The organism is Streptomyces sp. NPDC046203 (genome assembly GCF_040646255.1).
In the GTDB taxonomy this organism is placed as follows: domain Bacteria; phylum Actinomycetota; class Actinomycetes; order Streptomycetales; family Streptomycetaceae; genus Streptomyces.
In genome coordinates, this window is the sequence record NZ_JBEYZX010000011.1 from 57672 (window position 1) to 113677 (window position 56006).

General features: G+C 74.6%; 51 protein-coding genes and 1 riboswitch (2 of these 52 cut by a window edge). Of the genes, 22 read left to right on the top strand and 29 right to left on the bottom strand.

Annotated elements, in window-relative coordinates; translation table 11 throughout:
* Positions 1 to 1087, bottom strand: the 5' portion of a protein-coding gene (locus ABZ990_RS12120) for an endonuclease/exonuclease/phosphatase family protein (RefSeq protein ID WP_361229307.1). The gene continues 761 nt to the left of window position 1, outside the view; the window shows 1087 of its 1848 coding nt (coding positions 1–1087); its start codon is at positions 1085 to 1087; its stop codon lies beyond the left edge, outside the window.
* Positions 1088 to 1334: 247 nt separating this feature from the next.
* Here ABZ990_RS12120 and ABZ990_RS12125 point away from each other — a divergent pair, with 247 nt between their 5' ends.
* Positions 1335 to 2852: a hypothetical protein gene (locus tag ABZ990_RS12125; protein WP_361229310.1), complete on the top strand. Its 1518-nt coding sequence runs from the start codon at positions 1335 to 1337 to the stop codon at positions 2850 to 2852.
* Between the two features lie 137 nt (positions 2853 to 2989).
* Here ABZ990_RS12125 and ABZ990_RS12130 read toward each other — a convergent pair whose 3' ends face one another.
* The 3 genes from ABZ990_RS12130 to ABZ990_RS12140 all read right to left on the bottom strand — a co-directional run bounded on the left by ABZ990_RS12130 (position 2990) and on the right by ABZ990_RS12140 (position 5793).
* Positions 2990 to 4246, bottom strand: a complete 1257-nt coding sequence (locus ABZ990_RS12130; protein ID WP_361229539.1) for a TerD family protein — start codon at positions 4244 to 4246, stop codon at positions 2990 to 2992.
* Positions 4247 to 4291: 45 nt separating this feature from the next.
* Positions 4292 to 4531, bottom strand: coding sequence for a hypothetical protein (locus tag ABZ990_RS12135; protein WP_361229313.1), 240 nt, complete (start codon positions 4529 to 4531; stop codon positions 4292 to 4294).
* Positions 4532 to 4617: 86 nt separating this feature from the next.
* Positions 4618 to 5793, bottom strand: coding sequence for an MFS transporter (locus ABZ990_RS12140; RefSeq protein WP_361229316.1), 1176 nt, complete (start codon positions 5791 to 5793; stop codon positions 4618 to 4620).
* 380 nt (positions 5794 to 6173) lie between these two features.
* On the opposite strand from ABZ990_RS12140, the gene ABZ990_RS12145 reads away from it, so the two are divergent.
* The 3 genes from ABZ990_RS12145 to ABZ990_RS12155 are packed head-to-tail and all read left to right on the top strand — an operon-like array spanning position 6174 to position 10305.
* Positions 6174 to 8054, top strand: a complete 1881-nt coding sequence (locus tag ABZ990_RS12145) for a protein-arginine deiminase family protein (protein ID WP_361229319.1) — start codon at positions 6174 to 6176, stop codon at positions 8052 to 8054.
* A 59-nt stretch (positions 8055 to 8113) separates the two neighbouring features.
* Complete coding sequence (locus ABZ990_RS12150) at positions 8114 to 9628, top strand: histidine kinase (RefSeq protein ID WP_361229322.1); 1515 nt, start codon at positions 8114 to 8116, stop codon at positions 9626 to 9628.
* The gene (locus ABZ990_RS12155; RefSeq protein ID WP_361229325.1) at positions 9625 to 10305 is read left to right on the top strand and encodes a response regulator transcription factor; all 681 of its coding nucleotides are present in this window, start codon (positions 9625 to 9627) and stop codon (positions 10303 to 10305) included. The genes ABZ990_RS12150 and ABZ990_RS12155 overlap by 4 nt, the downstream gene beginning before the upstream one ends.
* A 46-nt stretch (positions 10306 to 10351) precedes the next feature.
* Here the strand turns inward: ABZ990_RS12155 and ABZ990_RS12160 are convergent, their stop codons facing one another.
* A complete protein-coding gene (locus ABZ990_RS12160) occupies positions 10352 to 11263 on the bottom strand; it encodes a DUF2867 domain-containing protein (protein ID WP_361229328.1) in 912 nt (303 codons plus the stop codon).
* 52 nt (positions 11264 to 11315) lie between these two features.
* Between ABZ990_RS12160 and ABZ990_RS12165 the strand changes: the two genes are divergently transcribed.
* A complete protein-coding gene (locus ABZ990_RS12165) occupies positions 11316 to 11981 on the top strand; it encodes a TetR/AcrR family transcriptional regulator (protein ID WP_361229331.1) in 666 nt (221 codons plus the stop codon).
* 66 nt (positions 11982 to 12047) lie between these two features.
* On the opposite strand, the gene ABZ990_RS12170 is transcribed toward ABZ990_RS12165, so the two are convergent.
* The 6 genes from ABZ990_RS12170 to ABZ990_RS12195 all read right to left on the bottom strand — a co-directional run bounded on the left by ABZ990_RS12170 (position 12048) and on the right by ABZ990_RS12195 (position 18971).
* A complete protein-coding gene (locus ABZ990_RS12170; RefSeq protein ID WP_361229542.1) occupies positions 12048 to 12506 on the bottom strand; it encodes a hypothetical protein in 459 nt (152 codons plus the stop codon).
* A gap of 236 nt (positions 12507 to 12742) precedes the next feature.
* A complete protein-coding gene (locus ABZ990_RS12175; RefSeq protein WP_361229334.1) occupies positions 12743 to 14194 on the bottom strand; it encodes a penicillin-binding transpeptidase domain-containing protein in 1452 nt (483 codons plus the stop codon).
* A 153-nt stretch (positions 14195 to 14347) separates the two neighbouring features.
* Positions 14348 to 15091: a response regulator transcription factor gene (locus ABZ990_RS12180; protein WP_361229545.1), complete on the bottom strand. Its 744-nt coding sequence runs from the start codon at positions 15089 to 15091 to the stop codon at positions 14348 to 14350.
* Between the two features lie 29 nt (positions 15092 to 15120).
* Positions 15121 to 16470 carry a histidine kinase gene (locus ABZ990_RS12185; RefSeq protein WP_361229337.1) on the bottom strand — a complete coding sequence of 450 codons (1350 nt, stop codon included), beginning with the start codon at positions 16468 to 16470 and terminating at the stop codon, positions 15121 to 15123.
* Positions 16467 to 17543: a hypothetical protein gene (locus tag ABZ990_RS12190; protein ID WP_361229340.1), complete on the bottom strand. Its 1077-nt coding sequence runs from the start codon at positions 17541 to 17543 to the stop codon at positions 16467 to 16469. The genes ABZ990_RS12185 and ABZ990_RS12190 overlap by 4 nt, the downstream gene beginning before the upstream one ends.
* Before the next feature lie 363 nt (positions 17544 to 17906).
* Positions 17907 to 18971, bottom strand: coding sequence for a zinc-dependent alcohol dehydrogenase family protein (locus tag ABZ990_RS12195; protein WP_361229343.1), 1065 nt, complete (start codon positions 18969 to 18971; stop codon positions 17907 to 17909).
* A 91-nt stretch (positions 18972 to 19062) separates the two neighbouring features.
* Here ABZ990_RS12195 and ABZ990_RS12200 point away from each other — a divergent pair, with 91 nt between their 5' ends.
* Positions 19063 to 20010, top strand: coding sequence for an AraC family transcriptional regulator (locus ABZ990_RS12200; protein ID WP_361229345.1), 948 nt, complete (start codon positions 19063 to 19065; stop codon positions 20008 to 20010).
* 91 nt (positions 20011 to 20101) lie between these two features.
* On the opposite strand, the gene ABZ990_RS12205 is transcribed toward ABZ990_RS12200, so the two are convergent.
* Entirely contained in the window at positions 20102 to 21604 is a 1503-nt protein-coding gene (locus tag ABZ990_RS12205; RefSeq protein ID WP_361229348.1) for an MFS transporter, read from the bottom strand.
* Positions 21605 to 21674: 70 nt separating this feature from the next.
* On the opposite strand from ABZ990_RS12205, the gene ABZ990_RS12210 reads away from it, so the two are divergent.
* From ABZ990_RS12210 to ABZ990_RS12220, 3 genes are all read left to right on the top strand, one after another.
* Entirely contained in the window at positions 21675 to 22634 is a 960-nt protein-coding gene (locus ABZ990_RS12210; RefSeq protein ID WP_361229350.1) for a helix-turn-helix domain-containing protein, read from the top strand.
* A 213-nt stretch (positions 22635 to 22847) separates the two neighbouring features.
* Positions 22848 to 23912: an aminotransferase class V-fold PLP-dependent enzyme gene (locus tag ABZ990_RS12215; protein ID WP_361229353.1), complete on the top strand. Its 1065-nt coding sequence runs from the start codon at positions 22848 to 22850 to the stop codon at positions 23910 to 23912.
* Entirely contained in the window at positions 23909 to 24097 is a 189-nt protein-coding gene (locus ABZ990_RS12220; protein WP_361229356.1) for a hypothetical protein, read from the top strand. The genes ABZ990_RS12215 and ABZ990_RS12220 overlap by 4 nt, the downstream gene beginning before the upstream one ends.
* Before the next feature lie 84 nt (positions 24098 to 24181).
* Here ABZ990_RS12220 and ABZ990_RS12225 read toward each other — a convergent pair whose 3' ends face one another.
* Positions 24182 to 25294, bottom strand: a complete 1113-nt coding sequence (locus tag ABZ990_RS12225; RefSeq protein ID WP_361229548.1) for an aminotransferase class V-fold PLP-dependent enzyme — start codon at positions 25292 to 25294, stop codon at positions 24182 to 24184.
* A gap of 107 nt (positions 25295 to 25401) precedes the next feature.
* On the opposite strand from ABZ990_RS12225, the gene ABZ990_RS12230 reads away from it, so the two are divergent.
* Positions 25402 to 26496 carry an amidohydrolase family protein gene (locus ABZ990_RS12230; RefSeq protein ID WP_361229359.1) on the top strand — a complete coding sequence of 365 codons (1095 nt, stop codon included), beginning with the start codon at positions 25402 to 25404 and terminating at the stop codon, positions 26494 to 26496.
* A 404-nt stretch (positions 26497 to 26900) separates the two neighbouring features.
* Here the strand turns inward: ABZ990_RS12230 and ABZ990_RS12235 are convergent, their stop codons facing one another.
* The gene (locus ABZ990_RS12235; RefSeq protein WP_361229362.1) at positions 26901 to 27470 is read right to left on the bottom strand and encodes a GNAT family N-acetyltransferase; all 570 of its coding nucleotides are present in this window, start codon (positions 27468 to 27470) and stop codon (positions 26901 to 26903) included.
* Positions 27457 to 29628 carry a penicillin acylase family protein gene (locus ABZ990_RS12240; RefSeq protein ID WP_361229365.1) on the bottom strand — a complete coding sequence of 724 codons (2172 nt, stop codon included), beginning with the start codon at positions 29626 to 29628 and terminating at the stop codon, positions 27457 to 27459. Before ABZ990_RS12240 ends, ABZ990_RS12235 begins: the two co-directional genes overlap by 14 nt.
* A 378-nt stretch (positions 29629 to 30006) precedes the next feature.
* Between ABZ990_RS12240 and ABZ990_RS12245 the strand changes: the two genes are divergently transcribed.
* Positions 30007 to 31200, top strand: a complete 1194-nt coding sequence (locus ABZ990_RS12245; RefSeq protein WP_361229368.1) for an SCO1860 family LAETG-anchored protein — start codon at positions 30007 to 30009, stop codon at positions 31198 to 31200.
* A 285-nt stretch (positions 31201 to 31485) separates the two neighbouring features.
* Here ABZ990_RS12245 and cobC read toward each other — a convergent pair whose 3' ends face one another.
* Complete coding sequence (gene cobC, locus ABZ990_RS12250; RefSeq protein WP_361229551.1) at positions 31486 to 33036, bottom strand: Rv2231c family pyridoxal phosphate-dependent protein CobC; 1551 nt, start codon at positions 33034 to 33036, stop codon at positions 31486 to 31488.
* Positions 33037 to 33093: 57 nt separating this feature from the next.
* Between cobC and ABZ990_RS12255 the strand changes: the two genes are divergently transcribed.
* The gene (locus ABZ990_RS12255) at positions 33094 to 33819 is read left to right on the top strand and encodes a ZIP family metal transporter (protein ID WP_361229371.1); all 726 of its coding nucleotides are present in this window, start codon (positions 33094 to 33096) and stop codon (positions 33817 to 33819) included.
* Between the two features lie 83 nt (positions 33820 to 33902).
* Here the strand turns inward: ABZ990_RS12255 and ABZ990_RS12260 are convergent, their stop codons facing one another.
* The 7 genes from ABZ990_RS12260 to ABZ990_RS12290 form a co-directional block, all read right to left on the bottom strand.
* Entirely contained in the window at positions 33903 to 35297 is a 1395-nt protein-coding gene (locus ABZ990_RS12260) for a cobyrinate a,c-diamide synthase (protein ID WP_361229374.1), read from the bottom strand.
* Positions 35291 to 35899, bottom strand: coding sequence for a cob(I)yrinic acid a,c-diamide adenosyltransferase (cobO, locus tag ABZ990_RS12265; protein ID WP_361229377.1), 609 nt, complete (start codon positions 35897 to 35899; stop codon positions 35291 to 35293). The genes ABZ990_RS12260 and cobO overlap by 7 nt, the downstream gene beginning before the upstream one ends.
* Complete coding sequence (locus ABZ990_RS12270) at positions 35899 to 38031, bottom strand: putative cobaltochelatase (protein WP_361229379.1); 2133 nt, start codon at positions 38029 to 38031, stop codon at positions 35899 to 35901. The genes cobO and ABZ990_RS12270 overlap by 1 nt, the downstream gene beginning before the upstream one ends.
* A gap of 109 nt (positions 38032 to 38140) precedes the next feature.
* On the bottom strand, positions 38141 to 39757 hold the full coding sequence (locus ABZ990_RS12275; RefSeq protein ID WP_361229382.1) for a cobyric acid synthase: 1617 nt from the start codon (positions 39755 to 39757) through the stop codon (positions 38141 to 38143).
* Positions 39754 to 40773, bottom strand: a complete 1020-nt coding sequence (locus tag ABZ990_RS12280) for a cobalamin biosynthesis protein (protein WP_361229385.1) — start codon at positions 40771 to 40773, stop codon at positions 39754 to 39756. Before ABZ990_RS12280 ends, ABZ990_RS12275 begins: the two co-directional genes overlap by 4 nt.
* 31 nt (positions 40774 to 40804) lie before the next feature.
* Positions 40805 to 40939: riboswitch (cobalamin riboswitch) on the bottom strand.
* Between the two features lie 173 nt (positions 40940 to 41112).
* Positions 41113 to 41334, bottom strand: a complete 222-nt coding sequence (locus tag ABZ990_RS12285; RefSeq protein WP_361229388.1) for a hypothetical protein — start codon at positions 41332 to 41334, stop codon at positions 41113 to 41115.
* A gap of 18 nt (positions 41335 to 41352) precedes the next feature.
* On the bottom strand, positions 41353 to 42648 hold the full coding sequence (locus ABZ990_RS12290) for an inorganic phosphate transporter (protein WP_361229391.1): 1296 nt from the start codon (positions 42646 to 42648) through the stop codon (positions 41353 to 41355).
* 361 nt (positions 42649 to 43009) lie between these two features.
* On the opposite strand from ABZ990_RS12290, the gene ABZ990_RS12295 reads away from it, so the two are divergent.
* On the top strand, positions 43010 to 44140 hold the full coding sequence (locus ABZ990_RS12295) for a hypothetical protein (protein ID WP_361229394.1): 1131 nt from the start codon (positions 43010 to 43012) through the stop codon (positions 44138 to 44140).
* Between the two features lie 271 nt (positions 44141 to 44411).
* Positions 44412 to 45734, top strand: coding sequence for a hypothetical protein (locus ABZ990_RS12300; protein WP_361229397.1), 1323 nt, complete (start codon positions 44412 to 44414; stop codon positions 45732 to 45734).
* 19 nt (positions 45735 to 45753) lie between these two features.
* Here ABZ990_RS12300 and ABZ990_RS12305 read toward each other — a convergent pair whose 3' ends face one another.
* Both ABZ990_RS12305 and ABZ990_RS12310 read right to left on the bottom strand, forming a co-directional pair.
* Positions 45754 to 46158, bottom strand: coding sequence for a VOC family protein (locus ABZ990_RS12305; RefSeq protein WP_361229400.1), 405 nt, complete (start codon positions 46156 to 46158; stop codon positions 45754 to 45756).
* 56 nt (positions 46159 to 46214) lie between these two features.
* Positions 46215 to 47108, bottom strand: a complete 894-nt coding sequence (locus ABZ990_RS12310) for a neutral zinc metallopeptidase (protein WP_361229402.1) — start codon at positions 47106 to 47108, stop codon at positions 46215 to 46217.
* A gap of 285 nt (positions 47109 to 47393) precedes the next feature.
* Between ABZ990_RS12310 and ABZ990_RS12315 the strand changes: the two genes are divergently transcribed.
* From ABZ990_RS12315 to ABZ990_RS12325, 3 genes are all read left to right on the top strand, one after another.
* Entirely contained in the window at positions 47394 to 48992 is a 1599-nt protein-coding gene (locus ABZ990_RS12315; protein WP_361229405.1) for an ABC-F family ATP-binding cassette domain-containing protein, read from the top strand.
* Between the two features lie 354 nt (positions 48993 to 49346).
* Positions 49347 to 49568: a helix-turn-helix domain-containing protein gene (locus ABZ990_RS12320; protein ID WP_006123601.1), complete on the top strand. Its 222-nt coding sequence runs from the start codon at positions 49347 to 49349 to the stop codon at positions 49566 to 49568.
* 129 nt (positions 49569 to 49697) lie between these two features.
* Positions 49698 to 50498 carry an enoyl-CoA hydratase/isomerase family protein gene (locus ABZ990_RS12325; protein ID WP_361229408.1) on the top strand — a complete coding sequence of 267 codons (801 nt, stop codon included), beginning with the start codon at positions 49698 to 49700 and terminating at the stop codon, positions 50496 to 50498.
* A gap of 421 nt (positions 50499 to 50919) precedes the next feature.
* Here ABZ990_RS12325 and ABZ990_RS12330 read toward each other — a convergent pair whose 3' ends face one another.
* Entirely contained in the window at positions 50920 to 51564 is a 645-nt protein-coding gene (locus ABZ990_RS12330; RefSeq protein ID WP_361229411.1) for a hypothetical protein, read from the bottom strand.
* Between the two features lie 91 nt (positions 51565 to 51655).
* Between ABZ990_RS12330 and ABZ990_RS12335 the strand changes: the two genes are divergently transcribed.
* From ABZ990_RS12335 to amaP, 5 genes are read left to right on the top strand one after another with little or no spacing between them, the layout of a single operon-like run.
* Entirely contained in the window at positions 51656 to 52111 is a 456-nt protein-coding gene (locus tag ABZ990_RS12335; RefSeq protein ID WP_361229414.1) for an Asp23/Gls24 family envelope stress response protein, read from the top strand.
* 30 nt (positions 52112 to 52141) lie between these two features.
* Positions 52142 to 52333, top strand: coding sequence for a hypothetical protein (locus tag ABZ990_RS12340; RefSeq protein WP_361229417.1), 192 nt, complete (start codon positions 52142 to 52144; stop codon positions 52331 to 52333).
* 6 nt (positions 52334 to 52339) lie between these two features.
* Positions 52340 to 52708, top strand: coding sequence for a hypothetical protein (locus ABZ990_RS12345; protein WP_361229420.1), 369 nt, complete (start codon positions 52340 to 52342; stop codon positions 52706 to 52708).
* Positions 52705 to 53304 carry a DUF6286 domain-containing protein gene (locus ABZ990_RS12350; protein WP_361229423.1) on the top strand — a complete coding sequence of 200 codons (600 nt, stop codon included), beginning with the start codon at positions 52705 to 52707 and terminating at the stop codon, positions 53302 to 53304. The genes ABZ990_RS12345 and ABZ990_RS12350 overlap by 4 nt, the downstream gene beginning before the upstream one ends.
* Before the next feature lie 5 nt (positions 53305 to 53309).
* On the top strand, positions 53310 to 53897 hold the full coding sequence (gene amaP, locus ABZ990_RS12355) for an alkaline shock response membrane anchor protein AmaP (protein ID WP_361229426.1): 588 nt from the start codon (positions 53310 to 53312) through the stop codon (positions 53895 to 53897).
* Between the two features lie 86 nt (positions 53898 to 53983).
* Here amaP and ABZ990_RS12360 read toward each other — a convergent pair whose 3' ends face one another.
* From ABZ990_RS12360 to ABZ990_RS12370, 3 genes are all read right to left on the bottom strand, one after another.
* Complete coding sequence (locus tag ABZ990_RS12360) at positions 53984 to 54739, bottom strand: SDR family oxidoreductase (RefSeq protein WP_361229428.1); 756 nt, start codon at positions 54737 to 54739, stop codon at positions 53984 to 53986.
* Between the two features lie 46 nt (positions 54740 to 54785).
* Positions 54786 to 55664 (bottom strand): hypothetical protein, encoded by an 879-nt coding sequence (locus tag ABZ990_RS12365; protein WP_361229430.1) that lies wholly within the window; start codon positions 55662 to 55664, stop codon positions 54786 to 54788.
* Positions 55665 to 55806: 142 nt separating this feature from the next.
* Positions 55807 to 56006 carry the end of a glycoside hydrolase family 15 protein gene (locus tag ABZ990_RS12370; protein WP_361229432.1) on the bottom strand. It continues 1591 nt past the right edge of the window, so the window shows 200 of its 1791 coding nt (coding positions 1592–1791); the start codon falls outside the window, past its right edge; its stop codon occupies positions 55807 to 55809.

Consider the following 56006-nt stretch of genomic DNA (forward strand, 5'->3'; position numbering starts at 1 on the left):
CGTCGTTCTTCGGGCCGTTGTCGTCCTGGATCTCCTCCAGGGCGACGATGTCGGGCGAGGAGAGGTTCTCGACGACCGCCCCGGCGAGCGCGTCGAACTTCTCCTGAGGGTCGGTCGGGTCGAGGTTCTCCACGTTGTACGTGGCGACCGCCAGCTCGTTCTTGTGCTGCGGGGTCGTCTTCTCGCGGATCAGACCGCGGTCCTCGACCTGGCCCAGGGTGGCGGCGACCAGGGTGTAGCCGCCGTACTGGTTGAAGTCCAGCGGGCCCTCGGTGACGCCGTTCAGCCGGTCGCCCACGTTCGCCTTGGGGAAGGGGCGCTCGGCGAGCGGCGCGAGCTGCTGGATCTGGAGCCGGCCGCCGTTCTGGGAGTCGTACGAGCCGTAGACCGTGCCGCCGCGGACGCTGGGGTTCTCGTCCGGCTTCACCGTGACCCACAGCTCGGCGTACGGGTCGCTGGCGCCGACCACGCGCGCGGAGCCGATGCGGACGTTCATGCCCTCCAGGGACTCGTAGTAGTCCAGGGCGTACGAACGCGGCCGCAGCGGAAGCCGGTCGATGGAACCGCCGTCGGCCGGGTCGCCCGCCGGGGCGTACGCGGCCGGCACCGAGTCCACCGTGATGGTGACGGCGGCCGGGACCGGGTTGCCCTTCGAGCGGACGGTGACCACCGGCTTGGAGATCTGGGTCATCGACTGATTGCCGGAGGCGAGGCCGCCCGGCACGTACTCGGTCACCGTGCCGTCGACGCTCACCGCGTCGCCGGCGGCGACGGTCGGCACCGAGCTGGTGAAGACGAAGACGCCCTCGCTGGTGGCCGGGTCGCCGTCGGGGTTCGGGTCCTGCATCCAGAAGCCGCGCGAGCCGTAGGTGCGCACGGCGGTGACGACGCCCTCGACGCCGGTCACCTGCCGGCCGGCGAGCGGGGAGACCCGGGTGGTGCCCTGAATGTCGTGGATCCGCACGGGAGCGGCCGCGGTGGCGGACGCCTCGTCGGCGGAGGCGGCCGCGCCGCCGAGCAGACCGGCGGCGAGGGCGGCGGCGACCACGGTGGCGACGGTCGCGGACCGGGATATGGAGGAAGACATCAAGGTGCTCCGAGAACGGGTTGTACGAACGATCGAATGATCTACGCGCGTCAAGTACTGCTTACGTCCAGTGACCTTGTCAAATTCCTGTGCGCGGTCGACTCCCCGTGAGTGGTCGACGCGTGTACGAAGGCTGACGCGTGCGGGAACCGCCGGAGCGTCCCCCGAATGCGTCTAGGCTGAAGGCCGCTGGAGCCGGAGGCTCCCAGCTCGACCCGACCACCCCCGCCGAGGAGAACACCCCACGATGGCACCGGACCAGCCGATCCTTCCCCCCGTTCGACTGCGCTCGGACGCGGAACTGGCCCGGGACGCCCTGGCCGCACCCCTCCTCGCCCGCGCCGTCCGGCTCGCCCGCTGGGCCGGCCCCGAGACCCGGGTCGGCGCGGGCGGCGAACTCGCCGACGCGCAGCTGCCCGTCGCCGCCGAGGCGCTCGGGCTGACCGCCGACGAGGACGGCGAGGCGGAGGCCGCCGAGGCATGGCGGGTCGCCGTGGACACCGGCCTGGTCGAGATCCACGACCCCGAGGACGCCGAGAGCGGCAAGGAGGCCGAGGAGGCCGGAGACGCCGAGGGCACCGTCACCGCCGGCGAGAGCCTGGCGGCGCTGACCGCCGGTTCGCCCAAGGACGTGCTCGCCGTCTGGCTGGAGGGCTTCGAGTCGGTCTTCGACGACGCCGCCGCGCCGTACATCGACGACCTCGACGCGCTCGTCGGCCCGGACGGCGAGATCGACTTCGAGGCCCTGGACTGGGACCCCGAGGCCGAGGCCGACTTCCTGGAGGGCGTGCTCGGCAACCTCTACCTGCTCACCGTCTCCGAGGGCGGCTCCGGCGAGGGCCCCGTGCCGCTGCCCGCGCTCGCCGCGTCGATGGTGATCCCCGACGACATGAACGAGCCCACCGACGACATCCTGGAGCAGGTCTCCGACGCGATGATGCGGCTCGACGAGCAGTTCCGGATCCTGGAGCCCATCGGCCTCGTCGAGTACCAGCCCGTCGACGAGGCCCTGATGGTCGAGGAGTCGGAAGAGGACGTCACCGCCGCCGCCGACGCCGGGGGTACCGCCGCCGCTGCCGGCGCCGCCGAGGAGCTCGACGACGAGGACGTCAGCCGCTACGGCATGGTCCGCCTCACCCCGCTCGGTCTGTACGGCATCCGCTCCCGGATGCTCGACGCCGGCCTGACCGCCCCCGCCGTCGGCGACCTCGCCGAGAAGGACGCCGACACCCTGCTGGCCGGGGTCGTCCACTACCCGCAGGAGGCCGCCCGCGCCGAGGTCGCCGGCTGGCTCGCCGCCCGGGAGGTCCCGGCCGCTGCCCGCGACCTGCTCGCCGCCGCCCGGGGCAGCGAGCCCGGCGCCCCGCTGCGCCGGCTCCACGCCCAGCAGGCGCTGTCCCTCGTCGGCGCGGAGGCCGAGCCGGTCGTCCGGGAGGTCCTGGACGACGCCGAACTCGGCGGTCTGGCCCGGGTCTGGCTCGCCGAGTGCGGCGCGGCCGACATCCCCGCGCCGCCGGAGTCGATGATCTTCTGGCTGGCCATCGACACCATCGCCGCCCACCTCGACGCCGAGGGCGAGCTGGAGGAACTCCAGGACCTCATCGAGGGCCTGACCGGCCGCCATGGCGGTTTCTTCGACCAGGCATGGCGGGTCGACCACCCGTCCACGGCCGACGTCCTGGAGGCGATGGGCCGGCTGCACCGCGACAAGCCCTCCGCCAAGGAGGCCCGCAAGGCCGCGTTCAAGGCGCGCTCGCGCCGCTGAGCCCAGCCTCCCTCGTTCGTACGGTCCTTGTATGGCCCTTGTGCGGCCCTTGTACAGCCCTTGTACGGCCCTTCGTACGCACTCGGCCGCCGCGCGAATCGCGCGGCGGCCGAGTGCCGTGCCGGGACGGGAGGGGCTCAGAGCGCCTGGGCCGCGGGCTTCACCATGCCCCGTACGGTCCGGGACTTCACGAAGTCGCCCATCGCCGTCATCTCCCACTCGCCGGAGAACTGCCGGATGAGCTTCGCCATCATCACGCCGGTCTGCGGCTCCGCCGTGGTCAGGTCGAAGCGGACCAGCTCCTCGCCGGTCGCCGCGTCGACCAGCCGGCAGTACGCCTTGGCGACCTCGGTGAACTTCTGCCCGGAGAAGGAGTTCACGGTGAAGACCAGGCCGGTGGTGTCGGCGGGCAGCCGGCCGAGGTCGACCACGATGACCTCGTCGTCGCCCGCGCCCTCGCCGGTGAGGTTGTCACCGGAGTGCTTGACCGCCCCGTTCAGGATGGACAGCTTGCCGAAGTAGCAGCTGTCGATGTGGTTGCGCTGCGGGCCGTAGGCGATCACGGACGCGTCGAGGTCGATGTCGCTGCCCCGGTACGCGGGCTCCCAGCCGAGGCCCATCTTGACCTGCGAGAGCAGCGGACGCCCGCCCTTGACCAGGGAGACGGTCTGGTTCTTCTGGAGGCTGACCCGGCCCTTGTCGAGGTTGATCTTCCCGCTGCCGGCGGGCGGCGCCGGGGGAGCGGCGGGCGGAGCCGGCGGGGCCTGCCAGGCCGGGGGAGCCGCCGGCGGCGCGGGCGGGACCGGGGGTGCGGGCGGCGTCACGGGCATCGAGGCGGGGGCGGCGGCCGGGGTCGGAGCGGCGGCCGGAGCGGGGGCGGGGGCCGCGGCGGGCGTGGGCTCCTCGTCCACGCTCACCCCGAAGTCGGTGGCGATGCCGGCCAGCCCGTTCGCGTACCCCTGGCCCACGGCACGGGCCTTCCACACCCCGCCCCGCAGATAGATCTCCATGACCACGAGCGCGGTCTCCGTGGCGAGTCGCGGCGGGGTGAAGGTGGCGAGCACGCTGCCGCTGTCGGAGTCGCGCAGGGTCGCGGTGGGCTCGATGCCCTGGAAGGACTGGCCGGCGGCGTCGGGGCTCGCGGTCACGACGATCTTCTCGACACCGGCCGGGAGCGCGGCCGTGTCCACCAGGATCGCGTCCGGGGCCGTACCGCCGCCGGACCGGTAGGTGACACCGGGGCCTGCGGGCTGGTTGTAGAAGATGAAGTCGTCGTCGGAGCGCACCTTGCCGTCGGCGCCGAGCAGCAGGCCCGATACGTCGAGCCGCACCGGAGCGGCGACGTCCACCGCCACGCGCGCGGCGGTGAGAGGAATGTTCGAGCCGGGGGTCATAGCGGTCATGCCGGGGCTAACGAACAGGGTGGCTTTGCCGTTCCCTTACCTGCGCCCGGTTCGGCCACCCTGGTGACGCGGGTGTTGGCGGGCGGTACGTTCATTGCCGAACTTGTACGAACCCGTCCATCGCGCCATCACCAGCTGCGGGTCGCCGGCCTCCACCTCCGCCAGGAACCGGGCCGCCCGCCCGCCGCGCAGAGTGGCCGCGGCCCGGCCGCGATGGGTGATGACGACACTGCCGTCCGAGCGCTGGGCGTGGACGAATCCCTGGGGCTGAGGCATGGCGGGCATCCTGCCGGTCCGGGCCGTGCCCGTCACGCGAATATCCGCCGGTGCGCCTGTCCGCCCGCCTGTCTCTGCCCACCCGTTCAGCCGCCGGTGAGGGACTGCCCGCCGGTACGGACTCCGCGCCCCGCGCGGGCGACCAGGACCGCACCGGCCAGGCCCGCGGCCCCGAGCAGCGGCAGCATCACCCGGACGTCGGCCACGGCCGCCAGAGCGGCGCCGAGGGCGAGGGCCACCGCGTTCGGCGCGAAGAGCAGGGTGTGCGCGGTGCCCGCCGCCCGGCCCACCGCTTCGGCCGGGACCTGCCGCTGCACCGCCGTCGTCGCGGCGATCAGCACCCATGGCAGCCCCACCCCGATCAGGACGCTCGCGGCGAGCGCGCCCGTCGCGTACGGCAGGGCCCGCCCCGCCGCGCCCACCGCGAACAGCGCGAGCCCCAGCGCGGCCGGTGCCCGCTCCGGCAGCCGCCGCAGCAGCGGACCCGCCGTCAGCCCGGCGAGGACGGACCCGGCGCCCTGGAACGCGTACAGCACACCGGCGTACGCGGGGGCGCGGCCGAGGACCCGGTCGACGACGGCGTAGATCAGCGCGCCGTTGAGCCCCGCGAGCAGCATGGTGAAGCCGCCCGCGAGGATCAGCCGCCGGGTCACCGGGGATTCCCACAGCAGCCGGGCGCCGTCCAAGAGCCGGGGCCGCCGGTGCGGTGCGGGCCGCTCCTCCCGTACCCGCAGCAGGGCGAACGCCCCGGCCGCCAGCGCGAAGGTGGCCGCGTCGAGGAGGGCGACGGGCCCGCCGCCGTACCGGGCGAAGAGCCCCGCCGCGACGAGCGGGGCGAGCAGTTTCATCGCCTCGGTGACGGTCGTGCGCAGCCCGTTGAGGTCCCCGAGCCGGTCCTGGTCGAGCGCGCCCGCCGCGAGGGCCGTCTCCGCCGCCTCGTGGACGGCGCCCTGGGTCCCGTAGGCGAGGAGGACGGCGAACAGCAGCCACACCCTGCCGGGCCCGTCCACCATCAGCAGGAGCGGCAGCAGTGCCGCCATGGCCAGGTTCGCCGTGATCAGCAGCGGCCGCCGCCGGACCCGGTCGGCGAGCGAGCCGAGCAGCGGCCCGAGGAGCGTGGGCGCCCACAGGGCGAAGGCGGTGAGCGCGGCAAGGCCGTCGGAGCCGGTGAGCGACTTGACCCAGACGCCGGAGACCAGCCACAGCGCCGTGGTGCCGAAGCCGGACACGAGGACGGCGGTCAGATAGAGGGGAACGCGCATGTGCGCAGGCTGGCCTCTGAGGTGGCCGCCCCGGATCGGTCATATGCCCTACTTCCCGGACGGGCGGGGACATCCCGAGACGCCGGCGGCATCCGGCGCGGACGGCTTCGGGTGCCGGCCACGTCCGCCGAGGAGCCGTCCGCCGGGGTGATCCCCGGGTGCCCCCGAGCCCGGGGCGATCAGCCGAAAGTACGAGACGGACGCCGTCCGCCGCACCGGAACCGGCCATCGGATGGATGCCGCGCGACACGGCCCTGGCCGAGGGTGGGGCCATGGACCACGACACACCGCCGGCCCCCTCGCCCACCGTCCCCCGCGACCGCACGGCCGGGCGCGCACCCCGCCGCCCCTCCCGCCGGACACGCGGGAGGACCGCCGCTATGGGGGCGGTTCTGCTCGCGGCCGTGACCGGGACGCTCCCGGCCCCGTCGGCACACGCCGCGCCGCCCGGGCCGGTGATCCGGGCGGACACCGACCGGGACGGCCTCGTCACCCCGGACGACGACGCGGGCAAGACGGCCTGGACCCGGGAGCGCGGTGCGCTGATGCTGCCCGACATCGACGACGACCGGCGGCGTTGCCCCATCGTGGGCCCCGCGGGCGCGCGCCTTCCCGACGACCGTCTGGCGGACTGCGGCGACGCTTCGGACACCGTGGTCGACGGCGCCGCCGACCTCGCCGACCTCGCGCCGGTGCGGATCACCGCCGCACCCGTCGCGGCCGGGACCACCGCCACCGTGGCCGCCGACCCGGCCTCCCGGGAGTACGTCCGGATCTTCGCCCGGCGGCACGGCCGCATGGTCCCGCTGGGGCCCGGCGACCGGCTGACCGCCGGCGAACTGCGGCACGGCGTCCGGCTCGGCGTGGAGGCCACGGACTTCGTCCGCGACCCCGCGAAGTGGGCGGGCTTCACCGACCTCGTCCTCCGGGTGGACCGCGACGGCGTCACGACCGAGGACCGGGTACGGCTGCGGGTCGCGCCCCTGGTGTTCCAGCACGACCTGATGCCGATACGCCGGATGATGACGGCCGACCACACCACCGGGCCCGCCGAGCTGGAACGCGGCAAGCCCTACGATCCCGCCGCGCGGCCCCGCCCCGTACAGCCGGGCGAAGCAGAGTTCCGCCGCGATCTGCGGCGCGGCCTCGACCGGGCAGGGCTGCCGGCCCCGCTCTTCAACTACCCCACCGGCGGCGACGTCTGGATGCAGGACCTGTTCAAGACCGCCTACGCCTCCATCCCCGCGCCGGGCGGCCGGGAACACCGGATCAGCGTCATTGTGCGGTCCGCCGACGTGATGCCTGGCACGGCCACCCCCGACTTCCCGCTCAGGGACGCCTCGCGGAGCGCGTTCACGCTGCTCCGGGGCCCCGGCACGGGAGTGATCCAGCAGTACGACCCCGGGCGCGTGGGCAGTGACGACAACCTGTACTACGGGTCGTTCAGCTCCACCGGGAACTTCGGAACCCTCCCGCCGTACACCTGGCGCGGCCACCACTACCCGGTGGGCCGGATCGTCCACGGCGGTACGGGAGGCAAGGAATCGCCGGACGTCTCCTTCACCCGGATGCTCGCCGCGCAGGGCTACCAGCGGCCCCTCGCGGTGGACACGAGCTGGCTGGGGGTCGGGCACATCGACGAGTTCCTGTCCTTCGTCCCGGCCCGGAACGACCGGGGCTGGGTGGCCGTCGTCGCCGACCCCGGCCTGGGCAGGCGGCTCCTGGAGGAGCTCGTGGCCCAGGGCCGGGGCGACGAGCCGCTGGTCCACGGGATCGCGCCGGGGGACACCGAGGACCCCGGCCTCACGGTCGCCGGCGCCCTGGACAAGCCCTCGCTCACCCGGGGCACCGAGATCGCCCGGAAGGGCATCGACGCGGCCCTGCGCACCCTGAAGGAACAGGCCGGTCTGACGGACCGCTATGTCGTGCGGGTCCCCGCTCTCTTCAGGGAGATCGACCTGCCCGCCGGGTACCCGCGCCGGGACCTCGTCGCCAACTACCTGCCCGCCGCGGCCAACGGCGTGAGCACCGGCACCGGGGTCTACCTCGCGCCGCGCCAGCACGCGCCGCGGACCGGCGGCCGCGACGTCTTCGAGCGGGCGGCCGAGCGGGCCCTGAGCGGCACGGGCACCCGGATCTCCTGGGTGGAGGACTGGGCGTACGCGCACCACGTCGGCACCGTCGGCGGGGAGGTGCACTGCGCCACCAACGCGCTGCGCGCCCTGTCGGGAACCCGGCCGTGGTGGACCGAGCGGGACTGATCCCGCTGCCAATGGGTCGTCCCTGCGACGTACGGTGGTGTCTCGTAGGGTCGGTGCCCATGAGTGACCGGCACTTGCCCCTCCCGCGCGCCCTCGGAGGGCTGCTGTTGTCCGGCCTGGCCGTCGCCGCGTGGGCGACCGTGCCCACCGCGGGCGTCGCGGTCGTCGCCGTGGGAGCGGCGGTGACCGGCGCGGCGGTGGCGACGGCGGCCCGGTTGCCCCTGCCTCCCGGAGTCCGGCGGTGGCCGTGGCTCGTCGCCGTGGCCTCTGTGGTGCTGACGGCCTGTCACTGGGGGCCGGTCGCCGACGCGACGGTCTGGTGGTGGGCCGCCGAGACCTGCGCCCTGCCCGTCCTCGCGGTGCCCGCCGTACGCCGGGCGAGCGGGCGGCCTTGGGCCCTTGTCCACGCCCTCGGGTACGGCGCGGCGGTCGCCCTCCTTCCCCTGCGGATCGCCCCGTATCTCACGCCGCCCTCGCCGCCGGAGGAGATCGCCGTGCTGTGCCTGCTCTGGTCCCTGCCGGCGGCGGGCGCCGCGGCGCTCGGCGGATATCTGCGCGTCCAGGACGCCACCAGGCGCCGGGCGCTCATGGACCAGCGGCGGCGCCACCGCCTCGAAGTCGCCCGTGACCTGCACGACTTCGCCGCCCACGACGTCATGGGCGTGGTGGTCCTGGTCCAGGCGGCGCGGCACCTGGCCCGGGAGGATCCCCGGCGGGCCGTGGAGCTGTTGCCGCGGATCGAGGAGGCGGGGCTGCACGCGCTGGCCGCGATGGACCGCACGGTCTCGATGCTCAACGCCGAGGAGGACCCGGACCGGGAGGCGGATCCCGAGGGTCCTGAGGGTTCCGTGGACCCCGTGGATTCCGGGGTTGCCACGGGGCCGGGCGGTGGGGAAGGGGAGACGGCCGGCCCGGTCGGTGCCCGGGTCCGGATGTCCGGACGGCCTTCCCGCCCCGAGGACTCGCCGCCCGTCTCCGAGCGCCGCCGCGACCTGAGCGAACTGCCCGCCCTGGCGGCCCGGTTCACCCGCACAGGCACGGTTCGGGCCCGGCTTGACGTACCCGACGGTGTGCTGGACGGGTTGCCCGCGGAGGTCGGCGCGACCGGCTACCGCGTCGTCATGGAATCCCTCACCAACGTGCGCCGCCACGCCCCGGCCGTCCTCGCCGTCCACATCGCCGCCCGGCGGGTTCCGTACGGCGACGGCCGGGCGCTGCGCCTCACCGTCACCGACGTGGCCGGGGCGGCGGCCAGGGGTGGTGGGGAGGCCGGCACCGGCACCGGCACCGGCACCGGCACCGGCACCGGCACCGGAGCCAGGGCCGGGGTCGGAACCGGGGCGGCTGTTTCCGTCTCTCCGCTTCCGGAGCGGTCGGGCGGCGGCTCCGGCCTCGCATGCCTCACCGACCGTGTCGAGGCGCTCGGCGGCACGCTCGCCGCGGGGCCGCACGGGACGGTGGGCTGGCGGGTCACGGCCGTACTCCCGCTGTCCGACGCCGTCACCCCGACCACCGGCCGGCCCGGGCGCACCGCCCCGGCGCGGCCCACGACGCACGAGGAGACCCGCGCATGAGCGGCACCGGCGCCATCCGGATCCTGCTGGCGGACGATCAGGAGGCCATCCGGGCCGGCTTCCGCCTCGTCCTGGACGCCCAGCCCGACATGACCGTGATCGGCGAGGCGGCGGACGGTGCCGCCGCGCTGGACGCGGCCCTGCGGCTGCGCCCCGACGTCCTTCTCGCCGACATCCGGATGCCGGGCCTCGACGGCCTGGAACTGACCCGGCGGCTCGCCGGTCCCGGTGCGGACCCGCCCCTCCGGGTCGTCGTGGTCACCACCTTCGACCTCGACGCGTACGTCAACACCGCCCTGCGCGCCGGAGCCTCGGGATTCCTGCTGAAACGTTCCGGACCGGCGCTGCTGGTCGAGGCGGTGCGCGCGGCGATGTCCGGTGACGCCCTCATCAGCCCCCAGATCACCGCGCGCATGCTGCACCGGCTCATCCCGCCGGCCCGCCGGGAGCCGGGACGTCCCGCCGAGCCGCTGACGCCTCGCGAGGCGGAGGTCGCGGCGCTGGTGGCCGCCGGTCTGTCCAACGCCGACATCGGCGAGGAGCTGTTCATCTCGCTCGCCACCGTCAAGACCCATGTGGCCGGCCTCCAGCGCAAGCTGGCGGTACGCAATCGGGTCGGCATCGCCGCTTGGGCCTGGGAGTCCGGCCTGGCCTCCACCGAGCAGTCCCCCCGGTAGGGGTTCCGACTCCGCGGGTCGCGGGGGCGCGGCCCGGCCGGGGTTCTCAGGCGGCCGTCCCCGGTGTCCGGTTGCGTTCGCCGGCGGGTGGGGTGGCGTAGGCCAGCCGTCGGTGCTCCCGTTGGAGGATCAGCCGGACCAGGGGCGGGTGGAGCAGGCGTACGGGGGCGAAGTAGGCCCGGCCGAGGAGGTTGTGGATCCGTACGGCGGTGGCCAGGGTGACGCCCTCGTCGTCGACCACCACCGAGGCCCGGAAGTCCAGGTGGGAGGCGTCCTCGCCGAGCATCAGCTCGTGTTCGCCGGTGCCGCGTTCGGGGAACGGCAGGACGCCCCGCCAGGCCCGCGGGTCGCGGGGCATGCCCGGCTTCAGCGGCAGGTGCCAGGCGTCGGCGTAGTCGGGGCGGGGGACCGCCTCGCGCAGCAGCCGGGCGCCGGCCGGGAGGGGTACGGCCTTCGGCAGGGGCCAGGCGAGCCGGTTGGCGAGCAGGGCACGGGGCGGGCGGCGGGCCGGCGGATGGGGCAGGGAGCCGAGCGCGGCCCGCTCCACGTTGTCGAACAGCTCCTCGACCATGATGTCGTGCACCGGCTCGATCGCCACCTTGAAGAGCGCGAACGACCGGGTGTCCATGGCCACTTCGAGCCGGTGGGAGATCCGGCAGCGACCGTCCCCGAGCGGTTCGACGTCGATCCGGTGGTGGCCCTTGCCCAGGCCGGGCTCGGTCATGTCGAACCGGACCGAGCGGCCCGGTTCGTAGGCGGTGACCCGGTAGCGGACCGAGCTGTGCCCGCCGTCGGCGCCGACGGAGAGCGGCCGGTCCAGGACCATGGCGGGCCAGACCGGGGTGGGGAAGAGGGGATCGTCCGGCGCGGACAGCCGGTCGACCAGGGCTCCGACCGTCTCGGCCGGGGCCTCGACGATCCTGTGATGGGCGTTTCGTACCGTGCGCGCAGCGGGCATGGCCGCACCTCCATACGGGAGCGTATGTTCTCCGTACGGTAGCGTACGGTCCATGCTCGAGCACCCGGAATCCGCCCCCTCCACGGACCTCTCCGCCACCGGTGCGCCCCTCGCGGACACCGGCGTCCCGGCCGCCGGAGCCCCGGCCGCCCGGGCGCGGCGCGGCGCCCGCCGCCGGCTGACCGCCGACGACTGGGCCGACGCGGCCCTGGCCGCGCTCGGCGAACGCGGCCTCGCCGGTGTCGCCGTGGAACCCCTCGCGGCCCGCCTCGGCGCCACCAAGGGCAGCTTCTACTGGCACTTCACCGGCCGGGACGCGCTGGTCGCCGCCGCCCTCGCGCGCTGGGAGGAGGTGTCCACCGAGCGGATCATCGCGGCCATGGAGGCCGCCGAGCCCGACCCGGCCGGCCGGCTCGCCGCGCTCCTGCGCGCAGCGACCGCCTCCGCCGCCGAGGATCCGCTGGAGGTACGGCTGCTCGCCGCGGGCGACCACCCCGAGGTGGCGGCGGTGCTGGCCCGCGTCACCGAGCGCCGGGTCGGCTATCTCGCCCGGCTCTTCGAGCAGTTGGGCTTCCCGCCCGCCGAGGCCCGGCACCGCGGCTTCCTGTCGTACACGAGCTATCTGGGCCACGCCCAGCTCTCCCACGCGCTCCCCGGGGCGGTCCCGCTCGACGCCGCCTATCTGGCGGCGGTGACCGAGGCGCTGCTCAAGCCCTGAGGGCCGCGGGAGTACGGGCGTGCGGGGGTACGGGCGTACGGAGGTACGGGCGTACGGGGCCCGGCTTTACCGGGCCGGCTCCGGCTGGGCCGGCTCGGTCTGGATCGGGTCTGCCTGGGTCGGGTTGGCCTGGGCCGCCGGCTCCGTACGGGCCGCGCGCCGTGACTCGTAGCGGAGCGCGGCACCCGTCACCAGGGCGCCCGTCCCCTCCCACAGACCCACCCCGAGGAAGCCCGCCGGGGCCCGCCCGGCGACCACGGTGAGCGTGAACACCGTGCAGGTCAGCAGCCGGAACGGCACCGTCCAGCGGAAGAACGGCTTCCAGTCGGCGAGCGCGGCCAGCACGTAGTAGACGCCCATGTTCAGCGCCGCCATCGAGGAAGCGGTCAGGAACAGGAGGGTGTGGTCGCCGTCCGCGCGGTCCGCCCCGGGGGCGGGGTCCAGCCCCATGAGGCCGATCATGACCTCCGGCCGGATCAGGCCCACCAGGCCGAGGGCCGCCGCCAGGACGCCGAAGACGGCCATGGTCCAGCCGGACAGGGAACGGGGCAGACGCACGGCGGGTCCTCCGGGAAGCGGGCGCGCGCCGACGGGCGCGACGCGAGGTGCGGGAAACGCCCGGGGCGTATGAGGTGCCCGAGGCGCATGATCAAGGCACCTGCATATCGTGCGGCGGGGGCCGGTGATCAACCGGCCCCCGCCACAGGTCACTTACGCCGCCCCGGGCGCGCAGCCCGTCGGTCCGTCAGCCCCTCAGCCCCTCAGCCCTTCAGTGCGGCCCGCATCATCTGCTGCGCCACCGGCGCCGCCAGCCCGTTGCCGGAGACCTCCGAACGCGCCGCGCCCGAGTCCTCGATCATCACCGCCACGGCGACCTCCTTCCCGGTCGCCGGGTCCTTCGCGTACGAGGTGAACCACGCGTACGGCGTCTTGCTGTTGTTCTCGCCGTGCTGCGCCGTACCGGTCTTGCCGCCGACCTCCACACCCGGGATCGCCGCGTTCGTGCCGGTGCCCTCCTCGATCACCGTCCGCATCGCGTCCCGCAGCTGCTCCGCCGTCCTGGCCGACACGATCCGCCGGGTGTCCCCGTCCCGGAACGTCTGGAGCGCGTCGCCGTCGGAGTCCACGACCTCGCTCACCATGTGCGGCGCCGCCAGCAGCCCGTCGTTGGCGATGGCCGCCGACACCATGGCCATCTGGAGCGGCGTGGCCGTCACGTCGAACTGCCCGATGCCGGTCAGCGCGGTCTGCGCCCGGTCCATGCCCGACGGGTACACGCTCGGATAGGCCCGTACCGGCACGTCCAGCTTCTTGTCGTCGAAGCCGAACTTCTCCGCCGTCGCTCGCACCTTGTCCTGGCCCAGGTCGACGGCCATCTTCGCGAAGACGTTGTTGCAGGAGTAGCGCAGCGCGGTGCGGATCGTGGCGTTCGCGCAGGGCGCGGACGCGTTCTCGTTGGGCAGCACGGTCCGGGTGCCGGGCAGGGTGTAGGGGTCCGGGCTGCGCGTCGGCTCGTCCACCGAGCCGTACAGCCCGTCTTCGAGCGCCGCCGCCGCGACGACCAGCTTGAACGTCGAGCCCGGCGGCAGCGGCTGCCGCAGCGCCCGGTTGACCAGCGGCTTGTCCGGGTCGTCGGTGAGCCGCTGCCACGCCTCGCCGTCCGTCGTTCCGGCGATCGCCGACGGGTCGTACGACGGAGTCGACACCAGCCCGAGGATCCGGCCGGTCTTCGGGTCGATCGCGACGGCGGCGCCCTTCTTGTCGCCGAGCGCCCGGTACCCGGCCTTCTGCACGTCCGGGTCGATGGTGGTGACGACGGTGCCCGGATCCGCCTGCTTGCGGGTGATCGCGTCCAGCGGGTTCTTCAGCCGGTCGTCGGTGCCGTCAAGGATGTCGGAATAGATGCCCTCCAGCTGGGTCGCCCCGTACGCCTGGGAGCTGTAGCCGGTGACGGCCGCGTACAGCGCGCCGTCCGTGTAGTTCCGCTTGTACGCGAGATCGCCGCCCTTCGTCGGCGTCGAGCCGGTGACCGGCGAGCCGGCCACGACGATGTTCCCGAGCGGCTGCGCGTACTGCGCGATGGTGGTCCGCCGGTTGGACTTCTCGTGCGCGAGGGCCTTGCCTTCGTACGCCTGCACCCAGGTGGCGCGGCCCAGCAGGGCCAGCACCAGGAGCAGCGAGAAGACCGAGGCCCTTCTGATCGTCTTGTTCATCCCATATGCGGGACGAGTGGGCGCACGGGCCGCGTTCCGGCCGGCCCGGATTCTCAGTGAACCTTCATGGAAGGCGCCCCTCCGGTCCGGCTCCCGGTCCGGCTCCCGGTCCGGCTCCCGGGCCGGAGGGGGCGGCGGGGGTCGGGCCGCCGCTCAGCCGGGGGTGATGAATCCCGATTCGTACGCCGCGATCACCGCCTGTGTACGGTCCCGGGTGCCCGTCTTCGCGAGGACGGCGGCCACATGGGTCTTCACCGTGGCCGGGCCGACGCCCATGAGCCCGGCGATCTCCGCGTTGGTCAGCCCCTTCGCCATCCACCGCAGCACCTCCGCCTCGCGGTCGGTGAGCCGGGCCGCCCAGGGCGGGGCGGGCGCCGGGCGCCGGCGGGCGTGCTCGGCGGCGAGACCTCGGACGGCGGCCGGGTAGAGCAGCGACTCGCTGCGTGCGACCAGCCGCACCGCGCTCACCAGCTCCTCCGGCGCGGCCCGCTTCAGCAGGAAACCGGAGGCGCCGACGCGCAGGGCCTCGTAGACGTAGGAGTCGTTCTCGAAGGTGGTGACGACCACGACCCTCGGCCCGCTCCGGCCGGCCCCGTATTCCCCGCCCCGGTACTCCCCGCTCCCGTACTCCCCGGCGCCGACTGCGACTCCGGCCGCCCCGTCACGCCCGTACGGCCCTTCCGCCCCGGCCGTCTCCTCCACCCCGTCGGGCCGGCCCGCGAGGATCCGCCGGGTCGCCTGGATGCCGTCGATGCCGGGCATCCGTACGTCCATCAGGACGACGTCCGGCCGCAGCTCGCGCACCACCGACACCGCCTCGGCGCCGTTCGCCGCCTCCCCGACCACCTCCAGGTCCGGTTCGGCGTCCAGGATCACCCGCAGCGCCGTCCGCACCATCCGCTCGTCGTCGGCGAGCACCACCCGGATCACCGGGCACCCCCGGCGGGCAGCCGGGCGGCGAGCCGCCAGATCCCGTCCACCGGACCGGCCCCGGCGCTCCCGCCGAGCAGCCGGGCCCGCTCGGCGACCCCGCGCAGGCCGCGCCCGCCGTCGGGACGGGCCACCGGCGCCGGGCCGGACAGCGGATTCTCCATGATGATCTCCAGTTCGTCGCCCGACAGCGTGATCCGCGCTGTCACCTTCTCGCCGCGCGCGTAGCGCACCGCGTTGGTCAGCCCCTCCTGCACGATCCGGTACCCCTCGCGCGACACCGCCTCGGGCAGTCGCCCGAGGTCCCCGCGCACCGTCAGCGCCACCCGCGCCGCGCCCGCGCCCCGGACCAGCGCGTCCAGCGCCTCCAGACCGGGCGCCGCGAGCGCCCCGTCGTCCTCGCCGCTGCGCAACAGGCCGAGGACCGCGTCGAGTTCGCCGAGCGTACGCCGCCCGGTCTCCTCGATCGCGGCCAGCGCTTCCCGTACGAAGTCCGCGGCCGGGTCGGCGGCGGGACCGGCGGCCGTACCCGTACCCCCGCTCGTACCCGAGCCCTTGCCCCCGCCCGTACCCCCGCCCGCACCCTGCCCCGTCGTGCTCCGGTCGAGCATCCTGCGGGCCGCCGCGGCCTGGAGGGTGACGGCGCTCAGCGCGTGTCCGACGGAGTCGTGCAGTTCACGGGCGAGCCGGTTGCGTACGGCCAGTTCGGCGGCCCTCCGTTCGGCGGCGGCCAGCCGGTCGGCCGGGCTCGGCCCCAGCAGCCGGGGCGCGACGGCGGCGAGCCCTGCGCTCGTCACCTTCGCCGCGCCCGCGAGCGCCAGCAGCATGAGCAGCCCGGAGGGCGGCCCGAGCCAGGCCGGTCCCGCCTCGCCCGTACGCCAGAACCCGACCAGCTCCGAGCCGCGCAGCCGGGCCGAGAACGGCAGCACCATGAGCGCCACCGCGAACGGCGGCAGCGCCAGACTGATCCCGCTGAACAGCGCGCCCACCGCCGAGTGCAGCGTGAACCAGGCCGCTGCCCGCCCCCGGGCGCCCCACCCGCGCGCCGGGCCGTCCGCGAGCCGCCCCGGCGGCACCGCGCACAGCGTCCGGACCGCCGCCACCGACATCGGCCGGGCCAGCGGGAAGAACACGGTGAGGGCGGCGAGCGGCAGCCCCACCCCGTACGCCGCGAACTGCGCGGCGAAGGTGTCGCCGAACAGCGCGCCATGGCCGAAGAACGGGCTCACGACCACGGTGCCGATCAGCCAGAACGGCATGAACAGGGCGCCGCCCAGGACGAGATGGAACCAGCGCCGTCTGGCCCGCTGTCCCAGGAGCGCCCGGCACACGACGGTCGCCGTCACTCCGCCGAGTCCGGGGCGAGGCGGCGGCTCCGGGCGGCCAGTACGGCGGCCAGACAGCCGGCGAGCAGGAATCCGGTGAGCATCTCGCCAGCGTAGGTGGTGATCATCAGAGCCGTCGGCAGCTTTCCGGCCTGTTCCATGGGGCCGCCCGACACCCGTGTCACCGCGCACACCAGGGTCATGTACGCGCCCCAGCAGCCCGCGGCCCCGGACGCCACCCACGCCCAGGCCAGCGTGGTCCGCACCGGCGTGCCGGCCGGCCGGTCCCAGGCCAGGCACAGCGTGGCCACGACGGCGGCCACCAGGAACAGCGCCCGGAGGAGATCCACGACCGCCTGGTCGCCGTGGTACTCGGAGGCGTACGCGGCGGGCAGGCCGACGGTCGCGCCCGCCGCCCACAGCGCGTGCATCGCGGCCGGCCCGGCGGCGAGCACCGCCCCGGCCGTCGCGGCCACCCGCACCCGAGTCCCCGGGGCCCCGAGAGTTCCCCGCGCCCGTCGAGCTTCCTGAGTCCTCTGAGTCCCCTGAACTTCCTGAACTCCCTGAACCTCTTGGGTCCCTTCGGTCTCTTCCGCCGCCGTGCCCAGCCGCCCGGCCCAGACCCGACTCCAGCGGTCGTGGGCGTACAGCGCGAACAACGTGCCGAGGCAGAGCGCCTGGACGATGAAGCCGCCGTACACGACGGGGAAGACCCAGGCGTCGAGGAACGGCTCGGCGGCCTGCCCGGAACCGGCCCCGGCGCCGGACCCGCCGCCGGCCCGGTCGCCGAAGGCGGCGAGGACGAGCTGGGCCGGATAGCCCGTCACGATCGGCGCGAGCAGCCCGGTGGCCGCCCACATCGGGAAGGCCAGCAGCCAGGCCCGCACCCGGCTGCCCCACGGCCGGGTGAGCAGCAGCGCGAGCAGCACCACGAGCGCGTCGGCGAGCACGCTGACACCGTTGGCGACGATCATCAGGGTCCGGTGGTCGAGCAGTCCGCTGCCGTCCGGGATGCCGATCCTGCTGCCCGCCACCCAGGCGACCTTGAGCGCGATGTACGGCAGACAGGCGGCCATCGCGAGGAGGCACAGCACCCGGCGGAGCGGCCCCGGGACGGCGGTGCCGGGCGCCGGTGGAACGGGCCCCGGTGGAACGGGCCCCGGGGGAACGGGAGTCGGAGGGATGGGGAGGGAGGTCGTCATGTCCTCCACCCTCGGGCTCCGCCCCGGCCCGGCGCGTCGTGCCGTACGGCGAACCGCCTCCGCCGCGCGGGGGAGCCCGGCCGTCCGCGCGGGTGACGCCCCGGCCCCGGTCCGGCGCGTACGGAGACCGCGCGTAGGGAGGCCGTACGCCCGGAGGCCGGAAACCCGGAGCCCAGGAGCCCGGAGACCGGAAGCCCGAAGGCCCGTCACCCGGAGGCCGCACGCCCGGCGAGGTGCCCCCAGCCGTACGCCGTCTCACACCCGCACCACGATCTTCCCGACGTGAGTGTTGGACTCCATCAGCCGGTGCGCGTCCGGCATCGACTCCAGCCCCTCGAAGACCTGCGCGACCACCGGCGACAGCGAACCGTCGCGCAGCCCGGAGCCGATGAAGGCGGCCATCCGGGCGCGCCCCTCGGGGGATCGCACCACCGCGCCGTTGGCGTACCCGCGCACGGTCAGCGGCCACTGCATCGGCACCTCGGCCGGTCGCGGGTCCAGCCAGCCGTAGAGCACCGCCGTGCCCTCCGGGCGCAGCGCGCCGCCGAGCCGCGCGAAGCCGGGTCCGCCGATCGCGTCGAAGACCACGTCGGCGCCCACCCCGCCGGTGATCCGGCGTACCTCGTCCACCAGGTCCTGCTCGTCGGTGGCGACGACATGCGGGGCGCCGAGCGCGCGCAGCCGCTCGCGCTTGGCCGCGCCGCGCGTGGCGGCGATCGGGACCGCGCCGACCCGCAGCGCGATCTGGATCGCGGCGGTGCCGACCCCGCTCGACGCGCCGGTGATCACCACACGGGCGCCGGGCCGCAGCCCGCCCGCCTCCACCATGCCGCCGTACGCCGTCGAGTACGCGAGCCACGCCGCCGCCCCGGCCACCGCGTCCACCCCCGTGGGACGCGGCACCAGATACTCCTCCGACAGCACCACGTGTTCCGCGTACACCCCGTGCACCCCGAAGTCGAAGTTGGCCGCGGCCATCACCGGGTCGCCGGGCGCGAACGCGGTCACCCCCTCGCCGGTCTCCTCGACGACACCCGCCGCCTCGTAACCGAGCCGTGAGCCCGGCAGGGCCGGCTGGTAGAAGTAGTCTCCCGAACGGAACAGCGCCTCGGCCCGGTTGAGCCCGATCGCCTCGACGCGCACCCGCACCTCGCCGGGCCCGGGCGCCGGGAGCGCGATCTCCTCGACGGCGAGCACCTCGGGTCCGCCCAGTTTGTGGAAGACCACGGCCCGGGTCGTCGTCCCCTGCCGCGCCCGCTGTGCCGGGGTCTGATTCTGCGACTGCGACTGCGACGGTATCTGTGCCTGCTGCGTTTCCATGTCGTCGACCGTAGGCGGCAGTTGGTGAGACGGCCCATGTCCCTCCGGCTTCGCGACATGTCCGATCGTCTCGCACGGTACGGTGCGGGACATGGACGTACTGAGCGATGCCATCGCCGCCATGCGCACCGGCCGTCCGCACTCCTCCCGTACGGTGCGGTTCGCGCCGTGGGGTCTCCGCTTCCCGCCGGGCAAGGCCGCCGGGTTCCATGTCGTCCTCCAGGGCACCGCCTGGCTGCTGCCCCCTCGGGAGGAGCCGGGCGGCGGCCCGGCCGCGGCTTTGCCGCCTCCTCCCGTACGACTCGGGCCCGGGGATGTCGTCCTGCTCACCCACGGCACCGCGTACGGTCTCGCGGACCACCCCGACAGCCCGCTCGCCGACGCCGTCCCGCTGCCCGACGGCTCCTGGCCCACCCCGCCCGACCGGGGGCCGGTCGGCGCCGAGGAGACCCTGCTGCTGTGCGGGGCCTACCAGTTGAGCCGTACCCGGCCCCATCCGCTGCTCGCCGAGCTGCCCCCGTACGTCCACATCCCCGCTCGCGTCGGTGCCCACCCCCGGCTGCGCGCGGCCGTCGAACTGCTCGGCGCCGAACTCGCCGAACCGCTGCCCGGATCCGACGCGATCGTGCCCGCGCTCCTCGACACCCTGCTGCTGTCCCTGCTGCGCACCTGGTGGCTGACCGAGCGCGCCGACCGTTCCACCGGCTGGTCCGCCGCCCTCGCCGACCCGGCCGTCGCCGCCGCCCTGCGCGCCCTGCACGGCGACCCCACCCACCCCTGGACGGTCGGCGAACTCGGCGCCCTCGGCGGACTCTCCCGCGCCGCCTTCGCCCGCCGCTTCACCACCCTGGTGGGCCGGCCGCCGCTCGCGTACCTCACCTGGTGGCGGATGACGACCGCCGGACGGCTGCTGCGCGCGGGCGGTCTGCCGCTCCGGTCGGTCGCCGAACGCACCGGCTACGCCTCGGAGTTCGCCTTCGCCAAGGCGTTCAAGCGGGAGTACGGGGTGGCCCCGGGCCGGTACCGGGCGGCGTCCTGACCGCCGGTCCCCATGCCCCGTAGCCCCGGCCCGAGAGCCCCGGCCCCCGGCCCTCAGCCGCCGGCCCCTGCCTCCCTGACCCCCTCGGGGCTCAGCGGCGGTGGCGCGGCAGCCGCAGCGAGGCCAGGGCCGTCACCGCCACCAGACCCGCGCTGATCAGGAGCGAGGGACGCAGCGCGTGCGCCACTCCCGAGGCGGCCAGCGATCCGAAGACCGCCACCGCCAGCGCGCCCGCCGTCTGCCGGATCGCGTTCAGCAGTCCGGCGGCGGTGCCCGCGCGCTCGGCCGGCACGGCCTCCATCATCGCGGCGATGATCGGCGGCAGCGCGAAGCCGCAGCCCAGCGCCAGCGGGACGAGCAACAGCGCCTGGACGACCCGGGGCGTGCCGGCGTCCATCGTCAGCAGACCGAGCAGCCCGGCCACCGCCACCATCTGGCCGGTGACGATCGGCAGCCGCGCCCCGTACCGGGCCGCGACCTTGGCCGACAGCACGTTCACCGCGGCGAGCAGCCCCGTCATGGGCAGGAACATCAGGCCCGCGCCGAGCGCGGACAGCCCGAGTACCTGCTGGAAGTAGAGACCGAAGACGAAGACCATGCCGTAGAACGCCACGGTGCTGGCCGCGCCCGCCGACACCGCGACCACCACCGTGGTGTCGCGGAACAGGCCCAGCGGCACCATCGGATGCTTCCGGCGCGCCTCGATCAGCAGGAAGGCGGCGAAGGAGACCACCGCCACGCCGAGCGCCCACCACGTCGCCGGGCCGTGTTCGATCGCGGCGAAGGTCAGCCCGGCCAGCGCCACCACCGCCGTCAGCTGACCGGGCAGGTCGAGTGGCGCGGGACGGCGGGCCGAACGTGCCACCCGGGCCAGCAGGACGAGGGCGAGCAGCCCCAGCGGCAGATTGACGAAGAAGATCCCGCGCCAGCTCCACGCCGTGGTCAGTGCCCCGCCCGCGACCGGGCCGAGCGCCACGGCGACCGTGCCGCCCGCCGCCCACAGCGACACCGCGCGGGCCCGCCGCGCCGGATCGCCGTATGCCTCCCGTACCAGCGCGAGCGAGGCCGGCAGCATCACCGCGGCCGCCACGCCCTGGGCCGTACGGGCCGCGAGCAGGGCCGGCAGGGCGGGGGCGAGACCGCAGGCGACCGAGGCCAGGGTGAAGCCGACGACTCCACCGGCGTACGCCCGGCTCGCGCCGACCCGGTCGGCGAGCGCGCCGCTGGACAGCAGCAGGGCGGCGAAGGCGAGCGTGTACGCGTCGACCACCCACTGCAGTCCGGTCATCCCGGTCCGCAGATCGGCGCCGATCGCGGGCAGGGCGACATTGACGACGGAGGAGTCGAGGGTGATGAGCGCGAACCCGAGCAGGGCGGCGACGAGCGCCGGACCTGGGGAGCCGCCGGAGCCGGGGCTGGAGTCGGGGCCGGGGCCGGGGCTGGAGTAGGGGCCGGGGCCGGGGCCGGAGCCTGGGCGCCGGCCGGCGGTGCGGCGCGCGGAGGGTCGGCCCTTCGAGTGCGTGGCGGACGTCGTGGCGGGCGTCGTGGTGGTGGGGGCGTCAACGGCGTTCTGGAGACGGTCGGTTGAGGTCATGGGTCAAGGCTGCGGGGCGGCGGCGCCCTACAGTAGTGGCCTGAATGCCATACAACCGGAGGTTCTGGCCATGACCGCTGTCCGCCGCGTCGCGGTGGTCGCCGCCCCGCCCGTCTCGCTGTTCAACCTGGCCATCCCCGAACTGCTGCTCGCCAAGGTCGAGGTGGACGGCGGGCCCGGTTACGAGACGGTCGTGTGCACGCCCGACCCGGGCCCGGTCGCCACCAGCGGCGGCCTGGACCTGTACATCCCGCGCGGACTCGACGCCGTCGACGCCGCCGACACGGTGATCCTGGCCGGCAGCGGTCCGGTCGACGCCCCCGAGCCGCGTGTCGTCGACACCCTGCGCCGCGCCGCCGCCGACGGCAAGCGGATCGCCGCCATCTGTACCGGCTCGTTCGGCCTGGCCGCCGCCGGACTCCTCGACGGCCGCAGTGCCACCACGTACTGGGCCCACCGCGAACGACTTGCCGCGCTCCACCCGGACGTCGATCTCCAGGACGACGTCCTCTTCGTCCAGGACGGCCAACTGGTCACCTCCTCGGGCTACGCCGCCGGCATCGACCTGTGTCTGCACCTCATCCGGACCGACCACGGCGCCGCCGTCGCCAACACCGTGGCCCGGCTCGCGCTGGTCGCGCCCGTACGGCCCGGCGGGCAGGCGCAGTTCACGCTCACCCCGCTGCCGCCCGAGCGGGGGGTCTCCTTCGCCGCCACGCGCGCGTGGGCCATGGAACACCTCGACCGGCCGCTCACCCTCACCGATCTGGCCCGCCAGGCGGGGGTCTCCGTGCGCACCCTCTCCCGCCGCTTCCACGCCGAGACCGGCGTCAGCCCGCTCCAGTGGCTGCTGCACCAGCGCGTCGAGCGGGCCAAGGAACTCCTGGAGACCACCGCGCTGCCGATGGACGTACTGGCCCGCGCGTGTGGCCTCGGGACGGCGGACTCGCTGCGCCGGCACATGCTCCAGCGGACCGGACTCACCCCGAGTGCGTACCGGGCCTCCTTCAGCCGGCTGACGGGCGCGTGACGGCCCCCGTCGTCTCCACTGACCTCGCCATCTGCTGTCAGCCGTCAGCCGGTAGCCGGTTTCCGCCGGCCGCCTCCGTACCGGGGAGCGAGACGTCCCGTGATCGGCGGTCGGCGGTCGGCGGGCCGCGGATCGCCCGTTCCTGCGGTGGGCGGTGCCCGCGGGGAGGGCCGACTGATTGACGGGGGAGGGGCGGCGATCCAGGCTGGAGCCATGGAATCTCAGGACACCCTGGTACCCCTCGGTGGTGCCGAGTTCGCTCCCACCCGGACCTACCTCAACACCTCCGCCTGCGGGCTGCTGCCGCGCCGCGCCATCGAGGCCGTCACCCTGCTCGCCGAGGAGACCGCGGCAGGCCGCCCCGACGGCGCCGGAGACTTCGACATCGTCGACGAGGCCCGGGCCGCCTTCGCCCGGCTCGCGCACGTCACCCCCGACCGGGTGGCGGTCGGCAGCTCGGTCTCCGTCCACGTCGGCATGGTGGCGCAGTCCCTGCCGTCCGGTGCCGAAGTCCTGTTCCCCGAGGGTGACTTCTCCTCCGTCATCACCCCCTTCACCGTGCGCGGCGACCTGAAGACCCGGTTCGTCCCGCTGGAGCGGCTCGCCGAGTCCGTACGCCCTGACACCGCGCTCGTCGCCTTCTCCGCCGTCCAGTCGGCCGACGGCCGTACCGCCGACTTCGCGGCCGTCCGCGCCGCGGCGGCCGCGCACGGCGCCCGTACCCTCTGCGACGCCACCCAGTCCGCAGGCTGGCTGCCGCTGTACGCGGGGGAGTGGGACTTCACCGTGGCCGGCGGCTACAAGTACCTGCTCTGCCCGCGCGGGGCGTCCTTCCTCACCGTCACCGAGGAGGCCCAGGACGCGCTGCTGCCGATCCACGCGGGCTGGGTCACCGGCGAGGAGCTGTGGACCAACAGCTACGGGCCGGTACGCGAACTCGCCCACTCCGCGCGGCGGTTCGACGAGCCCCCGGCCTTCTCCTCGTACCACGGCGCGGCCCGCTCCCTCGCGCTCCTGGAGGAGATCGGGATCGAGCGGATCGAGGCGCACGACAAGGCGCTCGCCGCCCGCTTCCGTACCGGACTCGCCGCGCTCGGCCACACCCCCGTCGCGGACGACTCGACCGTCGTCGCCGTCCCGGGGCTCGGCGACCGCGCCGACGCGCTGCGGGAGGCCGGGGTGCTGCTCTCGGCCCGCGCGGGCAACCTGCGGGCCTCCTTCCACCTGTACAACTCGGCCGCCGACGTCGACCGGGTCCTGGCGGTCCTCGCCGGATGACCCGCGAACTCTTCGACGTCCGGCTGCTGCCCGCCGACGGCGGTCCGGAGGACCGCCGTCGGCTGGTCGCCGTCGCCCACCGGCTCACGACCCACTGGGGGCAGCGGGTGCACGTCGAAGCCGAGGACCTCATCCGCCTGCGGCTCTTCCTCGCCGGGCACGGCGGCGGCATGGAAAGCGGCTGAGGGACGGCCGGGGCCCGGTCGGCGGGGGTCGCCCACCGGCCGGGGCCTCACTGTGTCCGGCGGCCCGCGACCGTACGGATACGTCTACTGGGCGGCGGCCGTCCACGCCTCCGTGACCGCGCGGCGCGCACCCTCCAGATCCACCGGACGGCCCGTCTCCGCGAGAGCCGCGCCCAGCGCCGCCAGCGACGACTGCACCGCGCCCGGAGTCGCGTCCACCCCGTAGTGGTTCACCCGGATCATCTCCTTCGACAGCGCCCCGCCACCCGCGATCAGCGGCAGCGACGGATCCGCCGCCAGCGCCTTCGCCACCAGCTCCGAGGCGTCCACCCCGGCCGGCGAACGCAGCGTCGTCGCCACCGGCGCCGCGTCCCGCGCCTCGTGGACGTACGGCGCGAGACCGCCGCCCAGCGCCAGGACACCCGCACGAGTGGCCGCCGCGGCCGCCGCGTGCCGCCCCATCAGCGCGTCCAGACCCTCCGTCTCGATCCGGTCCAGACACGCCTCCAGGGCCAGCATCTCCAGCTGCGCCGGAGCGTGCAGCAGCGCCTTGCGGCCACCGTCGATCCAGCGCTCCTTCCAGTCCAGCAGCGACAGGTACGAACGGCGCGGCGCGTTCGGATTGGCCGCGAACCGCTCCCATGCCCGCTCGCTCACCGACACCGCCGACACACCCGCGGGACCGCCCATCGCCTTCTGCGCGCCGATGATGCACATGTCGACACCCCACGCGTCCGGCAGCACCGGCTCCGCGCCGATCGACGCCACCGCGTCCAGGTAGAACAGCGCGCCGTGCGCCCGCACGACCTCGCCGATCTCCGCGACCGGGTTGGTGTTGCCCGTCGCCGCCTCCGCGTGCACCAGCGACACGAAGTCGATCTCCGGGTGCGCCGCGAACGCCCGCTCCACCTGCTCCGCCGTCACCGCGGCGTGGAACGGCACCTCCAGGTCCACCACCGTGACACCGCAGTCCCGCAGCCAGTTGCCGAACGTCTGCCCGTACGGACCGGTCACCACGTTCAGCGCCGTCGAACCGGCCCGCGCGCCGCTGCGGATGCAGCCCTCCAGCGGCAGCAGCGCCTCGCCCTGCGTGATCACCACGTCCTGCTCCGTGGAGAGCAGCGCGGCGACCCGGCGTTCGATCGACGCGAAGTGCCCGGCGGTCAGCGGGGCCAGGTCCAGAAGCGGATGTGTCACGGTCACGGCAGTGCCTTCTTCGATTCGGTTCGTATCGGTTGGTACGAGGTGAAGCTCCCGGTCAGAGTACCCACGGGCGTCCCCGCCGCCTCGTTAGAGTGCCGGGTATGAGCGATCACGTGGTGCTGCATGTGAAGGGGCGGGTGCTCGTAGGCCCGGAGGACATACGGGACGAGCTGTGGTGCGTCGGCGGACGCGTCACCTTCGAGCGGCCCGGAGCCCTCGCCGACGACGCCGTCACCGTCGAGGGCTGGGCCCTGCCCGGCCTCGTCGACGCCCACTGTCACGTCGGACTCGACGCGCACGGGCCCGTCGACGCCGACACCGCCGAGAAGCAGGCCCTCATCGAGCGCGACGCCGGCGCCCTGCTCCTGCGCGACGCCGGTTCCCCCTCCGACACCCGCTGGATCGACGACCGCGACGACCTCCCGAAGATCATCCGGGCCGGCCGGCACATCGCCCGCACCCGCCGCTACATCCGCAACTACGCCCACGAGATCGAACCCGACCAGCTCGTCGACTACGTCGCCCGCGAAGCGCGGCGCGGCGACGGCTGGGTCAAACTCGTCGGCGACTGGATCGACCGCGGCCTCGGCGACCTCGCACCGTCCTGGCCGCGCCTCGAAGTCGAGGCGGCCATCGCCGAAGCCCACCGGCTCGGCGCCCGCGTCACCGCGCACTGCTTCGCCGAGGACTCCCTGCGCGACCTCGTCGAAGCCGGCATCGACTGCGTCGAACACGCCACCGGCCTCACCGAGGACACCATCCCGCTCTTCGCCGAACGCGGTGTCGCCATCGTCCCCACCCTCGTCAACATCGCGACCTTCCCCAGGCTCGCCGACGGCGGCGAGGAGAAGTTCCCCCGCTGGTCTGCGCACATGCGCCGGCTCCACGCCCGGCGCTACGACACCGTGCGGGCCGCGTGGGACGCCGGCATCCCCGTCTTCGTCGGCACCGACGCGGGCGGCTCGCTGCCGCACGGACTCGTCGCCTCGGAAGTCGAGGAACTCACCCGCGCCGGAATCCCCGCGATCGACGCGTTGTCCGCGACCGCGTGGAAGGCGCGGGAGTGGCTGGGGCGGGAGGGGCTGGTGGAGGGGGCGCCGGCGGACCTGGTGGTGTACGGGGAGGATCCGAGGGCGGATGTGCGGGTGCTGGGTGCGCCGCGGCGGGTGGTGGTGAACGGGCGGGTGATCGCGTAGCGCGGTGCGCTGTGCGGGTGGGCGTGGCGTGGCGCTGTGCTGGTGGGGGTGGTGGTGCGGGGCGCGTTCGGGGTTGCGGGGTGGTGCGCTGGGGGTTCGTGGGTGGTGCGCGTGGGCCGGTCCGGGGGTCGTGTTCTGCACTGCATGATTTACGGCGCGGGTGCCTCCGTAGTGCGTGAAGCGTTCTTTTTCCGCGCCACAAATCACGCTTTACGTTTCGAACACGACCCCCTTCCCGTCCCCCGCTCCCGTCCGTCTCGCGCGCACCGCCCCGCACCCCTCCCGCTTGAAGGGATGGGGGTGGGCGCCGCCCGTGGGTGGGGGGAGGTGGGTGGGAGGCGCTGGTGGTGGGGCGCCCCTCTTGGGGGTGATGGTGAGGGGCTTGGGGGGAATTCGGGTGGGGCTCAGGGCGTCTTCCGGGTGTAGAAGACCAGCCGCGCCCGCTTCTCCGGGATGTGCACCTCGGGGAGGTCGATCTCCGGCAGGACGATCTCCGGGCCGAGGGTGAAGCCCGTGCGGGCGAGGCGGGTGAGGACCTTGGTGTTGGCGGCGTCCGGTTCGCCCACCACGCGGGTGCGGGCGGTCAGGGCGAAGTCGAGCAGGGCGGTCAGCAGGTGCTCGGTGAAGCCCGGTTCCGGGGTCGCCGAGGGGGCGAGGAAGAGGTGGATGCCGATGTCGCCGGGCTGGACCTCGTAGCACTCGGAGACTCGGTCGGCCTCGGGCTCGTAGGTCTGGAAGAGCGCCACCGGCACGTCGTCGCGGTGGACGAGGAAGCCGTGGTGGGTGGGGAGCGAGTCGAGGTGGGCGTAGATGTCGCGCACCTCCTCGACGGTGGTGCCGTGCATGCCCCAGAAGCGGGCCCGCTCCTCGTTGACCCAGCGGTGCAGGAGCGGGGCGTCGGCGGCGGGGTCGACGCGGTCGACGCGTACGGTGCCGAAGCCCGCGATCGTCCGGGCGTACTCAGTGCTGGTCATCGTGGTCCTCTTCGGGGACGAGGTGGGCCCAGTCGGTGGTGACGGGGACGAGGTCGCCGCGCAGCCAGTGGGGCAGCTGGTCGCGGTGGTGCGCGGTGCCGGGGATGCCCGAGGCGCCGAACGGGACGACCCACAGACTCCGGTCCCGGTCCGCGAGGTCCCAGACGAAGCGGGCCGCGGACGCGCGGGCACCGCGGTCGGTGAAGCCGGGCACGCTGGAGGTCGACAGCACGCAGTCGTGGTCGCCGCCGAGCCCCGGCCAGGTGTCGTCCGGGTCCGGCAGGGCCTGCCAGGGGGCCAGCCGGTGGGTCGTGCCCCAGGTGGGCGGGGGGTCCCCGGCGCCCGTCTCCTCCAGGGCCTCGCGCACGATCCGGGCCACGTCGGGGGCCGGGACCGGTCCGGTGACCAGCAGGGTCTCCACGGCGAACGCGACCCGCGCGCCCAACGCCAGCCAGGGGGCGAAGAGTTCGGGGTACGGGTCGGGGCGCGGCCCCCGCAGGGCGGCGAACGCCGGGTGGGCGGTCAGACCGCGGACGACCGCGCCGCGCACCGCCGCGTACAGTCCGGCGTCCGTGCTGTCGGCCGCCATCCGCCGGTCCCAGCCGAGCAGCCGGTCCCGTACGGCGCGGGCGGCGGGTGACAGGGCCGCCGGGTCCGTCTCCCGTACGGCCGCGAGGAGGCGGGCGGCGGACGGGTTGTCGGTGTCGGTGTGGATCGCCGTCATCGCCCCGGGGGTCCAGGTGTCGGAGGTGTCGAGGAGGGCGGAGATCCGGCGGGCCCGGTGCGCGGGCGCGAACTCGACGCCCAGCGGCGCGGCCGGTCCGCGCTCGTTGGCCATCACCGCGTACTCCCCGACCGCCGCCCGGGGCATCGGCTCCGGGTCCGGGCCCCAGGCGTGCCGGGCGTCCCAGGCGGGCACCACCCGGAGCCGGTTCGCCCGGTCCCGTACGGGGACCCGGCCCGCCACCCGGTGCAGCAGCCCGCCGGCGGTGTCGGCGGCCTGGACGACATTGACCGGCTCCACCCAGCCGTCCAGGGCCCGGTCGACGTCGGCGACCTCGCGCGCCCGCAGCAGCGCGGGCAGCGCGGCGAACCCCAGGTCGCCGGTGACGCGCGGCGGATGACGCAGACTGACGGCCTCCCAGACGCCGTCCCAGACGCCGTCCCAGACGCCGTCCCAGACGCCGTCCCGGGCGTCGTCCCCGGCCGGGGTGTCGGCCGGGCCGCCGGTGGGGGCATGGGCCGGGGCGTCGGCGCCGGCGATCACCGGGCCGCGGGCCGTCTCGATCACCGTGACCGATACAGAGTCCGCGTCCCGTACGGGGATCGTCTCGGTGTGCGCGGCGGCCGGTTCCCAGCCGTCCGGGCCCAGGGCCTCGATCCGGCCGTCCGGGAGACGGCGCAGGCGTTCGCGGTACAGGTCCTGGTAGTCGGCCATCGCGTTGGTGATGGCCCAGGCGACGGTGCCGGTGTGGCCGAAGTGGGCGAGGCCGGGCACCCCGGGGACGGCCAGGCCGAGCACGTCGAACTCGGGGCAGGAGAGCCGTATCTGCTGGTAGACGCCGGGCGCCTCGATGAACCGGTGCGGGTCCCCGGCCACGATCGGGGCGCCGCTCGCGGTACGGGAACCGGCGACGACCCAGCCGTTGGAGCCGGCCGTGCCCGGGCCGTCGGTGGCGAAGAGCTCCGTCCACTCCTCGCCGAGCAGCCGGGCGACCCGGTCCCGCCACAGCTTGGTGGGGAACCCGGCGAACAGGATGTGCGTGGACAGCCACACCGCGAGCGGGGTCCACGGCTCCCAGCGGCCCGGTACGAGCCCGGTGCGCGCGAACTCCGGTGCCCGCCGGGCCCCTTCGGCCAGTCCTTCGTCGACCCCGGCCGCGTACGCCGCCACCCATGCGGCCGTCTCCGCGTCGAGCCGGGCGTGGCAGCGGCGGGCGGTGTCGGCGAGCCGCGCCTGCCGGGCGAAGGCGTCCCAGCCGGTCTCCGCCGTGCCGAGGAACGCGGCCGTCGTGCCCTCGGCCCGGTGCCGTTCGACCTCCAGCTGCCAGGCCCGGTCGTGCGCGGTCACCCGGCCCTGGGCGCGGGCGAGTTCCAGGGGATCGGAGGCGCGCAGATGGGGGATGCCCCAGGCGTCCCGGAAGACCTCGATGCTCACTGCGTACGCCCCGATCCACTCGCCGCTTGTTAGGTAAGGCTCGCCTAACTTAACCCATGGTCGGGGTGAGTGGGGGAGGGGGTGGTGAGTTGACGTTTCGTTGCCTTCGCGGGGTGCCGCTCGTTGATGCTCTTTACGCGGCTGCGCCCGGGGTCTGGTGCGCGAGGGGCGGAGTGGGGTTACTGCGTACGGTTGTACCGAAAAGATTCGAAAATGAGCGCGGAAACCACCCTTTGGAGTGAACTCACCTCAGGTGTCCGCCAGTTCACCCACAGTGCGTAAAGATTCCGGTGTCCCAAGTCGCCGCCGCCGCGCTGACCCACAGTCCCCGTGGCGAGCGGCCGGCGACGCCATGTCTCTTGTGGGGGTTCCACCTACGTGAACAGCAACACCTTCCGCCTGCCCGTCCGCCGCACCGCCGCCGCGGCCACCGTCGCCGCGCTCGCCGTCGGACCGCTGGTCCTCGCGGCCCCGGCGGCCCACGCCACGGGCGGCACCGGCGGCGCGGGCGGCGAAGGCCACGCCACCGCCGTCGTCCTGCGCGCCGGGCTCGACGTCAACCTGCTCGACAAGACGGTGAGCGTGCCGCTGCGTGCCTCCCTCAACGCGGTGGAGGCCCCCGCCAGCGCCGAGCAGACCGCGCTCAGCGTCCGGGTGGCGGGCGCCGAGCAGGGCCGGCCCGTCGACGTCCTCAAGGCCGACGTCGCCACCTCCGAGGCGACCGTGGAGGGGCGCAAGGCCCAGGGGTACGTCAACCTCGTCAAGGCCCGCGTCCACGTCCCCGGACTGCCCCTGCTGTCCCTGATCGAGCTGGAGCAGGTCACCGCCAAGGCGGTGTGCGAGGCCGGCCGGCGCCCGGTCGCCCAGGCCAATCTGCTCGGCCACGTCAGCGTCCTCGGCCAGCGGGTCTCGCTGTCCACCGGCGGCCGCACCAAGGTGACCGTGCCGGGCGTCGGCGAGGTCTACCTCGACCTCTCCCGTACGGCCGTCACCTCCAAGACCGCCGCCGCCACCGCGCTCGAACTGGGCGTGGAGGTCAACCCGCTCAAGCTCAACGTCGCCGAGGTCAAGGGCAAGGTCACCCTCGCGGAGGCCACCTGCACGACCCCGGCCGGCGGCCGGCCCACCGACGGGCCCAGCACCGAGCCCACCGGCCACCCGACGGGCCACCCCACCGGTGAGCCCACGCACGGCACGAACGGCGGCTCCTCCAGCGGTTCGACCGGCGGGCCCGGCTCCACGGGTGGCTCCACCGGCGGGCACGGTTCCACCGGCGGCTCGACCGGCGGTTCCACCGGCGGCTCGACCGGCGGTTCCTCCAGCGGCTCGACGGGTGGCTCGACCAACGGCTCCACCGGCGGCTCCGGGCACTCGGCCGGCACCTCCGGAGGCGCCGGCCACGGCTCGAATGTGGACACCCACAACGGCGGCACCACCCCCACCGGCGACCTCGCCGAGACCGGCAGCAGCTCCACGACGCCCTACCTCGCCGGTGGCGCCATCCTGCTGGTCGGTGCCGGCGGCGCGCTCGTCATGGCCCGCAGCCGGTCCCGCGCCCGCGCCCGCGGCTGATCCCCGAACAGCCCCGAACAGACCCCGAACAGTCCCGAACAGACCCCGAAAGGACCACCGAACAGACCCCCGCGGCCGACCACCGCGGGGCTCGCCGAGGGGCCCGCACCCACGGGGACCAGGGGGAACCAGGGTGCGACAGAGGGGAGACGAGTCGAACTGAGCCGAGACGAACAGGGCTGAGGTGACAGCACACGGGGGCGGTGCCGGACCGGGCGCCGCCCCCGCGTCATGCCGTACGGACACCAGGGGCCGCGCCCCCGCCCCCGCTCGGCCCGCCGCCGCTCAGCCCAGCAGCAACAGCGACTGGTCCAGAGCCTGGAGGAAACGATTCGTCGTGACCCTGTCCCGGACCGCGAGCCGCAGCCAGTTCCGGTCGAGCCCCGGGAAGGTGTCACCACGCCGCGCCGCGAACCCGCGGGCCCGCAGCCGCTCCCGTACCTGGTCGGCGCCCTCGATCCGCACCAGCACGAACGGCGCCTCGGCCGCCGCCACCGCCCGTACCTCGTCGAACTCCACCAGACCCGCCAGCAGATGGGCCCGGTCCACCCCGATCCGGTGGGCCGCGTCCTCCGCCTCCGCGAGCGCCGCCCGCGACATGCACGCCTCCGCCGCCGCCAGCGCCGGCGTCGACACCGGCCACAGCGGCTGGGCCCGCTCCAGCGCGGCGATGATCCCCGGCTCGGCCAGCACGTACCCGATCCGCAGGCCCGCGAGCCCCCAGGTCTTGGTCAGGCTGCGCAGCACCACAAGCCCCGGCACGTCCGTCCGCGAGGCCAGCGACTCCCGCTCGCCCGGCACCGCGTCCATGAACGCCTCGTCGACCACCAGCGTCCGCCCCGGCCGGGCCAGCGCCGCGATCGCCGCCGCCGGGTGCAGCACCGACGTCGGATTGGTCGGATTGCCGATGACCACCAGATCCGCGTCCTCGGGCACCGCCGCCGGATCAAGGCGGAAGCCGTCCTCCTCGCGCAGCAGCACCCGTTCGACGGTGTGCCCGGCGGCGACGAGCGCCGCCTCCGGTTCGGTGAACTGCGGATGCACCACGACCGCCCGCCGTATCGGCAGCGCCCGCGCGAGCAGGACGAACGCCTCCGCGGCGCCCGAGGTCAGCAGCACCCGCCGGGTCGGCAGATCGTGCCGCGAGGCGACCGCGGCCCGCGCCGACCGCCCGTCCGGATAGGCCGCGAGGTCCGTCAGCGAGGCCGCGATCCGGTCCCGCAGCCACAGGGGCGGGGTGTGCGTCCGTACGTTGACCGCGAGGTCGATCAGTTTCTCGTCGCGCACCTCGGCGTCGCCGTGGTGTCTGAGGTCATGCGTCTCTGCAGGAATGTCGATGGTCATGGCCGCCGTCGCGTGGGGGGAGGGGAGGGGAAGGGGACATGTGGGGGGTGTCCAGGCATCGCCACCGATGTACCCGCCAGTAGGCCCCGACAACCGTTCCGCCACGGCCACTTCGCCCGGAACTATCGGGAGAAAAGCGGCGACAGCGCACGTAACGCGACCCGTCTTGCGCTTCTCCACCACCAGTTCCGCCCCCGGCCCCGCCCCGCGCAGCGCCGCCGCCTCCGCCACCGAACCCGATCCGGTGGCCGCCCGCGCCACCGCCGACGGATGCGGTACGGCCACCCGCGCCAGCTCCTCGCTCGGGTACGCCCGCACCGGCACCCCGAACCACGCCGCCGCCGCGACGATCCCCGGCTCCCCGGCCCGTACGTCCAGCGTCGCGAACGCCGTCACCGCGCCCTCCGGCAGCCCCGCCTCCGCGAGCGCCGCCCGCACCAGGCCCAGCACCTCCGCCTCCGGCGCCCCCGACCGGGCCCCCACTCCCACCACCACACGGCGGCCCGGCCCGAGGTGCGCGGGGGAGGGGCCATCGGTTAGCAAGGGCCCATGGCTGTGGTCGTGGCGCTCGGCGCGTTCCTGATGACGCTGGTCGGCGGCTGGACCGCCCAGCGCGTCACCGACCGCCGCCACCTCGTCCTCGGCCTGGCCGGCGGACTGATGCTCGGCGTCGTCGGACTCGACCTGCTCCCCGAGGCCATGGCCGCCGCGGGCCGCCCGGTCCTCGGCGTGCCCCAGGCGCTGCTGCTGTTCGTCGGCGGCTTCCTCTTCGCCCACGCCGTCGAACGCCTGCTTGCCGTCCGCCGCGCGGGCCACGGTGGCGACCAGGGGAAGCGGGCCCCGCAGGTCGGCCTCACCGCCGCCGCGGCCATGGTCGGCCACAGCCTGATGGACGGCATCGCGATCGGCGCCGCGTTCCAGGTCGGCGGCGGCATGGGCGCCACCGTCGCGCTCGCCGTCATCACCCACGACTTCGCCGACGGCTTCAACACGTACACGATCACCAGCCTGTACGGGAACGCCCGCCGCCGGGCCCTCGCCATGCTCGCCGCCGACGCGCTCGCCCCGGTCGTGGGCGCCGCCTCCACCCTCCTGTTCACCCTTCCGGCCGAACTGCTCGGCAGCTATCTCGGCTTCTTCGGAGGCGCCCTGCTCTACCTCGCCGCCGCCGAGATCCTGCCCGAGGCCCACCACACCCACCCCGCCCGCACCACCCTGCTGTGCACGGTCCTGGGCGCGGCCTTCATCTGGCTCGTGGTCGGCCTGTCCGGCTGAGCCCCCGGGGCCGGGACCGGGACCGGGGCCGGGGGCAGCGCCGGGACCGCCAGGGCCGCCGGGATCCGACCGGTCCGCCGCGCTCACCGGCAGTGCTCCACGAACCGCGCCGCCGTGCCGGGCGCCCCGGCCCAGTGCGTGTGGACGTAACTGGCGTGCACCCCGCGCTGGACGAAGCCCTCGACCCGCCGCACCGGCAGCGTGAGGCCCCACGCGGGCGCCGCCCCCGCGCCCGGCTCGATCACGGTGCGGTGGAACTCGTGCCCCCGCGTCCGGGACCCGGCCGGCGCCAGCACGCTGTCGCCGATCGCGACCGCGTCCCGGTAGCCCAGCGTCAGCCGCTCCGTCATCCGCGCCTCGGCGTCCAGCACCCCGCACATCGGCCGGCCGTCCAGCGACCGCGCCAGATACAGCAGCCCGGCGCACTCGGCCGCCACCGGCGCGCCCGAGGCCGCCAGCTCCGCCACCGCCGCGCGCAGCGGCGCGTTGGCCGACAGTTCCGCCCCGTACACCTCCGGGAACCCGCCGCCGATCACCAGCCCGCGGGTCCCCTCGGGCAGCGCCTCGTCGCGCAGCGGATCGAAGGTGACGACCTCGGCCCCGGCGGCGGCGAGCAGTTCGGTGTGCTCGGCGTACGAGAAGGTGAACGCGGGCCCGCCCGCGACGGCGACCACGGGCCGGCCCGGGCCGGCTGAGCCTGTCGGTCCTGTCGGTCCTGTCGGCCCGGTCGGTTCAGCCGATCCGGCCGGTCCGGTCACCGGCGGCGACCACGCCTCGGCGTCCAGCGGCGGCGCCGACCGGGCGAGCGCGAGCAGCGCGTCCAGATCGCACCCCTGCCGCACCTGCTCCGCCTGCGCCGCCACGGCGGCCACCGCCGCCGACTGCCGCTCGGCCACCGGCACCAGACCGAGGTGCCGCGACGGGGTCGCCACCGCCGGAGCCCGCCGCAGCACCCCGAGTACCGGCACGCCCGACTCCTCCAGGGCTTCGCGCAGCAGCTCCTCGTGCCGGTCCGAGCCGACCTTGTTGAGGATCACCCCGCCGATGCGGACCCGCGGATCCCAGGACGCGAAACCGTGCACGAGCGCCGCCACCGACCGGGACTGCGAGGACGCGTCCACGACCAGTACCACCGGCGCCCGCAGCAACTTCGCGACATGCGCCGTCGAGGCCAGTTCGCCCTGCCCGGCGACCCCGTCGTACAGGCCCATCACGCCCTCGACGACGGCCAGTTCGCAGCCGCGCGCCCCGTGCGCGAAGAGCGGCGCGATCCGCTCCGGCCCGCACAGGTACGCGTCGAGGTTCCGGCCCGGACGGCCGGTCGCGAGCGCGTGATAGCCCGGGTCGATGTAGTCCGGGCCGACCTTGTGCGGCGAGACCGCGAGCCCCCGGCCCGCGAACGCGGCCATCAGACCGGTCGCGACGGTGGTCTTGCCCGCGCCGGAGGACGGCGCGGCGATGACGAGACGTGCTACCACTCGATGCCCCGCTGCCCCTTCTGACCCGCGTCCATCGGGTGCTTCACCTTCGACATGTCGGTCACCAGGTCCGCGAAGTCCATCAGTTCCTGCGGCGCGTTGCGGCCGGTGATCACGACATGCTGCTGCCCGGGACGGTCGCGCAGCACCTCGATCACCTCGGCCGTGTCGATCCAGCCCCAGTGGAGCAGGTACGCGAACTCGTCGAGGACGTAGAACCGGTGGCGCTCCTCGGCGAGGTCCCGCTTGACCTGCTCCCAGCCCTCGCGCGCCTTCTCCTCGTGCGACGGCTCGCCGTCGGCCGGGGCGCGCTGGATCCAGGACCAGCCCTCGCCCATCTTGTTCCAGACGACCGTGCCGCCCTTGCCGCTCTCGCCGAGGGTCCGCAGCGCGTTCTCCTCGCCGACCCGCCACTTGGCGGACTTGACGAACTGGAACACCCCGATCGGCCAGCCCTGGTTCCAGGCGCGCAGCGCCATCCCGAAGGCGGCGGTCGACTTCCCCTTGCCGACGCCCGTGTGCACCATCACCAGCGCGCGGTTGCGGCGCTGGCGGGTGGTCAGCCCGTCGTCGGGGACGACGGACGGCTGTCCTTGAGGCATTAAGCGGCCCTCCTGGCTGCGGTGTGCTGTTCCTGTACGTCGCGGACGAGCCCGGCGATCGCGTCGGCGCGCAGCTCGTCCAGGGTGACGGCCCCGCCGCCCAGGCCGAGGGCGAGTTCCCCGGCCAGACCGAGCCGCACCGGGCCCGTCTCGCAGTCGACGACCACGGCGGCGGTGCCGTCCATGGCGTGCAGCCGCGCGGCGCGGGCGGCGAGCGCCAGCGGCTCCGGGCCGCCGGTCGCCCGGCCGTCGGTCACCACCACGAGCAGCGGCCGGCGCGACGGGTCGCGCAGCCGCTCCACCCGCAGCACCTCACGGGCCGTCAGCAGACCCGCCGCCAGCGGGGTACGGCCCCCCGTGGGAAGCCGGTCGAGCCGGGCGGCGGCGGCCTCCACCGACGAGGTCGGCGGCAGCGCGACCTCGGCGCCCCGGCCCCGGAAGGTCACCAGGCCGACCTTGTCGCGCCGCTGGTAGGCGTCGAGCAGCAGCGACAGGACGGCGCCCTTCACGGCGCCCATCCGCTGCCGGGCGGCCATCGAACCGGATGCGTCCACGACGAACAGGACCAGATTGCCCTCGCGGCCCTCGCGGACCGCCTGCCGCAGATCGTCCCGGCGCACCACCAGACCCCGGCCGGTACGGCCGCGCGCCTTCTGGTGCGGGGCGGCGGCCCGTACCGTCGCGGTCAGATGCAGGGCGGTCAGCGCGCCCCGGGGGCGGGTCGCGCCGGTGGTGCGGCCGTGTGCGGTACGGGCCCGGGAGCGGCGGCCGGTCGCGCCCTGGCCGAGTCCGGGCACGCTGAGCATCCTCGTACGGAACGGCTCGCCGGCGCCGACAGCGGCCCGCTCACCGGAACCGGCGCCCCGGGGCGCGGGCGCGGTGCCGGGCTGCTCGGCGGCGTCGGGCGCTTCAGCGGTCTCCTGCGTCTGCGGGGCTTCGGCCGCCCCGGGGTCCTGGGCCGACTCCCGCGCGGGCGCGTCGCCCTGCGGCGGGATCCCGCCGCCGTTCCCGCCCCCGCCGCCGTCGGGGCCGCCGTCCCCACCGGGACCGCCGTCGCCCGGACCGTCCGGCTCCGGATCGTCGTCCGGCCGCTCCGGCTCCCGCTCCGGCTCCTCGCCCTTGAACCGTTCCAGCGTCTCGTCCAGCTTGTCCTCGTCGAGCCCCGGCGCGTCGAACGGGTTGCGCCGCCGCCGGTGCGGCAGCGCGAGCAGCGCCGCCTGCCGTACGTCGTCGGAGGTGACCTCCCGCCGCCCGTCCCAGGCGGCGAGCGCGGTCGCCGTTCGGGCCATCACGATGTCGGCGCGCATGCCGTCCACCTCGAACGCGGCACAGGTCGCGGCGATCTGGAGCAGCACCGCGTCCCCGAGCACCACCTTCGGCAGCAACGCCCGCGCGGCCGTGATCCGCCCGCGCAGCGCCGTCTCCTCGTCCGCCCAGCGCGCGGCGAACGCGGCCGGATCGTCGTCGAACGCGAGCCGCCGGCGTACCACCTCCACCCGCTGCCCGGGGTCCCGGGACGCGGCCACCTCCACGGTCAGCCCGAACCGGTCGAGGAGCTGCGGCCGCAGCTCGCCCTCCTCCGGGTTCATCGTGCCGACGAGCAGGAACCGGGCCCCGTGCCGTACGGAGATCCCCTCGCGCTCGACATGCGACGCCCCCATGGCGGCGGCGTCGAGCAGCAGGTCGATCAGATGGTCGTGGAGCAGATTGACCTCGTCGACGTAGAGGATGCCCCGGTGCGCGTCGGCGAGCAGCCCCGGCTCGAAGGCCCGCACGCCCTCGGCGAGGGCCTTCTCCATGTCGAGCGCGCCGACCAGCCGGTCCTCGGAGGCGCCGACCGGCAGCTCCACCATCCGGGCCGGCCGCTCGTCGGCGGCCGTCGCCCCGGGCTCGTGCGGCCCGTCCGGGCAGCCCGGGTCGGGGGCGGCCGGGTCGCAGCTGAACCGGCAGCCCGCGACGACGTCCATGGGCGGCAGCAGCGCCGCGAGACCGCGGACGACGGTGGACTTCGCCGTTCCCTTCTCGCCGCGGACGAGGACCCCGCCCACCGCGGGGCTGACGGCGTTCAGGAGCAGCGCGAGGCGCAGATCGTCCATGCCGACGACGGCGGTGAACGGGTATCGGGTACTCATCGGACGGTCACTCCTACGAGTCGTACGGAAGCAAGGACGGCGGCGCGCGGGGCGGACACGGCGCGCACGGCGTACGGGGCGCTGGTGACGCGCGCGGCGTACGGGGCGCTCACGGCGCACCCGGCGGCACGAACGGCAGCCCCTCCGGTACGCCCTTCTCGATCAGCCGGAGCAGCGCGTCCGTGTCGGCGTGCTCCTCGATCAGATCGCCGAGCCGGTCCAGCTGTTCCTCGCGCAGCGTGTCGAACGAGGTGTCCGGCGCCGGGACGAAACGCCGCCCGGCGGTCGCCGCGACCTCGCGCAGGAACGCCCGGCGGAAGCCGTCGCTCTCCAGCGAACCGTGCCAGTGCGTCCCCCACACCGCGCCCACCCGGCAGCCGTCCAGGAACGGCTCGCCGCCCCGTACGTCCGCCACGCCGTGATGGATCTCGTACCCCTCCACCCGTTCGCCGAGCGCCTCGCCGACCGGCCGCGCCAGCGTCTTCTCGCGCGCGAACCGGACGCGTACGGGCAGCAGACCGAGCCCGTCCACGAGCCCGGCCCGCGACTCCACCTCGTCCTCGACGCTCTCCCCGAGCAGCTGGAAACCGCCGCAGATCCCGAGCACCGGCCGGCCCTCGGCGGCCCGCCGCGCGAGCCCCGCCGCGAGGCCGCGCTCCCGCAGCCAGGCCAGCGCCTTCACCGTGCCCCGGGTGCCCGGCACCACCACCAGGTCCGCGTCGGCCAGCTCCTCCGGCCGGTCCACGAACCGCACCACCACACCCGGCTCCGCGGCGAGCGCGTCGACGTCCGTGAAGTTCGACATCAGCGGGACGGCGCAGACCGCGACCCGCAGCACGTCCTCGCCGACCGGCGGCGCCACGACCGACTCGCGGACCGCGCCGCGCAGCGAGATCCGCAGCCCGTCCTCCTCGTCGATGCCGAGGCCGTGGGCGTACGGCAGCACGCCGAGCGTGGGCCGCCCGGTCAGCCCGTCCAGCATGGCGAGGCCCGGTTCGAGCAACGACACGTCGCCGCGGAACTTGTTCACCAGATAACCGGCGACCAGCCGCTGGTCCTCCGGCGCGAGCAGCGCCGTCGTCCCGAAGAACTGGGCGAACACCCCGCCCCGGTCGATGTCGCCGACCACCACCACGGGCAGCCGCGCGGCCCGCGCGATCCCCATGTTGACGATGTCGCTGCGCCGCAGATTGATCTCCGCCGGACTGCCCGCGCCCTCGCAGATCACCGCGTCGTGCGTCCGCCGCAGCTCCTCCAGCGCGGCGAACACCGGCTCGAACAGCTCCCGCCGATGCCCCTCGGACACCTCGGACACCTCGGACGCCCCGGTCTCCCCGGCCCGACCGGCATGTCCGGCCCGCCCGAAGAACCCTCGGGCGCTCATCTCGCCGACCGGCTTGCCCATCAGGACGACCTGGCTGGACCGGTCGCTGCCGGGCTTGAGCAGCACCGGGTTCATCAGCGCGGTCGGCTCGACCCGCGCGGCCCGCGCCTGCATCGCCTGGGCGCGGCCGATCTCGGCGCCGTCCCGGGTCACGAAGGAGTTCAGGGACATGTTCTGCCCCTTGAACGGCGCGACCTTCAGGCCCTGCCGGACCAGCCACCGGCAGATCCCCGCCGTGACGACGCTCTTGCCCGCGTCGGACGTGGTGCCCGCGACGAGCAGCCCGCCGCCCCGCGCTCCGTTCCGGCCCGCCGTGCCGTCCGTCGTACCGTCGCCCCTCACGCCGCACCCCCGCGCCGGCGCAGCGCGCCCGCGAGGAGCCGGCCGCCGGCGCAGCCGGCCAGGGTCAGCCAGGTCACCCGGCGCGACAGCCGCACCGCCCGCTCGATGTCCGCGACCTCGACGGGCCGCCCCGCCGCGTTCAGCACCGGCCGGTGCTCGACCCGCCCGCCGTACGACAGGGTGCCGCCGAGCCGGACGCCGAGCGCCCCCGCGAACGCGGCCTCCACCGGGCCCGCGTTGGGGCTCGGATGCCGGGAGGCGTCCGCCCGCCAGGCCCGCAGCGCCCCGCGCGGATCGTCGCCCGCGACGGTGGCGAGGACGGCCGTCAGCCGGGCGCCCGGCCAGCCCGCCACGTCGTCGAGCCGGGCCGAGGCCCAGCCGAACCGGCGGTGGCGCGGGGACTTGTGGCCGACCATCGCGTCCAGCGTGTTGACCGCCCGGAACCCGAGCAGCCCCGGCACCCCGGCGACCGCGCCCCAGAAGAGGGCGCCGACGACGGCGTCCGAGGTGTTCTCGGCGACCGACTCGACGACCGCGCGGGCCATCGCGGGCCCGTCCAGTGCCTGCGGGTCGCGTCCGACCAGATGCGGCATGCGCTCCCGGGCGACCCCCAGGTCCCCGGCTTCGAGCGCCCCGCCGATGGCGCGCGCCTCGCGGCCCAGCGTCGTCCCGCCGACGACGGCCCACACGGAGGCGGCGGTCAGCGCGGCGGTGGCGGCGGCGCTGCCCCGTACCGCACGGCTCGCGGCGGCGCCGAGCGCCACGGCGGAGCCGGCGCAGAGCGCGGTGTAGAGGGCGCCCCGGCCGCGGTGGTCCCGGTGCATCCGGTGCTCGACGGCGCCCGCGGCCCGGCCGAACGCGGCGACCGGATGGCCGCGCCGGGGATCGCCCACGAGCAGATCGGCGGCGAGGCCGGCGGCCGCTCCGTACGCGAAGAGACGGGGGGAGCGGGAGCGGGAAGCCGAGGGAGAGGGGAAGCGGCGGGTTCGGGATGGCCTGGAGCCGTTGCCGGGCATGGCACAGTGTCCTCACTCAGGGTCCGCGCCCTGGATCGACGTGACCGGCGGCGAGAGTTCCTGACTCCCGGCCGCGAGGACCGGTCACAGTGGCGGGACCGTGCCGGAATCACACCGGACTTCCTCCCCATGCCGCCGTAATGGCCCCGGCAGTCCACCACGCGGCCGGAAGGCCCGTCAACCCGCCCTTGACCTGCGCCTGGTCACTGTGCGCAGTGCCACGTACCCGCAAACGGCGTCTGGGCGGCTCCACCCGGAGGTGGGGCCGCCCAGACGCCGTGTACGCGTGTGTACGTGTGCTTGTGCGTGTCCGTGCTTGTCGTGCTCGTCGGTGCCCGGTCAGGCGACGATCAGGTAGATGCCGTAGGCCACGGCGGCCGCGCAGAGCGCGAAGCAGGCGTACGCGCTGGTGCGGGCCAGCGTGGCCGAGCCGCCCGAGGCGGTGGCCCGCTCCTGCTTGGCGAGCGCGGCGACACCGAGGGTGAACAGGCCCACGAGGGCGACGGTGGTCACGAGGCTGACTCCGAAGACGGAGCCGAGAGCTGCCCAGTCGATCTTCATGTGCGTGTTTCCAGTTCCTTAGACCGCGGCGGCGGGAGCGGCCGGCGGGGCGGCCGGGTCCGTCGGGCCGGGGGAGGGGATGGTGGTCTTCAGGGCCTCGTCCTTGACGGCGGCGACGGAGCCGGCCGGCGGGGGCGGGGTGACGGCCGCGATGGCGGTGGTGACGACACCCGCCGGCTCGGCGTCGGCAGCGGCGGCGGCCGGGGCGTCGAGGTCGTCGGCGGTCACGTTGTGCTGGTCGACCGGCTTGCGGCGGGACAGCGACCAGATCACTCCGGAGCCCGCGATCAGCAGGACGGCGACGGTGACGATGCCCCAGTCGCCCTGCTTGGTGAGGAACTCGGCGCCGGCGCCGACCAGGCCCGCGGCGGGCAGGGTCAGACCCCAGGCGGCGAACATCCGGGTGGCGGTCGACCAGCGGACGACACCGCCCTTGCGGCCGAGGCCCGCGCCCATCACGGCACCCGAGCAGGACTGGGTGGTGGAGAGGGAGAAGCCGAGGTGCGAGGAGGCCAGGATGACCGTCGCGGCGCTGGTCTGGGCGGCGAAGCCCTGCTGCGGCTGGAGGTCGGTGAGGCCCTTGCCCATGGTGCGGATGATGCGCCAGCCGCCGAGGTAGGTGCCGAGCGCGATCGCGATACCGGCGGAGGCGATGACCCAGACCGGCGGGTTGGCGCCGGGGAGGAGGACGCCGTTGGCGACCAGGGCGAGGGTGATGATGCCCATCGTCTTCTGGGCGTCGTTGGTGCCGTGGGCGAGCGAGACGAGACCGGCGGAGGCGATCTGGCCGGCCCGGAAGCCCTTGGCCGTGGCCTTGGCCTCGGGGGCGGCGTTGATGCGGTACGTCAGCTTGGTGGCCACCATCGCGGCGAGGCCGGCGACGATCGGGGCGGCGACCGCGGGGAGCAGGACCTTGGTGACGATGGTCGAGCCGTTGACCGCGGACCAGCCGGCGGACATCACCGCGGCGCCGATGAGGCCGCCGAACAGCGCGTGCGAGGAGCTCGACGGAAGGCCGAGCAGCCAGGTCAGCAGATTCCACAGGATGGCGCCGACGAGCGCCGCGAAGATCACTTCGGTGCGGATGCCCTCTTCGTTGATGATGCCGCCGGAGATCGTCTTGGCGACCTCCACGGAGAGGAAGGCGCCGACGAGGTTCAGCACGGCGGACATGGCCACCGCCGTCTTGGGCTTGAGAGCACCGGTCGAGATGGTCGTCGCCATCGCGTTGGCGGTGTCGTGGAAACCGTTCGTGAAATCGAACACGAGAGCTGTCACGACCACAATGGCGAGCAGCAGCGTGATGTGTTCCATTTACCCAGGCAATCGTTTGACGTCAGTGGCGCGTCGAACGTAGGCAACCTGAGTGAACGGAAGGTGAACTGGGCCGGGCGCAGTGGTGTCCCGAATCGGGGTCGGGAGATTCCGGTTGTGCGCGATCGGTGTTCCGGACCGGACGGCGTCCACGATGCGGTCGCCCTGTAACCACGGGTCATCCGGGGCCTCCCAAGGGCGCGGCCGGGGTGCGGCACTCCTCCCGTTCCCTCCCCGTATCACCCCCTGGACGGCCTTCGGTGGGCTTCACCCGTACGAAGGACCCCGTCGGCGAGACCCTTGTCACTCGAACGAGAGCTTCCGGATAGCGGGGCGCGAAGGCCCCGCCGACACTGGGAGCGTGCGCCCGGTTACAGCGGCGGCAGCGGCCGTCACCACAGTGCTCGGTCTCGGCGCGGCCGCGGTGGCGGCCGGCCGGTACGCCTGCGACGTCGCCCTCGGCGCGCCGCCCGGACGTCCCTTCCCCGGCGAACCACGGCTCACCGTCCACTCCGCCGGCCCCGACCGGATCACCCTCACCCGCAGCCTGGCCGCGCTGCGCCCCGGCACGTACGGCATCGACGGCAGCGACGGCCTGCACGCCGTCGTCGGCCCCGTCCTCGACCGGGTCCCGCACACCGCCGACACCGTGGTGCGCCGCCTCGAACGGATCGAGTCCGGCATCCCCGCCGCCGGCGCCCGGGTCCGGTTCACCCCCCAGCTCCACCGCGGCACCCCCGAGACCGCCCTCGCCGTCGGCTACGAGGACGTCGAGATCCCCGGCGAACTCGGCCCCCTGCCCGCCTGGCTCGTCCCCGGCGCCCGCGGCACCTGGGTCATCGCCCTGCACGGCCTCGGCACCACCCGCGAGCACCCGCTCAATCTCGTCCCCTTCTTCCACCGCCGCCGCGTCCCCGTCCTCATCCCCGCCTACCGGGGAGACCCGGGCGCCCCGCCGTCCCCCGACGGACTCGCCCACCTCGGCGACTCCGAGTGGCGCGACGTCGACGCGGCCATCCGCTACGCCGTCCGCCGCGGCGCGGACCAGGTCGTCCTGCACGGCTTCGGCACCGGCGCCTCGATGGCCCTGTACGCCGCCGCGCACTCCGGCGTGCGCGACCGGATCCGCGGGCTCGTCCTCGACTCCCCGGTCCTCGACTGGGAGGCCACCGTGCGCAACCTGGCCGCCGCCCGCCGGGTCCCCGCCCCGCTCCTGCCGCTCGCCGTTCGCGCCGCCCAGGGCCGGACCGGCCCGCACGGCGACCGGCTGGCTGACGCCGCCGACCCCGGCGGCGCGCGCGTCCCCACGCTCCTCTTCCACGGCCCGGACGACACCATCGCCCCCTGGGACCCCTCGCGCCGGCTCGCCGAACTCCGCCCCGACCTCGTCACCCTCACCACGGTCCGCGACGCCCCGCACGCCGCGATGTGGAACGCCGACCCGGTCCGCTACGAGGAGGCGCTGCGCCGCTTCCTCACCCCTCTTGTCTAGGACCCACGCCCCCTCCTTCGGAGGTTGGCCGGACCCGATCTCGAACAGAGGGCCGTAGAACAGAGGTCGAAACGGGTCCGTACGGGGCTTTCGGGACCCTCCGGACACGAAACCGGGGCCGGGGCGGCGGCGTCTCCCCTTCCGATTGGGCTTTCGGGCGATCAGCGGGAAGACTGCCCCCGTGACGTCTCGAAAGCCCGATGAACCATTGGCGCGCAACTCCAGACTCCGACTCGTCCGTCCGCGGCCACTCGCCACCGCGCGGGGGGCCGTGACGAACCGGCGCACCCGCCCCGCGCCACGGCCGCCCGAGGGCACACCGCCCCGCGCCGTTCTGGCCCACCAGGCACGGACCCTGCTCGCGGACGCGGTGCGGCTCGCCCGCTGGGCCGCCGACGACCAGCGGGCGCGGACCGCGCCCCAGGACGGGGCGGCGGCCGCCGACGCCCTCGGCCTGACCCCGGCCGAGGTCCGGGCCGGCTGGGACCGGGCCCGCCTCGCCGGCCTGGTCGAACTGCACGACGGCACCGCCCGCCCGGGCTGGCGGCTGCACGCCTGGGACCGCGACGACACCGCCGTCCTGCGCGGCTGGGTCGCGCTCTTCGACGCCTGGTCGCTGGCGCACCCGGCACCCGAGGCGGTGGCGCCCGGCGCCGTCGCCGAGGTCGTCGAGGCCGTCCCGCAGGCCCTCTCGCTGCTCCAGCTGTCCGCCGGACCGGTCGCCGTGCCGACCCTCCTGGACCTGCTGGGCCAGCGCGTCGACGAACTGCGCGAGGGCCGCTGCGAGGTCCCCGCCCCCGGAGTCGCGCCGGAATCGATGGCCCCCATCCCCGTCACCGAACGGGACCCGGCCGCCGCCGACGGGCTTCCCGCCCTGCTCGACTGGGCCCTTGAGGGCCTCGCGGCCGTCGGCGCCCTCACCCTCGGCGAAGGTGCGGACGGCCGGCAGGCCACCCTCACCCCGCTCGGCAACTGGGCGGTCTGGGTCAAGCTGGAGCAGATCTGCGTCGCCGCCCAGAGCCCGGCCGGCAACATCGAGCAGTCCGCCGAGGACATGCTCCGCGGCTGCGCCCGGCTCACCCCGGGACCGGCCCGCGACGAGTACCGGGCCTGGCTCGCCGCCCGTACCCTCGCCGCCGCCGTCACCGAGCTGATCACCGTCGCCCGAGGCGAGGACGCCCTGCTGCGCGGACTCGCCTTCGAGGCGCTGCGGGTCGTCGGCGCGCCCGCCGAGCCCGAGGTCCGCGCCACCGTCGCCGAGCCCTCGCTGCGCCCGTACGCGCTGCTCTGGCTCGCCGAGCACGACGGCGCCGACCCGGACGAGGCCGCCGAGGTGCTGACCCGCGAAGAGGCCACCTGGCTGTGGGTGGACACCGCCGCAGCCGTCACCGACCACGGCGAGAGCGATCTGCTCGTCCGCCATCTGGAGTCCGCCGTCCAGGGCACCGTCCCGGCGCTCCTCGACGAGGTCCGGGCCGTCGGCCACCCCCGTACGGTCCAGGTCCTGGTCGCCCTCGCCGCCGCGCACCCCGACCCGGCCCTGGCCAAAGCGGTCCGCCGGGCCGCCTTCCAGGTCCACACGGGCGGCGCGTGATCCGGAGGACAGCCCCGGGCTACCCGGCGGGCGTGCCCGGGGCGTACGTCCCGAAACTCCAGACGTTGCCCTCGGCGTCCCGGGCCATGTAGTCGCGCGAGCCGTAGTCCTGGTCCGTCGGCGGCATCAGGATCTCGGCGCCCGCGGCGGCGGCCCGCGCGTGGTGCGCGTCGATGTCGGACACCCGGACGTACACCCCGGCCGGTCCGCCGCCGGCCATGACCGTGTCGTAACGGCTGCCGGTGCCCCGGCTGCCGAGCATCACCCTCCCGTTGCCGTACGACAGCTCGGCGTGCGCCACCCGGCCGTCCTCGTCCTCGTACACGGCGTCCGCGGTGAAGCCGAACGCCGTCGTGAGCTGCTCGATGGCGGCCCTGGCGTCCGTGTAGAGCAGGGCCGGGCAGATGTCGGGTGTCGCGGTCATGGCCTCTCGCCTTTCCTCGTCGGTGGCGCCGACCCCGATCCGCCGGGCGGTGGTTCCTAGCGGAAGGTGTCGCAGCGCGCCATGTCGCCGGTCTCGTAGCCGGTACGGAACCACTGCTGCCGCTGGGCCGCCGAGCCGTGCGTCCACGCCTCGGGCGTCACCCGGCCCTGGAACCGCTCCTGGATCCGGTCGTCGCCCACCGCCGCCGCGGCGTCCAGACCGTCGCGGATGTCGGCGTCCGTGAGCCGGGTCAGCAGCGGGCGGCCCGTCCGGCTGTCCGGGGTGGTCGTCGCGTGATGCGCCCACACCCCCGCGTAGCAGTCGGCCTGGAGCTCCACCCGTACCGCGTTCGAACCGGCCCCGGTGCGGCCGTCCTGGGTGCGGGCCAGCGTGCCCGTCAGGTTCTGGATGTGGTGCCCGTACTCGTGCGCCACCACGTACGCCTGGGCGAACGGTCCGCCGTTCGCGCCGAACGTGGTGTGCAGCTCGTCGAAGAACCCCAGGTCCAGATAGGCCTGCCGGTCCCCCGGGCAGTAGAAGGGGCCGACCGAGGAGTCCGCGGCGCCGCACGCCGTGGAGACCCGGCCGCTGAACAGGACGGTCGGCGCGTCCGTGTACCGCCCGCCGTGGCGGGGGTACTCGCCGCGCCAGAAGTCCTGCAGGCTGTTGACGACCGCGACGATCCGGCAGTCCTGGCGGGTGTTCGCGTCCGAGCCCTTCTTGCACGTCCGGCTCACCTCCGCCACCGAGACCGGCTGCCCGGCGGCCGGGGCGTCCGAGCCGGACGAGAGTCCGAGCTCCGCCGGGCCCACCCCCAGGAGCAGGCCGATGACCAGGGCGACCAGGCCGACGATCCCGCCGCCGATGGTGACCCCGCCGCCCGGGATACGGCTTCCCCGGACGTCCCGGACCTCCGACGTGTCGAGATCGGCGTCGTCGTCGAACTGCATGCCCACCACCCTTTGTGTCTCTTCGGAGTATCGGTGAATCATCGCGTCCGCACCGCCCGGCGCAGGTCCCGGGGGCCGGAGACGGTCCGGGAGGAGGCACAAGGGGAGGCATGAGGCAGGGGGGCCGGAAGGGACCGGGACGAGGGGCTCGCGTGGCCGAAAACCAGTTGCAGGGTCCCGCTAGACTGGCTCTATGGACATTCCCACCGTGTTTTGGGTGCATTAGCGGCGTCGAAGCCCGCCCGTCGTCCTTCCGCCGTTCCCCCATCACCCTGGAGTCCGTCCGTGATCACCGCCTCCGGCATCGAGCTGCGCGCCGGCGCCCGTGTCCTCATCGAGTCCGCCTCGTTCCGCGTCGCCAAGGGCGACCGGATCGGCCTGGTCGGCCGCAACGGCGCCGGCAAGACCACGCTCACCAAGTGCCTCGCGGGCGAGGGACAGCCCGCCGCCGGCCAGATCGCCCGCTCCGGCGAGGTCGGCTACCTCCCGCAGGACCCGCGCACCGGCGACCTCGACGTCCTCGCCCGCGACCGCGTCCTGTCCGCCCGTGGTCTCGACACGCTCATCCGCAAGATGCGCCAGAACGAGGAGCGCATCGCCAACGGCTCCGGCGCCACCCGCGAGAAGGCGCTGCGGCAGTACGAGCGCCAGGAGACCGAGTTCCTCACCAAGGGCGGCTACGCGGCCGAGGCCGAGGCGGCCACCATCGCCGCCGCCCTCGGTCTGCCCGACCGGGTCCTCGGCCAGCCGCTGCACACCCTCTCCGGTGGTCAGCGCCGCCGTATCGAGCTCGCCCGCATCCTCTTCTCGGACGCGGACACGCTGCTCCTCGACGAGCCCACCAACCACCTCGACGCCGACTCGATCGCCTGGCTCCGGGACTACCTGAAGAGCTACCGGGGCGGCTTCATCGTCATCTCCCACGACGTCGACCTCGTCGAGACCGTCGTCAACAAGGTCTTCTACCTGGACGCCAACCGCTCCACCATCGACGTCTACAACATGGGCTGGAAGCTCTACCAGCAGCAGCGCGAGGCCGACGAGAAGCGCCGCAAGCGCGAGCGCCAGAACGCCGAGAAGAAGGCCGCGGCCCTCAACTCGCAGGCCGACAAGATGCGCGCCAAGGCCACCAAGACCGTCGCCGCGCAGAACATGGCCAAGCGCGCCGAGCGGCTGCTGTCCGGCCTGGACGCGGTGCGGGTCTCCGACAAGGTCGCCAAGCTGCGCTTCCCGGAGCCCTCGCCCTGCGGCAAGACCCCGCTCACGGCGGAGGGCCTGTCCAAGTCGTACGGCTCCCTCGAGATCTTCACCGACGTGGACCTCGCCATCGACAAGGGCTCCCGCGTCGTCATCCTCGGCCTCAACGGCGCCGGCAAGACCACCCTGCTCCGGCTGCTCGGCGGCGTCGAGCAGCCCGACACCGGCGCCGTCACCCCGGGCCACGGCCTCAAGCTCGGCTACTACGCCCAGGAGCACGAGACCCTCGACCCCGAGCGCAGCGTCCTGGAGAACATGCGCTCCGCCGCGCCCGACCTCGACCTGGTCGAGGTCCGCAAGGTGCTGGGCTCCTTCCTGTTCTCCGGCGACGACGTCGACAAGCCCGCCGGGGTGCTCTCCGGCGGCGAGAAGACCCGTCTCGCGCTCGCCACCCTCGTCGTCTCCTCGGCGAACGTGCTCCTCCTCGACGAGCCGACCAACAACCTCGACCCGGCCAGCCGCGAGGAGATCCTCGGCGCGCTGCGCACCTACAAGGGCGCCGTCGTCCTCGTCACCCACGACGAGGGCGCCGTCGAGGCGCTCGACCCCGAGCGGATCATCCTGCTCCCGGACGGCGTCGAGGACCTGTGGGGCGCGGACTACGCGGACCTGGTGTCCCTCGCCTGACCCGTCAAACACCCGGCCGTGCCGTGCCGGGCTGGATCATTCGGCTCATCGGTGATCCTTCATCTGAGTGAGTACGTCTCGTACTCCTCGCGCACCTCCGGCGCGGGCCCCGCGGAATTCCCACCGCGGGGCCCGCGCCGTTCCGCTGCCCCCGGCACGCCGCTGACCTGCTGCTTCCCGAACGGCGTCGGCGAAAGCGGTCGCCCGGGGCGACGGCTTGGGCCCGTTCCCGTGGTGACAGGCCGTGTCACAGCGCGCGAGCGAATGGCACCGACCTTGTCGAATGGGTGGCCAGGAGACACGGGAGGGGTGATCATGAGAAGACCAGAGCGCACTTCCCATGAGGAGGCACGGGTGGCCGAGACTCTGAAGAAGGGCAGCCGGGTTACCGGCGCCGCGCGCGACAAGCTCGCGGCAGACCTGAAGAAGAAGTACGACTCCGGTGCGAGCATCCGGGCACTGGCCGAGGAAACCGGCCGTTCCTATGGATTCGTCCACCGGATGCTCAGCGAATCCGGGGTCACGCTGCGAGGACGCGGCGGAGCCACACGAGGCAAGAAAGCGGCCTCGGCCTGACGCCGGGACGTCTCGATCGGGCCACCGGGTCTCCCGGTGGCCACCCGGTCTGTCCTGCGACCGACCGGGTGGTTACTGTGCAGTCACTTAGCATCGGACACAGTGCTGCACCGGAACCGGAGACGCCCCATGACCACGTTCGAGAACACTGAGCACGTTTTCGAAAAGGACGGTGTACGACTCACCGTCGAGGACGCCGTCGCCACGGTGACCCTGACCAATCCGGCGAAGCGCAACGCCCAGACTCCCGCGCTGTGGCGGGCGTTGACCGAAGCCGGCCGGTCCCTGCCGGGCACCGTACGCGTCGTCGTGCTGCGCGGTGAAGGCCAGTCCTTCTCCGCCGGCCTCGACCGGCAGGCGTTCACGCCGGAAGGCTTCGACGGCGAACCGTCGTTCCTCGACATGGCCCGCGGGTCCGACAGCGACCTCGACGCGCTCATCGCCGAGTACCAGGAAGCGTTCACCTGGTGGCGCCGCAACGACATCGTGTCCATCGCGGCCGTCCAGGGTCACGCCATCGGCGCGGGCTTCCAGCTCGCGCTCGCCTGCGACCTGCGGGTCGTCGCCGACGACGTGCAGTTCGCCATGCGCGAGACCAGCCTCGGCCTCGTCCCCGACCTCACCGGCACGCACCCCCTCGTCTCCCTCGTCGGCTACGCCCGCGCGCTGGAGATCTGCGCGACCGGACGCTTCGTCCACGCCGAGGAAGCCGAACGTGTCGGCCTCGCCAACATCGCCGTGCCCGCCGCCGAACTCGACGCGGCGGTCAAGGACCTGAGCGCGGCGCTGCTGGCGGCGCCGCGGGACGCCGTCGTCGAGACGAAGGCGTTGCTGCGGGGGGCGGCGGGGCGGTCGTACGAGGAGCAGCGGGTGGCGGAGCGGGCGGCGCAGGGGCGGCGGCTGCGGGATCTGGCGGGGCTGAGCGAGTAGCGCTGCGCTGTGCTGTGCGGGTGAGCGTGGCGGGGCGCTGCGCTGTGCTGTGCGGGTGGGCGTGGCGCGTGGTGGGGCGCTGCGCTGTGCTGTGCGGGTGGGGTGGTGCGGGGCGCGGTCGGGGTTGCGGGGTGGTGCGCGTGGTTTGTGGTGGGTGCGCGTGGGCCGGTCCGGGGGTCGTGTTCTGCACTGCATGATTTACGGCGCGGGCACCTCTGTAGTGCGCGAAGCGCCCTTCTTCCGCGCCACGAATCACGCTTTACGTTTCGAACACGACCCCCTTCCCGTCCCCCGCTCCCGTCCGCGTCGTGGCGCACCGCCCCGCACCCCTCCCGCTTGGGATGGGGGGTGGGGCGCCGTCCGCCGGTGGGTGGGGGAGGTGGGTGAGGGTGGTGGGGGCTTTCCGCTGGGGGGATTTGTATTAGTGGAGTTCTGAGATCAGGACGGTGACTTTCGATTGCTCCTCGGTGGTCAGTGTCCGGCTGATCGCGCGGGCCACCGTCAAGGCGCGGTAGCCCGTTGTCACCGCCACCTCGACGCGGACGTGGCCCGGGGGGCGCTGGAGGGGGGCGCCGAAGGCGTCGGTGAGGGCGGCCACGCCCGGGATCGTGAGGGTGGTCAGGGCGGCCGGGTCGTCCGGGGTCGGGGGTGAGGTGCGGCCCGGTGGGGGAGGGGGCGCCGGGCGGTCCGGGGGTGTGTCGAGCAGCTCCGTCACCCGCAGGTCCACTCCCGCGACCTTCAGGCCGAGGGTGCCCTCCGCCGCGTCGAGGAGCGCTGTGCGCAGGCGGCCCGTCAGCTGGGGCAGCGGCCGGCCCGCGACCGCCGCGATGTCCATCGAGATCCGCAGTTCCCCGGGCGGCAGCCCGCCCGGCGGCACCGGAACGGGTGAACGGACGCCCTCGCCCGCGAGGCGGAACCCGGGCCGCCCCGCCACCACTCCCCGTACCCGCCTGGCCGCCTGGGCCAGGAGTGCCCGTACCGTCCGCTCCGCGATCCACGCGCCGTCCGCCGCGTCGCCGAGCGGCAGCAGCCGGTCCGTCGCGTGCCACGCCTCCGCCGTCGTCATCGCCCCAGCCTGCCGTATTCCCGGCGCGAGATCGGGCAACTCGTCTTAATGTGGCGAATACGGTGACGAAAGTCGATGGAAGGGGTGCGTGATGGCCGACCGTACGGATTCCTCTCCGCATACGACGATGACCAAGCGCGGTGGGGGTGATCCGGCCTCCCGAGGGCGGACCACCATCGCCGACGGGGTCGTCGAGAAGATCGCCGGGCTCGCCGCGCGCGATGTCGTCGGCGTCCATGCCATGGGCAGCGGGTTCTCCCGGACCCTCGGCGCCGTCCGCGACCGCGTCCCCGTCGGGGGCGGCGGCAAGTCCGGGGCCTCCCGGGGCGTCAAGGCCGAGGTCGGCGAGGTGCAGACCGCGCTCGACCTGGAGATCGTCGTCGACTACGGCGTCTCCATCGCCGAGGTCGCCGGAGCCGTCCGGGAGAACGTCATCGCCGCCGTCGAGCGCATGACCGGCCTGGAGGTCGTCGAGGTCAACATCGCCGTCAGCGACGTGAAACTGCCCGACGAAGAGGACGAGGAGCCGGAGTCACGGCTCCAGTAGCCGCTGACCGCCCGGCGGAAAGGGCTCAGCATGAGCATGGCGATGGCCGGCCTGATGGCCGGCTTGGCGCTCGGCTTCGCCGGATACTTCGGCGGCTTCGGCGCGTTTGTCCTGGTCGCGGCGCTCGGCGCGATCGGATTCGTGGTCGGCCGGTTCCTGGACGGCGATCTCGAACCCGGCGAGTTCTTCCGCGGCCGCGAACGCGGCGACCGCAGGAGGTGACCCGGGGTGGCGGACCTGGCTCAGCGGCGGGCGGGGGCGGTACGGGTGCCCCCGGCCGGCCGGGGAGCGACCACGATCGCCGACCGGGTCGTCGCGAAGATCGCCGCGCAGGCGGCCCGTGAGGCGATCGACGTCCCCGAGCGGGGGCAGCCGCCGCACGCCTCGGTCGTCGTCCACCGGGACACCGCCCGGGTCTCGGTCAGCCTCGAACTCGGCTATCCCGCCGACGTCGGCCGCCAGTGCGGCGCCGTCCGGGGCCGGGTGCGTACCCGGGTCGAGGAGTTGGCCGGCATGCGCGTCCACGAGGTCGCCGTCCACGTCGAACGGCTGCACTCGGTACGGACCGCCGCCGGCGGGCGGGAGCGTCTGCGATGACCGACCCCGTGCCCGTACTGGAGGAGGGGCGCGACGAACCGCCGGCCCGCGTGCGCGCGCGCCGGTTCTGGTCCGTACGGCGTGTTCCCGCCGCCGTGCTCGCCGCCGTGCTGCTCGGCGGCGCCGGGCTGCTGCTGTACGACATCGCCGCCGTCCGGGCCGGTCGCACCGCCATGTCCTGGCGCCGCTCCCTCGCCGACCGGCTCGCGACCCGGCCCCTCGACGACACCTGGGTGCTCGCCGCGGCGGCCCTCGCCGCCTTGATCGGGCTGTGGCTGCTGCTCCTGGCCCTCACCCCCGGGCTGCGCGCCGTCCTGCCCATGCTCCACACCTACCCCGACGTCCGCGCCGGTCTCGACCGCGAGGCCGTCGCCCTCGTGCTGCGCGACCGTGCCATGGAGGTGTCGGGCGTCCAGTCGGTCCGGGTCAGGGCCGGCCGCCGGAAGGTGTCCGTGCGGGCCGTCTCGCACTTCCGCGGACTCGACGAGGTCCGCGCCGACCTGGAGCACGCCCTCGCCGCCGGCGTCGGCGAACTCGCCCTCGCCCGGCCGCCGGGCCTGAGGATCCGGGTGGCCCGGCCGCCCCGGAAGGGGTGATCCGCGTGACCGCAGTCCTGCGCCGCGTCGACCGGATCGTGCTCGCCCTCGCGGGCCTGGTCCTCGTCGTGGCCGGCGGCGCCGTGCTCGCCGCCGGTCTCGGCCTCGCCGTACCGTCCTGGTGGCCCTGGTCCGGCCCGCACGACGTCCTGCTCAGCCGCTCCGAGCGGCAGCACTTCCGCTCCGACGGCTGGTGGTGGCCGGTGGTCATCGCGGTCCTCGGCCTCGTCGTGCTGCTCGCCCTGTGGTGGCTGATCGCCCAGTTCCGGCGGGCCCGGCTCGCCGAGGTCGTCGTGGACAGCGGCGACGGCGAGGAAGCGGTGGTACGGGGCCGGGCCCTGGAAGCCGTCCTCGCCGCCGACACCGAGGCCCAGGAGGGCGTCGCCCGGGCCCGGATCGCGCTCACCGGGCGCCGCGCCGCGCCCCGCGCCCGGGTCGCCCTGCTCCTGGAACCGCACGCCTCCCCGGCCGGCGCGCTCGCCACCCTCGCCGCCGAAGCCCTCGGCAACGCCCGTACCGCCACCGGCCTCGCCGCCCTGCCCGCCGAGGCCCGCCTGCGCGCGGTCCGCCACCAGGCCAGCCGGGTGACGTGAGGCCGGTCCGGACGTGACGTGACGGCTCGGAAGACGGCTCGGAAGACGGCTCAGCAGACGGCTCGGAAGGCGGCTCGGAAGACGGTTCAGAAACCGCCGCGCGCCCCGCCGTCCACCGGGAGCATCACACCCGTCAGATACGAGGCGGCGGGCGAGAGCAGGAACGCGGCCGTCCGCCCGAACTCCTCCGGCGTGCCGTAGCGGCGCAGCGGGATCGTCGCCTCGTTCGCCGTGCGCGACGCCTCCGCGTCACCCGACAGCGCGTCCAGCGAACGCATCCGGTCGGTGTCGATCCGGCTCGGCAGCAGACCGATCACCCGGATGCCGCGCGGGCCCAGGTCGTTGGCGAGGGACTTGGCGAACCCGGCCAGGCCCGGCCGCAGACCGTTGGAGATGGTGAGGCCCGGGATCGGCTCGTGCACCGAACCGGACAGCACGAACCCGATCACACCGCCCTCGGGCAGGGCCTCCGCCGCCGCCCGGGCCAGCCGGACCGCGCCCAGGAAGACGGTGTCGAAGGCGTTCGCCCACTCCTCGTCGGTGTTGTCGGTGCCGAAGCCCGGCGCCGGGCCGCCCACGCTGATGAGGATGCCGTCGAAGCCGCCGAACCGCGTCTTCGCCTCCCCGATCAGCCGGCCCGCCGTGCCCGGATCGGCGTTGTCGGCGGCGACCCCGGCCGCGCCCGGGCCCAGCTCGGCCGCCGCCTCGGCGGCCGTCTTCTCCTCGCGCCCGGTGAGCAGCACCTTCGCGCCCTCTCCGAGCAGCGCCTCCGCCGAGGCCCGGCCGAGCCCTCGGGTCGCGCCGGTCACCACGTACACACGGTCCTTCAGCCCAAGATCCATGGGCCGATTGTAGGTTCGGGCCGGGGCGCGAAATGTGGTGCGTCCGTCAGTGGTGCGCGTGGTGGTCGGCGTGGTGGTCGCCGTGGCCGTGGTGCTCGTGGCCGTGGTGCTGCTCGGCGGGCGCGGGCGCGGGCGCGGGTGCCGTCTCGGCGGTCCGTACCGTGAACTCGGCCGTCCGGACCACGCCGTCGTGCTGGAAGTCCAGGAACAGTCGGTACGTGCCCGCCGACGGCGCGACCGCCATGAAGGCGATCTCCGGTCCGGGCGCGGTGACACCGTCGCCGGGCTCTCCCTCCGGGTGGACGTGGAGGTAGGCCAGATCGCCCACGCGCAGGGCCACCAGGTGCCCGTACGCGGCCAGGTAGGGCTCCAGGTCGGTGACGGGCCGGTCGTCCCGGCCGACGGTGAGGGTCAGCCGGCTCGCCTCGCCGGGCAGGAGGACGCCGTCGAGCGCGACGGTGTACGCGCCGATCCGCGCGATCCCGGTGGCCTCGGGGAGCGGCTGGGGGTCGTACGCCCCGGCGACGGAGGCGTCGATGCCCAGCGTCATGGTCCCGTCGTGGCCGGCCGGGTGGATGTCGGCGAAGAACCGCCAGTCTCCCGGCTCCAGGGTCAGTTCGGTGGTCCAGGTGCCCTTCTCGTCCCGCACCGGGTGCACGTGCTGGAAGCCGGCGGTGTCCCGCCGGACGGCTATGAAGTGCAGTTCCTTCTCGTGTTCGGGCGTGAAGGCGGTCACGGGCGCGCCGTCGGGGCCGATCACCCGGAAGGAGACGGTCCGCACGCCGGCGGAAAGGATCGGCGCGTCGAGTTCGAGGCTGTACCCGTGCTGGGAGACCGACAGCCCGCCGGGCTGTCCTCCGCCGTGGTGGGCGTGGGCGGTGTGGGCGGCGTGGTCGTGACCGGTGTGGGCGGCGTGGTTCGACATGACAACTCCCCTGTGTGACGCGCCTGCTGGCGTGGTCCGTTCAGGACGACGACCAGAACCATATACCCCCAGGGGGTATTCCGCACCGAGGATTTCTCCAGGGAAGGGCGGGTCGGAGAGAGGGCTGGGGCAGGGGGCGCACTCACGGTGCGATGGCGTCGTCCTGGTCGGACAGCGCCAGCGCGGCGCCCACCAGGCCCAGGTGGCTGAACGCCTGCGGGAAGTTGCCCAGCTGGTGTCCCGTCACCGGGTCGTACTCCTCGGCGAGCAGCCCGACGTCGCTGCACAGCCCGACCAGCCGCTCGAACAGTTCACGGGCCTCCGTCATCCTCCCGGTCAGCC

What these genes read in the sequence shown, in the direction of transcription:
- ABZ990_RS12125 (WP_361229310.1), top strand. Translation starts at nt 1,335, where the DNA reads ATGGCACCGGACCAGCCGATCCTTCCCCCCGTTCGACTGCGCTCGGAC.
- ABZ990_RS12130 (WP_361229539.1), bottom strand. Translation starts at nt 4,246, where the DNA reads ATGACCCCCGGCTCGAACATTCCTCTCACCGCCGCGCGCGTGGCGGTG.
- ABZ990_RS12135 (WP_361229313.1), bottom strand. Translation starts at nt 4,531, where the DNA reads ATGCCTCAGCCCCAGGGATTCGTCCACGCCCAGCGCTCGGACGGCAGT.
- ABZ990_RS12140 (WP_361229316.1), bottom strand. Translation starts at nt 5,793, where the DNA reads ATGCGCGTTCCCCTCTATCTGACCGCCGTCCTCGTGTCCGGCTTCGGC.
- ABZ990_RS12145 (WP_361229319.1), top strand. Translation starts at nt 6,174, where the DNA reads ATGGGGGCGGTTCTGCTCGCGGCCGTGACCGGGACGCTCCCGGCCCCG.
- ABZ990_RS12150 (WP_361229322.1), top strand. Translation starts at nt 8,114, where the DNA reads ATGAGTGACCGGCACTTGCCCCTCCCGCGCGCCCTCGGAGGGCTGCTG.
- ABZ990_RS12155 (WP_361229325.1), top strand. Translation starts at nt 9,625, where the DNA reads ATGAGCGGCACCGGCGCCATCCGGATCCTGCTGGCGGACGATCAGGAG.
- ABZ990_RS12160 (WP_361229328.1), bottom strand. Translation starts at nt 11,263, where the DNA reads ATGCCCGCTGCGCGCACGGTACGAAACGCCCATCACAGGATCGTCGAG.
- ABZ990_RS12165 (WP_361229331.1), top strand. Translation starts at nt 11,316, where the DNA reads ATGCTCGAGCACCCGGAATCCGCCCCCTCCACGGACCTCTCCGCCACC.
- ABZ990_RS12170 (WP_361229542.1), bottom strand. Translation starts at nt 12,506, where the DNA reads ATGGCCGTCTTCGGCGTCCTGGCGGCGGCCCTCGGCCTGGTGGGCCTG.
- ABZ990_RS12175 (WP_361229334.1), bottom strand. Translation starts at nt 14,194, where the DNA reads ATGAACAAGACGATCAGAAGGGCCTCGGTCTTCTCGCTGCTCCTGGTG.
- ABZ990_RS12180 (WP_361229545.1), bottom strand. Translation starts at nt 15,091, where the DNA reads ATGGTGCGGACGGCGCTGCGGGTGATCCTGGACGCCGAACCGGACCTG.
- ABZ990_RS12195 (WP_361229343.1), bottom strand. Translation starts at nt 18,971, where the DNA reads ATGGAAACGCAGCAGGCACAGATACCGTCGCAGTCGCAGTCGCAGAAT.
- ABZ990_RS12200 (WP_361229345.1), top strand. Translation starts at nt 19,063, where the DNA reads ATGGACGTACTGAGCGATGCCATCGCCGCCATGCGCACCGGCCGTCCG.
- ABZ990_RS12205 (WP_361229348.1), bottom strand. Translation starts at nt 21,604, where the DNA reads ATGACCTCAACCGACCGTCTCCAGAACGCCGTTGACGCCCCCACCACC.
- ABZ990_RS12210 (WP_361229350.1), top strand. Translation starts at nt 21,675, where the DNA reads ATGACCGCTGTCCGCCGCGTCGCGGTGGTCGCCGCCCCGCCCGTCTCG.
- ABZ990_RS12215 (WP_361229353.1), top strand. Translation starts at nt 22,848, where the DNA reads ATGGAATCTCAGGACACCCTGGTACCCCTCGGTGGTGCCGAGTTCGCT.
- ABZ990_RS12220 (WP_361229356.1), top strand. Translation starts at nt 23,909, where the DNA reads ATGACCCGCGAACTCTTCGACGTCCGGCTGCTGCCCGCCGACGGCGGT.
- ABZ990_RS12230 (WP_361229359.1), top strand. Translation starts at nt 25,402, where the DNA reads ATGAGCGATCACGTGGTGCTGCATGTGAAGGGGCGGGTGCTCGTAGGC.
- ABZ990_RS12235 (WP_361229362.1), bottom strand. Translation starts at nt 27,470, where the DNA reads ATGACCAGCACTGAGTACGCCCGGACGATCGCGGGCTTCGGCACCGTA.
- ABZ990_RS12255 (WP_361229371.1), top strand. Translation starts at nt 33,094, where the DNA reads ATGGCTGTGGTCGTGGCGCTCGGCGCGTTCCTGATGACGCTGGTCGGC.
- cobO (WP_361229377.1), bottom strand. Translation starts at nt 35,899, where the DNA reads ATGCCTCAAGGACAGCCGTCCGTCGTCCCCGACGACGGGCTGACCACC.
- ABZ990_RS12270 (WP_361229379.1), bottom strand. Translation starts at nt 38,031, where the DNA reads ATGAGTACCCGATACCCGTTCACCGCCGTCGTCGGCATGGACGATCTG.
- ABZ990_RS12280 (WP_361229385.1), bottom strand. Translation starts at nt 40,773, where the DNA reads ATGCCCGGCAACGGCTCCAGGCCATCCCGAACCCGCCGCTTCCCCTCT.
- ABZ990_RS12285 (WP_361229388.1), bottom strand. Translation starts at nt 41,334, where the DNA reads ATGAAGATCGACTGGGCAGCTCTCGGCTCCGTCTTCGGAGTCAGCCTC.
- ABZ990_RS12290 (WP_361229391.1), bottom strand. Translation starts at nt 42,648, where the DNA reads ATGGAACACATCACGCTGCTGCTCGCCATTGTGGTCGTGACAGCTCTC.
- ABZ990_RS12305 (WP_361229400.1), bottom strand. Translation starts at nt 46,158, where the DNA reads ATGACCGCGACACCCGACATCTGCCCGGCCCTGCTCTACACGGACGCC.
- ABZ990_RS12310 (WP_361229402.1), bottom strand. Translation starts at nt 47,108, where the DNA reads ATGCAGTTCGACGACGACGCCGATCTCGACACGTCGGAGGTCCGGGAC.
- ABZ990_RS12325 (WP_361229408.1), top strand. Translation starts at nt 49,698, where the DNA reads ATGACCACGTTCGAGAACACTGAGCACGTTTTCGAAAAGGACGGTGTA.
- ABZ990_RS12330 (WP_361229411.1), bottom strand. Translation starts at nt 51,564, where the DNA reads ATGACGACGGCGGAGGCGTGGCACGCGACGGACCGGCTGCTGCCGCTC.
- ABZ990_RS12335 (WP_361229414.1), top strand. Translation starts at nt 51,656, where the DNA reads ATGGCCGACCGTACGGATTCCTCTCCGCATACGACGATGACCAAGCGC.
- ABZ990_RS12340 (WP_361229417.1), top strand. Translation starts at nt 52,142, where the DNA reads ATGAGCATGGCGATGGCCGGCCTGATGGCCGGCTTGGCGCTCGGCTTC.
- ABZ990_RS12350 (WP_361229423.1), top strand. Translation starts at nt 52,705, where the DNA reads ATGACCGACCCCGTGCCCGTACTGGAGGAGGGGCGCGACGAACCGCCG.
- ABZ990_RS12360 (WP_361229428.1), bottom strand. Translation starts at nt 54,739, where the DNA reads ATGGATCTTGGGCTGAAGGACCGTGTGTACGTGGTGACCGGCGCGACC.
- ABZ990_RS12365 (WP_361229430.1), bottom strand. Translation starts at nt 55,664, where the DNA reads ATGTCGAACCACGCCGCCCACACCGGTCACGACCACGCCGCCCACACC.